General features: G+C 40.3%; 46 protein-coding genes, 4 tRNA genes, 1 riboswitch and 1 other annotated feature (1 of these 52 cut by a window edge). Of the genes, 37 read left to right on the forward strand and 13 right to left on the reverse strand.

Annotated features, from left to right (window positions below; translation table 11 throughout):
• Together ND6B_RS17935 and recQ are read right to left on the reverse strand one after the other, a co-directional pair.
• On the reverse strand, positions 1-43 hold the start of the coding sequence (locus tag ND6B_RS17935) for a DUF3630 family protein (RefSeq protein WP_008110618.1). 242 nt of this gene lie to the left of the window's left edge; the window shows 43 of its 285 coding nt (coding positions 1-43); its start codon is at positions 41-43; the stop codon falls past the left edge of the window.
• 7 nt (positions 44-50) lie between these two features.
• Positions 51-1,874 (reverse strand): DNA helicase RecQ, encoded by a 1,824-nt coding sequence (gene recQ, locus ND6B_RS17930; RefSeq protein ID WP_028835655.1) that lies wholly within the window; start codon positions 1,872-1,874, stop codon positions 51-53.
• A gap of 151 nt (positions 1,875-2,025) precedes the next feature.
• On the opposite strand from recQ, the gene ND6B_RS17925 reads away from it, so the two are divergent.
• Complete coding sequence (locus ND6B_RS17925; protein WP_033102552.1) at positions 2,026-2,481, forward strand: thioesterase family protein; 456 nt, start codon at positions 2,026-2,028, stop codon at positions 2,479-2,481.
• A 51-nt stretch (positions 2,482-2,532) separates the two neighbouring features.
• Positions 2,533-3,453: an EamA family transporter RarD gene (gene rarD / locus ND6B_RS17920; protein ID WP_033102553.1), complete on the forward strand. Its 921-nt coding sequence runs from the start codon at positions 2,533-2,535 to the stop codon at positions 3,451-3,453.
• 5 nt (positions 3,454-3,458) lie between these two features.
• On the opposite strand, the gene ND6B_RS17915 is transcribed toward rarD, so the two are convergent.
• Together ND6B_RS17915 and ND6B_RS17910 are read right to left on the reverse strand one after the other, a co-directional pair.
• Positions 3,459-4,691: a response regulator gene (locus ND6B_RS17915; protein WP_028835658.1), complete on the reverse strand. Its 1,233-nt coding sequence runs from the start codon at positions 4,689-4,691 to the stop codon at positions 3,459-3,461.
• 86 nt (positions 4,692-4,777) lie between these two features.
• Positions 4,778-5,152 carry a DUF413 domain-containing protein gene (locus ND6B_RS17910; protein ID WP_008110628.1) on the reverse strand — a complete coding sequence of 125 codons (375 nt, stop codon included), beginning with the start codon at positions 5,150-5,152 and terminating at the stop codon, positions 4,778-4,780.
• Between the two features lie 89 nt (positions 5,153-5,241).
• On the opposite strand from ND6B_RS17910, the gene ND6B_RS17905 reads away from it, so the two are divergent.
• The 8 genes from ND6B_RS17905 to ung all read left to right on the forward strand — a co-directional run bounded on the left by ND6B_RS17905 (position 5,242) and on the right by ung (position 12,873).
• Positions 5,242-6,111, forward strand: a complete 870-nt coding sequence (locus tag ND6B_RS17905; RefSeq protein ID WP_016900557.1) for a LysR family transcriptional regulator — start codon at positions 5,242-5,244, stop codon at positions 6,109-6,111.
• A gap of 163 nt (positions 6,112-6,274) precedes the next feature.
• Complete coding sequence (locus tag ND6B_RS17900; RefSeq protein WP_033102554.1) at positions 6,275-7,204, forward strand: porin; 930 nt, start codon at positions 6,275-6,277, stop codon at positions 7,202-7,204.
• Positions 7,205-7,254: 50 nt separating this feature from the next.
• A riboswitch (cobalamin riboswitch) is annotated at positions 7,255-7,392 on the forward strand.
• A 76-nt stretch (positions 7,393-7,468) separates the two neighbouring features.
• Positions 7,469-8,281: an ABC transporter ATP-binding protein gene (locus tag ND6B_RS17895; RefSeq protein ID WP_033102555.1), complete on the forward strand. Its 813-nt coding sequence runs from the start codon at positions 7,469-7,471 to the stop codon at positions 8,279-8,281.
• A 1-nt stretch (position 8,282) separates the two neighbouring features.
• Positions 8,283-9,293: a FecCD family ABC transporter permease gene (locus ND6B_RS17890; protein WP_033102578.1), complete on the forward strand. Its 1,011-nt coding sequence runs from the start codon at positions 8,283-8,285 to the stop codon at positions 9,291-9,293.
• Positions 9,293-10,774 (forward strand): cobyric acid synthase, encoded by a 1,482-nt coding sequence (locus ND6B_RS17885; RefSeq protein ID WP_033102556.1) that lies wholly within the window; start codon positions 9,293-9,295, stop codon positions 10,772-10,774. The genes ND6B_RS17890 and ND6B_RS17885 overlap by 1 nt, the downstream gene beginning before the upstream one ends.
• The gene (cobO, locus tag ND6B_RS17880; RefSeq protein WP_028835663.1) at positions 10,767-11,366 is read left to right on the forward strand and encodes a cob(I)yrinic acid a,c-diamide adenosyltransferase; all 600 of its coding nucleotides are present in this window, start codon (positions 10,767-10,769) and stop codon (positions 11,364-11,366) included. The genes ND6B_RS17885 and cobO overlap by 8 nt, the downstream gene beginning before the upstream one ends.
• Positions 11,366-12,214 carry a cobalamin-binding protein gene (locus ND6B_RS17875; protein ID WP_033102557.1) on the forward strand — a complete coding sequence of 283 codons (849 nt, stop codon included), beginning with the start codon at positions 11,366-11,368 and terminating at the stop codon, positions 12,212-12,214. Before cobO ends, ND6B_RS17875 begins: the two co-directional genes overlap by 1 nt.
• Positions 12,211-12,873, forward strand: coding sequence for a uracil-DNA glycosylase (ung, locus tag ND6B_RS17870; RefSeq protein ID WP_033102558.1), 663 nt, complete (start codon positions 12,211-12,213; stop codon positions 12,871-12,873). Before ND6B_RS17875 ends, ung begins: the two co-directional genes overlap by 4 nt.
• A 66-nt stretch (positions 12,874-12,939) precedes the next feature.
• On the opposite strand, the gene ND6B_RS17865 is transcribed toward ung, so the two are convergent.
• Both ND6B_RS17865 and tal read right to left on the reverse strand, forming a co-directional pair.
• Positions 12,940-13,128 (reverse strand): DUF3545 family protein, encoded by a 189-nt coding sequence (locus ND6B_RS17865; protein WP_008467780.1) that lies wholly within the window; start codon positions 13,126-13,128, stop codon positions 12,940-12,942.
• A gap of 227 nt (positions 13,129-13,355) precedes the next feature.
• Positions 13,356-14,306 carry a transaldolase gene (tal, locus tag ND6B_RS17860; protein ID WP_033102559.1) on the reverse strand — a complete coding sequence of 317 codons (951 nt, stop codon included), beginning with the start codon at positions 14,304-14,306 and terminating at the stop codon, positions 13,356-13,358.
• Positions 14,307-14,524: 218 nt separating this feature from the next.
• Between tal and yaaA the strand changes: the two genes are divergently transcribed.
• Both yaaA and ND6B_RS17850 read left to right on the forward strand, forming a co-directional pair.
• Positions 14,525-15,304, forward strand: coding sequence for a peroxide stress protein YaaA (gene yaaA / locus ND6B_RS17855; RefSeq protein ID WP_028835667.1), 780 nt, complete (start codon positions 14,525-14,527; stop codon positions 15,302-15,304).
• A 105-nt stretch (positions 15,305-15,409) separates the two neighbouring features.
• On the forward strand, positions 15,410-16,366 hold the full coding sequence (locus ND6B_RS17850) for a mechanosensitive ion channel family protein (RefSeq protein WP_033102560.1): 957 nt from the start codon (positions 15,410-15,412) through the stop codon (positions 16,364-16,366).
• A 745-nt stretch (positions 16,367-17,111) separates the two neighbouring features.
• Here ND6B_RS17850 and ND6B_RS17845 read toward each other — a convergent pair.
• Positions 17,112-17,432 carry a BON domain-containing protein gene (locus tag ND6B_RS17845; protein WP_008110653.1) on the reverse strand — a complete coding sequence of 107 codons (321 nt, stop codon included), beginning with the start codon at positions 17,430-17,432 and terminating at the stop codon, positions 17,112-17,114.
• Between the two features lie 239 nt (positions 17,433-17,671).
• Complete coding sequence (gene srmB / locus ND6B_RS17840) at positions 17,672-18,898, reverse strand: ATP-dependent RNA helicase SrmB (RefSeq protein ID WP_013465810.1); 1,227 nt, start codon at positions 18,896-18,898, stop codon at positions 17,672-17,674.
• A gap of 76 nt (positions 18,899-18,974) precedes the next feature.
• Between srmB and ND6B_RS17835 the strand changes: the two genes are divergently transcribed.
• Positions 18,975-19,673: a tRNA1(Val) (adenine(37)-N6)-methyltransferase gene (locus ND6B_RS17835; protein ID WP_033102561.1), complete on the forward strand. Its 699-nt coding sequence runs from the start codon at positions 18,975-18,977 to the stop codon at positions 19,671-19,673.
• Positions 19,674-19,767: 94 nt separating this feature from the next.
• Entirely contained in the window at positions 19,768-20,226 is a 459-nt protein-coding gene (locus ND6B_RS17830) for a DUF2147 domain-containing protein (RefSeq protein WP_016900533.1), read from the forward strand.
• 47 nt (positions 20,227-20,273) lie between these two features.
• Here ND6B_RS17830 and fldB read toward each other — a convergent pair whose 3' ends face one another.
• Positions 20,274-20,795: a flavodoxin FldB gene (fldB, locus tag ND6B_RS17825; protein ID WP_008467792.1), complete on the reverse strand. Its 522-nt coding sequence runs from the start codon at positions 20,793-20,795 to the stop codon at positions 20,274-20,276.
• Between the two features lie 105 nt (positions 20,796-20,900).
• Here fldB and xerD point away from each other — a divergent pair, with 105 nt between their 5' ends.
• The 21 genes from xerD (at position 20,901) to ND6B_RS17720 (ending at position 46,585) form a co-directional block, all read left to right on the forward strand.
• Positions 20,901-21,827 carry a site-specific tyrosine recombinase XerD gene (gene xerD / locus ND6B_RS17820; RefSeq protein WP_008467794.1) on the forward strand — a complete coding sequence of 309 codons (927 nt, stop codon included), beginning with the start codon at positions 20,901-20,903 and terminating at the stop codon, positions 21,825-21,827.
• A 72-nt stretch (positions 21,828-21,899) separates the two neighbouring features.
• Complete coding sequence (gene dsbC, locus ND6B_RS17815; protein WP_033102562.1) at positions 21,900-22,628, forward strand: bifunctional protein-disulfide isomerase/oxidoreductase DsbC; 729 nt, start codon at positions 21,900-21,902, stop codon at positions 22,626-22,628.
• Positions 22,629-22,711: 83 nt separating this feature from the next.
• Positions 22,712-24,433 carry a single-stranded-DNA-specific exonuclease RecJ gene (gene recJ, locus ND6B_RS17810; protein ID WP_008467799.1) on the forward strand — a complete coding sequence of 574 codons (1,722 nt, stop codon included), beginning with the start codon at positions 22,712-22,714 and terminating at the stop codon, positions 24,431-24,433.
• A gap of 145 nt (positions 24,434-24,578) precedes the next feature.
• A protein-coding gene (prfB, locus tag ND6B_RS17805) for a peptide chain release factor 2 (protein ID WP_096038752.1) occupies positions 24,579-25,677 on the forward strand; the annotation gives its coding sequence in 2 pieces (ribosomal slippage) (positions 24,579-24,653 and positions 24,655-25,677; 1,098 coding nt in all).
• A gap of 26 nt (positions 25,678-25,703) precedes the next feature.
• Positions 25,704-27,239 (forward strand): lysine--tRNA ligase, encoded by a 1,536-nt coding sequence (gene lysS / locus ND6B_RS17800; protein ID WP_033102563.1) that lies wholly within the window; start codon positions 25,704-25,706, stop codon positions 27,237-27,239.
• A 354-nt stretch (positions 27,240-27,593) separates the two neighbouring features.
• Positions 27,594-27,776 carry a hypothetical protein gene (locus ND6B_RS17795; protein WP_013465804.1) on the forward strand — a complete coding sequence of 61 codons (183 nt, stop codon included), beginning with the start codon at positions 27,594-27,596 and terminating at the stop codon, positions 27,774-27,776.
• 128 nt (positions 27,777-27,904) lie between these two features.
• Positions 27,905-27,997 (forward strand) — tRNA-Ser (locus tag ND6B_RS17790).
• A 34-nt stretch (positions 27,998-28,031) separates the two neighbouring features.
• Positions 28,032-28,108 (forward strand) — tRNA-Arg (locus tag ND6B_RS17785).
• Positions 28,109-28,166: 58 nt separating this feature from the next.
• Positions 28,167-28,243 (forward strand) — tRNA-Arg (locus tag ND6B_RS17780).
• Between the two features lie 43 nt (positions 28,244-28,286).
• Positions 28,287-28,363, forward strand: a tRNA-Arg gene (locus ND6B_RS17775).
• 1,461 nt (positions 28,364-29,824) lie between these two features.
• On the forward strand, positions 29,825-32,509 hold the full coding sequence (locus tag ND6B_RS17770; protein ID WP_033102564.1) for a TonB-dependent receptor: 2,685 nt from the start codon (positions 29,825-29,827) through the stop codon (positions 32,507-32,509).
• Positions 32,510-32,582: 73 nt separating this feature from the next.
• Entirely contained in the window at positions 32,583-33,359 is a 777-nt protein-coding gene (locus ND6B_RS17765) for a family 16 glycosylhydrolase (protein WP_033102565.1), read from the forward strand.
• A 50-nt stretch (positions 33,360-33,409) separates the two neighbouring features.
• On the forward strand, positions 33,410-35,938 hold the full coding sequence (locus ND6B_RS17760; RefSeq protein ID WP_033102566.1) for a glycoside hydrolase family 3 protein: 2,529 nt from the start codon (positions 33,410-33,412) through the stop codon (positions 35,936-35,938).
• Between the two features lie 133 nt (positions 35,939-36,071).
• Positions 36,072-37,055: a sensor histidine kinase gene (locus ND6B_RS17755; RefSeq protein ID WP_033102579.1), complete on the forward strand. Its 984-nt coding sequence runs from the start codon at positions 36,072-36,074 to the stop codon at positions 37,053-37,055.
• Positions 37,055-37,849: a LytR/AlgR family response regulator transcription factor gene (locus ND6B_RS17750; protein ID WP_016900525.1), complete on the forward strand. Its 795-nt coding sequence runs from the start codon at positions 37,055-37,057 to the stop codon at positions 37,847-37,849. The genes ND6B_RS17755 and ND6B_RS17750 overlap by 1 nt, the downstream gene beginning before the upstream one ends.
• Before the next feature lie 778 nt (positions 37,850-38,627).
• Positions 38,628-39,800: an exo-beta-N-acetylmuramidase NamZ family protein gene (locus ND6B_RS17745; protein ID WP_033102567.1), complete on the forward strand. Its 1,173-nt coding sequence runs from the start codon at positions 38,628-38,630 to the stop codon at positions 39,798-39,800.
• Positions 39,801-39,830: 30 nt separating this feature from the next.
• Complete coding sequence (pbp4b, locus tag ND6B_RS17740; protein WP_033102580.1) at positions 39,831-41,468, forward strand: penicillin binding protein PBP4B; 1,638 nt, start codon at positions 39,831-39,833, stop codon at positions 41,466-41,468.
• An 80-nt stretch (positions 41,469-41,548) separates the two neighbouring features.
• The gene (locus ND6B_RS17735; RefSeq protein ID WP_033102568.1) at positions 41,549-42,925 is read left to right on the forward strand and encodes a Na+/H+ antiporter NhaC family protein; all 1,377 of its coding nucleotides are present in this window, start codon (positions 41,549-41,551) and stop codon (positions 42,923-42,925) included.
• Between the two features lie 715 nt (positions 42,926-43,640).
• The gene (locus tag ND6B_RS17730) at positions 43,641-44,861 is read left to right on the forward strand and encodes an AAA family ATPase (protein WP_033102569.1); all 1,221 of its coding nucleotides are present in this window, start codon (positions 43,641-43,643) and stop codon (positions 44,859-44,861) included.
• The gene (locus ND6B_RS17725; protein WP_033102570.1) at positions 44,854-45,918 is read left to right on the forward strand and encodes an SIR2 family protein; all 1,065 of its coding nucleotides are present in this window, start codon (positions 44,854-44,856) and stop codon (positions 45,916-45,918) included. Before ND6B_RS17730 ends, ND6B_RS17725 begins: the two co-directional genes overlap by 8 nt.
• 76 nt (positions 45,919-45,994) lie before the next feature.
• Positions 45,995-46,585, forward strand: coding sequence for a hypothetical protein (locus ND6B_RS17720; protein ID WP_033102571.1), 591 nt, complete (start codon positions 45,995-45,997; stop codon positions 46,583-46,585).
• A gap of 42 nt (positions 46,586-46,627) precedes the next feature.
• On the opposite strand, the gene ND6B_RS17715 is transcribed toward ND6B_RS17720, so the two are convergent.
• From ND6B_RS17715 to ND6B_RS17705, 3 genes are all read right to left on the reverse strand, one after another.
• On the reverse strand, positions 46,628-47,239 hold the full coding sequence (locus ND6B_RS17715; RefSeq protein WP_033102572.1) for a hypothetical protein: 612 nt from the start codon (positions 47,237-47,239) through the stop codon (positions 46,628-46,630).
• 9 nt (positions 47,240-47,248) lie between these two features.
• Entirely contained in the window at positions 47,249-47,767 is a 519-nt protein-coding gene (locus ND6B_RS17710) for a sigma-70 family RNA polymerase sigma factor (RefSeq protein ID WP_152333085.1), read from the reverse strand.
• A gap of 65 nt (positions 47,768-47,832) precedes the next feature.
• Entirely contained in the window at positions 47,833-48,465 is a 633-nt protein-coding gene (locus ND6B_RS17705) for an energy transducer TonB (protein WP_033102574.1), read from the reverse strand.
• A gap of 313 nt (positions 48,466-48,778) precedes the next feature.
• Between ND6B_RS17705 and ND6B_RS17700 the strand changes: the two genes are divergently transcribed.
• Positions 48,779-49,633, forward strand: a complete 855-nt coding sequence (locus tag ND6B_RS17700) for a hypothetical protein (RefSeq protein WP_033102575.1) — start codon at positions 48,779-48,781, stop codon at positions 49,631-49,633.
• 80 nt (positions 49,634-49,713) lie between these two features.
• A complete protein-coding gene (locus ND6B_RS17695) occupies positions 49,714-50,421 on the forward strand; it encodes a hypothetical protein (protein ID WP_235420427.1) in 708 nt (235 codons plus the stop codon).
• On the opposite strand, the gene ND6B_RS17690 is transcribed toward ND6B_RS17695, so the two are convergent.
• A protein-coding gene (locus tag ND6B_RS17690) for an IS3 family transposase (RefSeq protein WP_089368775.1) occupies positions 50,385-51,604 on the reverse strand; the annotation gives its coding sequence in 2 pieces (ribosomal slippage) (positions 50,385-51,325 and positions 51,325-51,604; 1,221 coding nt in all). The two genes, ND6B_RS17695 and ND6B_RS17690, sit on opposite strands and share 37 nt — an antisense overlap.
• Positions 51,210-51,326: a sequence feature (AL1L pseudoknot), on the reverse strand. Its footprint overlaps the gene before it by 117 nt.
• Positions 51,605-51,654: the final 50 nt, after the last annotated feature.

Raw genomic sequence — 51,654 nt, forward strand, 5'->3', positions numbered from 1 at the left:
TAATAATACATTGATGTGTGTGATCGTATTCAAGTTCGGTCATAAGGGGCTTATTGCGTTGCTAGGTAATGTCGAATTGCGGTTAAAAACTCACCGCCATACTTGTTTAATTTAGTAAAACCAACCCCCGACACTTTTAAAAATTCACTGTCGTTAGTGGGCATAAGCTGCGCCATTTCGGCTAGCGTTTTATCGTTAAATACTACATAAGGCGGCACATCATCGGCATCGGCTAACTCTTTACGCAATGCACGCAGGCGAGCGAATAGTTTTTTATCGTAATTAAACTGCGCTAACTTATCCTGATAAACGTGTTTAGCTTGTAAGCGAGGCTCGGCCAATTGCAGCGCATATTCACCTTTTAAAATAGCGCGTGCAGCTTCAGTTAAACGCAATGAAGCGCCTTGGGTTATATCTTGGCTTAATAGCCCTTGATGAATAAGTTGGCGTAAAATACTAAGCCAAAATTCACTGCTTTTATCTTTACCTATGCCATAGGTACTAAGTTCATGGTGATTGTTATCACGAATGCGGCTAGTATTCGCGCCGCGTAATAACTCTACAATGTAACCCAATCCAAATCGTTGTTGCGCGCGATACACACACGAAAGCGCTTGCTGTGCGACTAATGTGCCATCAAAACTTTTAGGTGGATTTAAGCAAATGTCACAGTTCCCACAGGGCTCGCGTTGGTACTCACTAAAGTAGTTCAATAATATTTGACGACGACACGTTTGTGCTTCGGCAAAGCTGGCCATGGCATTAAAGCGCTGCTCTTCTACGCGGCGGCGTTGTTCATCGTCAATATCTTCAAAAAAGCGTCTAACTCGGCCTATATCGGCAGGGTCAAAATACATGATGGCCTCTGCAGCCAGTCCATCTCGTCCAGCACGGCCTGTTTCTTGGTAATAAGCTTCAATACTTTTTGGAATGTCGTAATGCAGAACAAAGCGTACATTAGGCTTGTTAATTCCCATACCAAAGGCAACGGTGGCAACCACAATTTGAATATCGTCACGGGCAAATCCGGTTTGCACAAACTGACGTTGCTCGTTACTCATTCCCGCATGGTAAGCGGCAGCATTAAGGCCTGCATCAGCAAGCTTTTCAGCTATATCATCAACACGTTTACGACTGGTGCAATAAATAATACCACTTTGATTTTTTTGCTCTTTTAAATAACGCAGTAATTGCACCATAGGTTTAAATTTTTCTTCTATGGTGTAACGAATATTAGGGCGATCAAAACTGCCGGTATGAATGTAGGGCTGTTGTAGCTTGAGTTGCTCAACAATATCAAAGCGAGTCGCTTTATCGGCAGTGGCAGTGAGTGCCATCATAGGCACATGTGCAAAGCGTTGTTTAAGCTCATTTAAACGAAAATAATGCGGTCTAAAATCGTGACCCCAATGAGAAACACAGTGTGCTTCATCAATAGCAAACAAGCTCACATTCAAATGAGAGAGCCGCTCTAAAAAGTCGCGTTGTAGCACTTTTTCAGGAGCTACATAAAGTAGCTTTATCAGCCCTTGATGCAATTGCTGATACACTAATTGTTGTTCTTCGCGAGCTAGGCTGTTATTGACATAAGCGGCCTTAACTCCCAGTGCTTGTAACTGGGTGACTTGATCTTGCATTAAAGAGATCAGCGGAGAAATAACAATGGTGACTCCCTCTAATACCAACGCGGGTATTTGGTAACACACCGATTTACCACCACCGGTGGGCAGTAATACTAATGAATCTTGGCCATTAATAGCGGCATCAATTACTGCACTTTGACCGTCGCGAAATTCACTGTAACCAAACACTTGTTTGAGTACAGTTTCGGGTTTACGCACAAGCGTATTAGGAGAAGGAGTTAGTGTATTCATCGGCGCTATTTTAGTGGTTTTTTATCAGGATGTCTTTAGCTTTCATTACTTGGTACACACATCTGTAGTGATAAACTAAAATCTGCAGGGGGTTACAATAGCCTCAAGCTGTGCTTTACTCATCGTACCACTGAAAACATAGAGAATAATAATGAATAAAGAAATGTTGATCGATCAAGTAGGGGCGCTGTTTGTTAATAACATGCCCTTTAACCAGTTTTTAAAAATAGCAGTAGAGTTACTTAGTACTGAACAAGCTAAAATATCATTTCCTTGGCAAGACGTATTAATTGGTAATCCGGCGCAAAAGATTCTTCACGGTGGAGTGATTTCTGCGGTGCTCGACAATGTAGGCGGAATGCTTGCTGCAGCAAGTGTAATAGGAAAACTAGACGATGCCGACTTACCCAGTGTGCATAAAAAGTTAGCAACGCTGGGCACCATAGATTTACGTACTGATTATTTACGCCCAGGTAAAGGGGAGGTATTTATTGCCAGCGCCACACTCATTCGCTCAGGAAATAAAGTGTGCGTGTGCCGGATGGAGTTACATAACGAGCAGTCGGTACAAATAGCGTTTGGAACGGGCACGTATTTAGTTGGCTAAAAAGTGAGAGGGGGTTAAACTTACGGCCTTTTAAATCATCAAGTGGTTACTATGTCGATTGATACCGAGCAGCGAAAGGGCGCCATTTTTGCCTGCCTCGCCTTTTTTATGTGGGGCCTAGCACCCATTTATTTTAAGATGATCCAACATGTATCAGCATTTGAAATTTTAATGCATCGTGTTATTTGGTCAGTGGTGTTTCTTATTTTGGTGGTAAGTGTGCTCAACTACTGGGATAAAATTAAACGCATTTTAATCCAACCTAAATTAATTCTGATGCTAGTTGTTACCTCGACCTTATTGGGGTTTAACTGGGGGTTGTTTATATGGGCTATTAATAACAACCACATGCTAGATGCCAGCTTAGGCTACTATATCAATCCTTTGTTAAATGTATTACTTGGTATGGTGTTTTTAAACGAGCGGTTACGTAAGTTGCAAGGAGCTGCTGTTGCCTTGGCTTTTACAGGTGTTTTATTACAGTTAATTAGTTTTGGTTCATTTCCGGTTGTGGCATTTTCGTTAGCGACTTCTTTTGCGTTATATGGCCTATTACGTAAAAAACTACAGGTTGATGCTCTGCCTGGGATTTTAATTGAGGCATTAATATTATTACCGGTGGCACTGACCTATTGGTGGTTAATGGTGCCGACTGAAACGTCTAATTTACCAGCGAATGATTGGCTAACTAATGCGCTATTAGTAAGTGCAGGTATAGTGACTACGCTACCATTGCTGTGTTTTACTGGCGCGGCTAAGCGATTGCAATACACTACGCTTGGGTTTTTTCAGTACATAGGGCCTAGCTTAATGTTTATTTTAGCAGTGGTGTTTTATGGTGAAGTGTTTGATGCTGAGCGTGTAATTACCTTTGCGTGTATTTGGAGTGCACTGGCTATTTTTAGTTGGGATTCATACCATCAGTCGCGTAAACGCAGAAAAGCAGCCATTGTCGTCTCAGGTGTGGTTTAGTTAAACTAAACCACTTTATTACGCCCCGACTCTTTGGCTTTGTAGAGCTTTAAGTCGGCTTGTTTTAATAGTTCGTCAATTTGATAGGTTTCACTGTGGCTGAAGCCTATCGACAGCGTAAACTTGATTTGTGCTTGGCTAAACTCATGGCTATTAAGCTCAATAAATAATCGAAAACTTTCTAGTCGTTTTAGTGCTTCTTGCTCGGTCAGTTCAGTAAAAAATACCGCAAATTCTTCTCCGCCTAAACGGGCAACCAATTGGTTTTCAAAATATTTATTAAAGCATACCGCCAGCCCTTTAAGCACTTCATCTCCGGCATCATGGCCATAGGTATCATTAATAGCTTTAAAATGGTCAATATCAAGCATAGCTAACATGGCTGGTGCTTTTGCTTTTTTAAACTGCTTTAATGACTTGTTAGCCTCTTCAAAAAAGTAACGACGATTAGGGAGTTTAGTTAAGTAATCTGTATTGGCTTGTCGTTTTATAGTTTCGATATGCTCTAGCATATCGACGTTTTGGCTTAACCGGCAGTAAAATTCTTCACTGTTAAATGGTTTGTATAAATAGTCATTTGCTCCATTTTTTAAAAATAAGGCAGATAAATTAGACGAAGTAGCGCCTGAAATACCAATTATGGCTTTTTCGTTATTACTATAAATGCGTCTAATTTCATTACACAGCTCAATACCGCCCATATTAGGCATTTCTTTGTCGGTAATAATCACAGAAATATCGGGGGTGCTTTCAAGCTCTTTAAGCGCCTCTAGACCATCGGCTGCTTGTAATATTTGATATTTGTGACGTGTTAATAAACTACATATGTATTGGCGTGTTGACGCAGAGTCATCAACAACCAATACTTTTACATGCTTATTACGGGGTAGGCGGTAAAGCTGCTTTTCTAAATACTCGTAGGCTTGTTTATTGCCTTTGATGATGTAATCAATAATGGGGTATTTTTCAACGGTGTCACGGGTATGCTTATCGATATTGCCTGTCATCACTATGGTAGGAATATCTGCTGCAATGGTGCATGGAACCGCTTCACCTTGTGGCGCGTCAGGTAATATAAAGTCGACCACTGCGCAAAAATAATGGTGCTTACTTATAAGCTCTTTAGTCTCAGCCAAGGATTGAGCAATATCAACCTCGTAGCCGACTTTTTGCGCGATATGCTTTTGCACTCGCGCAATAGTAGGAGTGTCTTCAACAATAAGTATTCTGTGCGTCACTTAACAGCCTTGTTTAAATTTTGCAAAAGTGTTTGCTTATACAAGTTGTAACTGCTAAAACGCCAAAAAGCAACTATTGTAGTGACTTATAGATTGTCTGCCTCAGAATAATAATCTTGGCTTATTGGTGTTGGCCCTGAAATTTTTGAGCGTCCAAATAATGTATGGAATTTTGTTTTGCAGGTTGTTAACTTTAAATATTTAACCCATGCTCGCTCAATTGGGTTACTTGGCTCTATTATGCCACTGACAGCATTTACAAATTGTTGCTGATGTTCGTTTTGTGGCTCAACTGTTTTGTTATACAGGCTTTTTAAAACAACACCGTGCTGTTCTAAAATACTTGCCTCTAACAGGGTAAAGTGTCCGCTGCGGCTAAATCCGCGTGGAAAGTTTTGGTCATCATAAAATTGACGTTGACTTACGAATGCTTGACGAAGTAGTGAAATATCATTGCTCATAGCTGTACCCTCATACCAATTATTAGCTGGAGTATGGGACATAATCGCTATTTTTTTAAACAAAAAATTTTTATCGTGAGGATAAAAAATTGGACATAGATTTATTAAAAACATTTGTTGAAGTGGTGCGTACTCGCCATTTTGGTAAAGCGGCAGAAAACCTATATATAACGCAGTCTGCGGTGAGTTTTAGAATTCGCCAATTAGAGCAGGGCTTAGGCGTAAATTTATTTATTCGTCAGCGTAATAATATTCAACTCACTGCACCGGGTGAGCGTTTGTTACCGCATGCGCAAATGATTATTACCGGCATGCAAAGAGCCAAAGTGGATGTTGCACTTGCAGATAATATGCACAAGCAAATTAGTCTAGCAGGTACGCCTAATATTTGGGATGCATTTTTACAGTTTGGTATTACAAATATTGTATCGGCGATGCCTGGTGTATCGCTGGTGGCAGAAGTGAAAGCGCAACAAGAAAGCACTCGCTTATTGTTGGAGCGCACCCTTGATTTAGCTATTTTATTTGATCCTCCTAAAGTTGATGAACTTGTGGTTGAACGTATTTGTGAACTGCCCATTATTCCGGTGAGTGGTTACGATACGGCAACCAGTGATAACTTTTTTGATAATCAATATGTGTATGTTGATTGGGGAACCACGTTTTCTCTTTGGCATGCGCGTCAGTTTACCGGTAAAACACCGCCTTATTTTAGAACCAGTACAGGGCGTATAGCGCTTGATTTAATACTGCAATGTGGCGGTAGTGCGTTTATTCCACAGGTATTAGTTAAAGATCATTTAGAAAAAGGCGAACTTTTTCATGTAAAAGGGGTAGAAAATACCTCAAGAGATGTATTTGTTGCCTATCATAGAGATAACGAACAGAAAGAGTTGATAGAAACCTTGGTTAATTTGTTAACGCAAATGACACCGAGTTTATTGAAACAAAGTAAGTAGTCGGTAGGCAGTTTATTTTACATGTTATTTTGATTTCAGATTTAATGCAGTTTTATTAACTTAAAAAGACAAAAATGTGTCCTTTGTAATATTTTTGTCATTTAGTGGTGACACACTGCTGCTGTTTTAAAAATTAGTCTATTGTGATTATCGAGGAAATAACATGAAATTTGCAAAATCGAGCTTATGCTTAGCCCTACTTAGTGGTTTATCTTTTAATGCACTTGCAGAGGTAGACATTTACGGTAAAGCAAATGTAACCGTTCAATCATCTGATGATGGTGAAGGGTCGTTTACTGAAATTAAAAGTAATGCATCTCGTTTCGGACTTAAAGGGTCTGAAAAAATTTCAGACGGTTTAGAAGCGGTTTATAAGTTTGAATTTCAGGTTGATGTGTCTGATGCCGATTCTAAAGGTGATGACGACAATATTTCAGCGCGTAATCAATATGTGGGCTTTAAAGGCGGATTTGGTCAGGTTGTGATAGGCCGCAACGACACCGCGCTTAAGCAAGCGCAGGGGAAACTAGATCTTTTCAACGATCTTGAAGGTGATATAAAAAATACCTTTAAAGGTGAAAATCGTTTAGGTAACTCAGTATCTTATGCTTCAAACTCATATGAAGGTTTTAAAGTATTAGCGTCATTTATTGCAGAAGACGACGTAGATGCCAAAAATGGCTACTCAGTGGCGTTAACTTACGGTGATGCAGGCCTTAAAAAGAGCGCAGTATATGCTGCCATTGCTGCTGATAGCGAAGTAAATGGTTACGATGTAGTGCGTGCAACAGTTCAAGGTAAAATTGAAGATTTTAGACTTGGCGCAATGTACCAAACACAAGAAAAAGTAGATGGCAGCGCTGAGGCTGACGGTTACTTAGTGAATGCAGCTTACCTTATGGGTAGCAACACTTTCAAAGTGCAATACCAAACAATGGATTTTGATGACAGCGATGATAAAAGCGCGGTATCGGTAGGTGTTGACCATAAGCTAAACAAAAACCTTAAAGTATTTGGCTTTTACTCAAGCTTTGATATGGACAACAATGTTGACCAAGATTACCTAGGTTTAGGTATGGAATATAAGTTTTAACTAAACCTTAGTTAAAACACTCCCTTTTAACCGCACTCAGTTGAGTGCGGTTTTTTTTTGCTTTAAATTATTTACTTATCTGCGCATAATAGCCAAGCATTTGGAATGAGGTGGAACTCCTCAACTATTCCCGTAACTGTGATCAGTTTTACTGTAAGTCAGATACAAATGCCTTAAAACTTCATATAACGAGCGGGTTAACTCATTTTCTTTTTGGTACGTATTAGTACTGAGTGTGGGTGTTTCCCTGCCTAGGATAATTTTTTGCACACTCACACCTCTTTAAACTTACCGCTTTTAACCGTTAACAACGTTTCTTGGCGAGTGGACAATACATTAATTCTTAAGCACATTAATGTGAGCATTGAGCGTGGTAAATTTATTGGTTTAATTGGCCCTAATGGGGCAGGAAAGTCGAGTTTACTGCGGTGCTTATATCGATTTAATAAGCCATCAGCAGGCGACATTAAATTTAACGATACCGATATTTGGCAGCTAAAAAGCGAAGACTATGCCAAGCAAGTTGCGGTAGTGCTACAAGAAACACCGTCGCAATTTAATCTCTCGTTATTCGATGTTGTAGCTCTAGGGCTTACCCCGCATAAAACGCTATTTAGCTCGACCACCCAAGCAGATAAACAAAAAATAGCGCAGGCTATTAGTCGTGTTGGGCTTGAATCTCATAGCAATCAGTCATTTGACTCACTATCTGGCGGTGAAAAGCAACGAGCGCTTATTGCCAGAGCGATTGTGCAGCAACCACAGCTACTCATTATGGATGAACCCACAAGCCACCTTGATGTTAAATATCAAATTCAATTAATGGAGCTGGCTAAATCTTTGGGCATTACTGTGTTTGCTTCATTTCATGATTTAAATTTAGCGGCAGCCATGTGCGATGAGTTAGTGGTTATTAAAAACGGAGAAATCGCTAGCGCGGGAAAGCCTAATAAGGTGATCACCGAGCAAATGCTTGATGAGGTTTTTGGTGTTTGCGCGCAAGTTAATACTCACCCTCAAACGGCGTCCAATGGTGAGTCTATTCCCCATATTACCTATTATTATGGATACCAATAACATGGCGATTATGTCTAACCATGGTGTGGCGTTAATTATTGCGCTGTTATGCGCTGTATTTAGTTTATTAGTGGCATTGAGCTTTGGTGCTGCCCCTACCTCGCTCGCAGATGTATACCATAGCTTAACTTTTTCAAGCGAGGCCTCATTTACCAGCCGCATTATTATTGAATTAAGAATGCCACGTACGTTATTGGCTTTTTTGGCCGGCAGCGGTTTAGCGATTGCTGGATTGATATTACAAACAGTTACTCGTAATCCATTGGCTGACCCTTATTTGTTTGGTATTTCGTCGGGAGCATCATTAGGAGTCGTAGTATTAATGGCTTTTGTTGGAATAGGCGCAGGCATTGCGCTATCAGCAGCAGCCTTAATTGGCAGTTTAGTGGCAATGGGGTTATTAATTTTAATTGCTGGCAGTCAACGCAACGCCCAAGTTGAGTCGATGTTATTGGCTGGGGTGGCCTTATCATTTTTATTTAGCGCCTTTACCAGTTTGTTACTTTATTGGAGCGATCCACAGGCCGTCGCGGCTATTTTATTTTGGACTTTGGGAAGTTTTGCTAGGGCGCAATGGCCGTCACTGTTATTACCTGCCTTGGTCATCATTACATGTACAGTCATTATGTTAGGTTTTAGACGCCAACTTAATGCCATGTTGTTAGGTGATGAAAGCGCAACAACGCTCGGTGTTCGGGTGCATCGCTTTCGAATTTTAATGCTTATTTTAAGCTCATTGATCACAGCCGTGTTGGTTGCTATGTGTGGCGGAATTGGCTTTGTTGGCTTAATGGTGCCGCACATAGTGCGCTTTTTTATCTCTCAAGGCAGTAGTGTTGGATTGGTAATGACCGGATTAGTCGGGGGCATATTTATGGTGTGGGTCGATGTACTGGCACGTTCATTACTCGCTAACCAAGAGCTGCCAATAGGGGTGATCACGGCGGCCATTGGTAGTCTATTCTTTTTAAGTATCTTGTATTTTCGTAAGCGCCAGCTGGTGGGTAAATAATGAAAACATTAATGGTACAAGGTACCACCTCCGATGCGGGTAAAAGCACCTTAGTGGCAGCACTTTGCAGAGTGTTTGCTAACCAAGGGGTTAATGTTGCACCGTTTAAACCACAAAATATGGCGCTCAATAGTGCCGTAACGCACGATGGTGGCGAAATTGGCAGAGCCCAAGCATTACAAGCCATAGCCGCAAAAGTTGAACCTGAAATCGACTTTAACCCTATATTACTCAAACCCAATAGTGATACCGGCGCACAAGTTATTATTCATGGTAGAGCTATCAGCAATATGGAAGCCGATGCTTACCATGACTACAAAAAAGTGGCTATGGATGCAGTATTAACCTCGCATAAGCGTTTAGCTAAACGCTTTGATTTATTACTGGTAGAAGGGGCTGGCAGCCCAGCCGAAATTAATTTACGCGCAAACGATATTGCAAATATGGGTTACGCTGAGCAAGTGGATTGCCCTGTTATTATTATTGCCGATATTGATAAAGGAGGAGTATTTGCGCACTTAGTTGGGACTTTGGCGTTATTAAGCGAATCTGAGCAAGCACGAGTAAAAGGCTTTGTGATTAACCGTTTTCGTGGTGATATTAGTTTATTACAAGGTGGGCTAGATTGGCTCGAGGAGTATACCGGTAAACCTGTATTAGGGGTATTACCTTACTTGCACGATTTAGCACTTGATGCAGAAGATGCTGTTGCCATAGATAATAATGTGACCGATGCCAGTATAAATATTGCTGTACTGTTAGTGCCACATATTAGTAACCATACCGATTTTGATGCTCTGCGATTACACCCGAATATAAATATAACCTATGTGCGCCATACACAAGCAATTCCTGCTGTTGATTTAATTATTGTACCTGGCAGTAAAAATGTACTCAGCGATCTCGCGTTTTTAAAAAATGAAGGCTGGGATCAGCAAATTAAGCGCCATCTACGTTATGGTGGCAAAGTATTGGGTATTTGCGGTGGTATGCAAATGCTGGGTAACACTATCAGTGATCCAAATGAGGTGGAGTCATCGTTGGGGCAAGTGACGGGTTTAGCGCTTAGCGATTTTGATACGCTATTGGGTGAGCAAAAAGTGTTAAGCCGAGTGAGCGCAGTGCTTAATTTAAATGAGCAACAGGTTGCATGTGATGGCTACGAAATACATGCAGGTATTAGTCAAGGAAAGGCGCTCTACAAGCCACTCATTCGCTTTAATAAACACCCCAATGACTTTAAAACCGATGGTTTTGTGAGTGACGATAATGCCATTGCTGGTACCTATTTACATGGCTTGTTTGATAGCCCTGCAGCCACAGAGCAGCTGTTAAAGTGGGTGAAACCAGAAAGTGCAATTAGTGCGATTAGTATAAATGAGCATCGTGAACGCCAATTAGAACGCCTAGCTGATATGTGTAAAGCGCATTTAAATATTGAACAAATTATTAAAATTTATCAAGGACATAACAATGACTGAATCAACTAACGACAAGCACCAACAGCGCCAACAAAAAGTAAAAGAACAGGTTGATGCGCGAGTAGCCGCAGCGCAACGAGAAAAAGGCATTTTTCAGGTTATTACTGGTAACGGTAAAGGCAAATCGACTTCTGGCTTTGGTGTGGTTGCACGCTGTGTTGGGCACGGCAAAAAAGCTGCGGTATGTCAGTTTATTAAAGGCACATGGGAGTGTGGTGAGCGTAATTTACTGCAAGGTGCTGGGGTTGAATTTGCTGTTATGAACACCGGGTTTACGTGGGATACGCAAAATAAAGAGGCCGATACCGCGGCAGCGCAAGCAACATGGCAAGAGTCAAAGCGGATGCTAAGCGACAGCAGTATCGATGTGGTATTACTCGATGAACTCACCTATATGGTGACCTATGGTTATATCGACCTTGAAGAAGTGGTTGTTGCTGTAAATAATAGACCGCCTATGCAATCGGTAATTATTACTGGTCGTGCTGCGCATCGCACTTTAATAGAGCTTGCCGATACGGTAAGTGAAGTACGTAATGTAAAACATGCGTTTGAGTCGGGCGTAAAAGCATTGAAAGGCTTTGATTACTAATGTTAAAGCGTATTGTTTTTGGGCTGTTATTGTTTGCTGTTAATGTACCTCAAGCCCTAGCTGACAAGCCGCTTCGTATAGTGGCTTTAGCACCACACATAGTTGAAAATTTATATGCTATTGGTGCTGGTGATTTAATAGTGGGCACGCTGGATTACGCAGATTACCCGCAAGAGGCGACTAAAATTGAGCGTATTGGTGGCTACAATGGCATTTCTATTGAAAAGTTACTCATGCTAAAACCTGACATGGTAATTGCGTGGAAAAGTGGTAATCAGGCTGAAGATTTAGCACAAATAAAGCGTTTAGGAATTGAATTATATTTAAGTGATCCACGTTCTATTGAAGGGGTTGCCTCGGAAATACTAAAACTAGGCCAAATAACGGGTCATATTGAGCAAAGTAAACAAGTAGCCGAGACATTTACAGCCAAACTCAACGCAATTAAAGTTACACAGAAAGATAAAACCACGCTTACTGGGTTTTATCAGTTGTGGCCTGAGCCTATGATGACTGTATCAAAAAATACATGGATCAATCAGTTAATCGAAACTTGCCAAGTAACCAATGTATTTGCAAACAGCGACACAGATTACCCACAAATTAGCATCGAAAACGTGATAGTTACTAAGCCACAAGTTATTATTATTCCTGATGAAAAATCAAAAAGGGTAATACCCACAGTTAATTGGCAGCAGTGGCCTGAAATTCCTGCGGTAAAGTATGAGCAGTTTATTAGCGTCAATGCTGATTTATTACATCGGTTTACCCCCAGAATGTTGGATGGATTAGCGCAGATGTGTGACAAAGTAGATATATCTAGAGAATTTATTAAGAGTCAATTATGAGCAACTGGTCATCTTTTTTAAACCATGAACTTAGCCAAACATATATGCAGCAAACCCTTGAATATATTGCGAATAAACGAGCCGAAGGCACTGCTGTATATCCGCCAAAATCACAGGTGTTTAGCGCATTTGATGCAACTCCACTTAGCGACATTAAAGTGGTTATATTAGGTCAAGACCCTTACCATGGAGAAGGGCAGGCGCATGGTTTGTGTTTTTCAGTATTGCCTGAGGTTAAAAAGCTTCCGCCTTCGCTTAAAAACATTTATAAAGAGTTAGTGACTGATATTAATGGCTTTACTACGCCAGAACACGGCTATTTACAAGGCTGGGCAGAGCAAGGTGTGTTTTTGCTCAATACTGTATTAACCGTAGAGCAAGGACAAGCGCATTCTCATAAACACTTAGGCTGGGAGCAATTTACCGATAACGTGATTGCTCATATAAATGAGCACTGCCAAGGTGTGGTGTTTATTTTATGGGGCGCACATGCACAAAAAAAAGGTAAAAGTATTGATCGCCAGCGCCATCATGTATTGGCAGGGCCGCATCCTTCGCCGCTTTCGGCGCATCGAGGTTTTTTTGGTTGCCAGCACTTTTCAAAAACCAATGAACTGTTAATAGCGCAAGGCGCGCAGCCCATTAATTGGCAAGTATAGGGTAATAGATATTAAAAAAGGCTTTCACTTATGAAAGCCTTTTTAGTTGCTATTAGGGTTTGTTGATCAAAACTCCAACTCATCAATAGCAACACTATCTGCAAAATAGTCGAGCTCCTGTAGTTCTTTGCGCAAACGTTGCTTATCTTTTATTGCTTCTATTTCACGCCACTTTCTTTTTTTATTTTTTTGAGAGGTTTTTTTCGATGTATCAGAACCTTCTAATATTTCTATTATTTCGTTTAGGCTATCCATTGATTATCTCCTATTGACCACTTTTTGAACCTCGGCAGTATCTATACCACAGCTATTAACAAAATAGAATATAAATGTGACAAAACTGTTACTAACGGGTGGTATTTTGATGAAGATCAATGAGAACAGCACTTAAATGGGGACAAGGCGAGTATTTAAAATAAAATTGCAGGTATAAAAAAACGCCGCAATAAGCGACGTTTTTAAACTAATAAAACAGCTGTTAGTTACATTGCTTTAAAGCGTGCTTCTAACTGCTCTTGCGCATCAGCAAATGAGCGAATACCTTCAGCGAGTTTTTCAGTCGCCATAGCATCTTGGTTATGTAACCAACGGAACTGTGCTTCGCTAAGTGGCTCAGGTTTTGGCTCTTTAGCAATGTCGCTCTCTAGTAAGTATTCTTGTGCGTCTTCTAAATTACCCAAATCTTCTAATAAGTTAGGGCTAATTGTTAGCTTATCGCATCCTGTAAGGGCAATAATTTCACCGGTATTACGAAAGCTTGCGCCCATAACTACGGTTTTGTAGTCGTGACGTTTGTAAAACTCAAAAATGCTACGTACAGATTGCACACCCGGATCTTGAAGCGGATCGGTTGGTTTTTCCATACCGTTTGCCACGTGCCAATCTAAAATACGGCCAACAAATGGAGAGATTAAAAATACGTTTGCATCAGCACAGGCGCGCGCTTGGGCATCGCTGAATAATAAAGTAAGGTTACACTTAGTGCCTTCTTTTTCTAATTGCTCAGCCGCTTTAATACCTTCCCATGTTGACGCTATTTTAATTAAAATTTTGTCTTTGCTTACGCCTTCTTTTTCGTAAAGGCTCAATAGCGTGTGTGCTTTATTAATTGTTGCTTGGGTATCAAATGATAAACGTGCATCAACTTCGGTAGAAATATAACCCGGTACAATTTCACTAATTTCTTTACCAAGTAATACTGCAAAATAATCACAAGCCAGCTCTAGCTGTTTTGCAGGCTGCTGCTCTGTTTCTTTTGCATACTGCCATGCTTTATCTAGATAAGGTTTGTAAGCTTCAATCTCGCTCGCTTTTAAAAGTAGCGATGGATTGGTAGTCGCATCTTCAGGTTGATGTTTTTTTATGGCTTCTATATCGCCCGTGTCGGCCACGATAGAAGAATGTTGTTTAAGCCTTTGTAGAGCGCTAGTCATTTGCTTTTCCTCATTCCAAGCAAGTTAAAAGAAAATCTAAACTACCTTAATATAGCTATACTGCAACAGTGTGACAATGCTTGATAGGTCTTATGTCCTTATCAATAAAAAAACGGTAACGGTTGAGTTTTAGGTAGGATAATTTTAAACAAAACGTGCTTTTCGTTTCATTTAATGTTGAAATTGACATTAAATAATTTACAAGTCAATAGCTAACTATGATCACTGTTATTTCACCAGCAAAGAATCTTGATTACGACACGCCACCCGCAACAGATAAGTTCACTCAACCTGAATTACTTGAGCACAGCGAAGCGCTCATGAAAGTATGCCGTGAACTAACTCCTGCGCAAATTGGCAGTTTAATGAAAATTAGCGATAAACTCGCAGGCCTCAACGCAGCGCGTTTTAGTGAGTGGGCACAACCATTCACTACCGATAATGCTAAACAGGCCGTGCTTGCCTTTAACGGCGATGTATACGGGGGGTTAGATGCTAATACCCTCACTACTAAGCAGCTTGATTACGCTCAAGACCATTTACGTATACTTTCGGGATTATACGGAGTATTAAAGCCGCTTGATTTAATGCAGGCTTATCGCTTAGAAATGGGTACAAAACTTGAAAATAGCCGAGGTAAAAACTTATATGAGTTTTGGGGCAGTGTTATTGCTAATAAACTTAACGACGTATTAGCGGCACAAGATGCACAATACTTAGTAAATCTAGCCTCTAACGAATACTTTAAAGCAGTAGATAAAAAAACGCTTAACGCACACATTATTACACCACACTTTAAAGACTGTAAAAACGGCCAATATAAAGTGATTAGCTTTTACGCTAAAAAAGCGCGCGGCATGATGGCACGCTACATCATTGAAAATCAAGTGACTCAATTAAGCCAACTCAAAGAGTTTACTGTGGCCGGCTATTACTTTAGCCCAGAGGCAACCACCAAAGAACTTGAACCGGTATTTTTACGCGAAGAGCAAAACTAACACATCGTTTAAAGTATTTAATAAGCCATGCATTGCATGGCTTTTTTATACTGGCGTTATTTTTGCAAACCTTAGATTACTAACCCTAACTAAGGTATAAAATAAATGCTCTCAATTCCCTCAATTACAGAAGCCGAAAAGTTGATAGAAGAAAAGCTCGGCGGTTGGTTTGATGTAGTTATAAGTCATATCCCAAACTTTATCGTTGCAGTAATTATTGCCATTCTATTTTCATTTATTGCCCGTTTGGCAGGCAAAGGAATGAAAAATGTTTTACGTCGCTCGCTCGACTCTACGCAAATTGCCGATTTAATGGCCTCAATATTTAAAGTTATTGTACTGAGTGTGGGGGTATTTATTGCCCTTGATTTTATGGGCTTAAAAAGTACCGTTACATCACTGCTTGCGGGTGCAGGTATTGTTGGTCTTGCCATTGGTTTTGCTTTTCAAGATATGACCGAAAACCTGATAGCGGGTATAGCCATGGGAATTCGTAAACCGTTTAAAGCGGGTGATGTCATAGAAACCGATAATGTGTTTGGTTCGGTACATTCAATAAACTTGCGCAACACACTAATAGAGAGCTTTTACGGGCAATTGATACTGGTACCTAATAAAATACTGTTTAGAAATGTACTGCGTAATTACAGCACCTTAGGGGTAAGACGAATAGAAGTGCCGGTGGGTATTTCTTACGCTGACGACATAGAAAAAGCCAGTGAGGTCATCGTCGACAAAATTAACCAATTTGACTTTGTGATCCGCAAAAATGAAACCGCTGTTTATGCCGAAGGCTTTGGTGATAGCAGTATAAACTTGTTAGTGTGGTTTTGGATCAAATACCCTGGTGAGCCTGATTTTATGACGGTGCGTCACAAAGGAGTTGTGGCAGTTAAGCAAGCACTCGATGCCGCTGATATTAGTATTCCGTTTCCTATTCGTACGTTGGATTTTGGTATTAAAGGCGGTGAAAAACTCGATGCCATGATAAGCGATAAAATAAGTCAGCAGTCAGCAAATAAAGAGGGTGACAATAATACTGATGCAAGCCAAGGTGAGTAAATAATTTAAAACCCCGAAGGTAAAAGCATTGGGAAATAGTTACTGACTATCAGCGCGTTTTTACAAATTAAAACGCGCTTTTTATAATAAATAATATAAGGGTCTGTTGACCTTTGCGGATTAAAATTAGTTCAAACTAAGAGCTATTTAATCGCGACGCGAGGTTTGTTGCCTAGTGGGCTCGATAACTGCTCCTGCGTTATTCTACTGGCTTACATCCATGTAATAATAAGTAAAAACCGAGCAAAGCTTCCGCGTCCTGCTCACGCTCCTTACCACCATCCATGTAGGCAACAAAGAGTAAATGTCCCTGGGCAGAACCCTTGGCTAAATACCAAACAGACTACTGCAAATTAAACCTTGAAAGAACAACAGACCCAATTGATGATCTGAAGTAATTAAAGCCTTGCGCTAACTGCCTTAAAAACGCCTCAATTATAAAACTATATCGATAAGGTTTCTCATCTCAAAATAGATTATTTAATCAACCGAACTAGAGCCCAAGCTTGATGTAAGCGCTTTATAATAAGTGTCTATAAACAAAGGTTTCAAAAGTATAAGCAGCTGCAATGAGCGTCGCGATTGGTGCGTAAACTAAAAGGCTTTTAATTAAGTATTTAAACTGGCTTGGGAATATGCTCTGCAGTGAATTATATTGTGCAAACCATAAAAAAGCGCCGCTTGTGTTGGAGAAACAAGCAGCGCTGAGGGATAAGTTAAGTGTATTGGTTAAGAAAAAGTTGTATTAAATGACACTAATTTTGTTATGAATGATTTTAACCCCATCCATATTTTCTAAAAACTTTTGTGCAAGAGCGCGTTCAAAACCGTTATTGGCTTCACCTTTAAGTTCAACGTCACCGTCATTAACGTGTACGTTTAGTTTTTCTAACTTTAAATTTGGGTTAGTGCGCAATTCATGAGTAATAGATTGTTGTAAATTAGGTTGTGTGGCCACACTGCTAACTACAGCTAAATGCGTTGCTGCACTGACTTTAAAAGCAGAGACTAATAAAAATAAACAACAAAACGAAATAAAACCGATAGTAAATTTAATGCGACTCATAACTATATCCTTAGTGTGTTACTAAAAAACAACGCCATTACTCGGCGTTTTAATACTCGTATATTCGATAGGATTACAAGTTTCATTCCAAGATTAACTATTTGAAATAACTTACTATTTTATTAATTAGTTATTCAGCTAAGTATTTTTTACATATTACTATGAATAGCTTACTCACTGTTTTTAAGCCACAAAAAAGCCGACAAACGTCGGCTCAATTAAATGTGTTAAAGCTAAAGCTATTTTTTCTTTTTAGCTTTGGCTTTTTTCTTTGCTTTCATTTTTACTGGATCTTTACGCTTTTTAACCGGTGGCTTGGCTTCTTTATGCTTTGGTTCTAATCCTTTAAATACACGGCGTTTTAACTTTTGCTCTATGTAACGTTCTACTTTGTAAAGTATGCCAATGTCGTGCGCTTCAATGAGTGAAATTGCAATACCTTTTTTACCCGCGCGACCTGTACGGCCAATACGGTGTACGTATACATCTGCAGTGCGAGGCATATCAAAATTAATTACGTGGCTTATATCAGCTACATCAATACCGCGGGCCGCTACATCGGTAGCGACTAAAATACGGGTTTTGCCACTGTGGAAGTTTTCCATGGCTTTCATGCGTTTATCTTGTGGCATTTCACCACGTAACCACGCAGCTTTTACGCCGTTATTAGTAAGCTCACCAATAAGGGTTTCAAGACGCTCACGGGTTTTTACAAACACAATCGCTTTACTAACATCAGGGCCATTTAAAGTATTAACTAATAGCTCTAGTTTATGGCGGTAGTCGTCGGCTAAATGAACCCATTGGTGTATTTTAGCTTTTTCTTTACGTGATGATTCGGCTTCAAGTAGCGCGGGGTCGTTTAAAATACGCTCTGCAAATAATTCTACGCTGTCACCTTCAAGAGTAGCTGAGAATAAAAAGCACTGACGGCGGTTCTTAGCTTCATCACAAATGCGCAGCATTTCTTTACGAAAACCCATGTCGAGCATGCGGTCGGCTTCATCAAGAATGAGCATTTCTACGTTTTCTGCATGGAAGTTTTCGGTTTCTAAATATTCCATTAAACGCCCAGGTGTGGCGATTAAAATGTCATTATTATTTTCAAAAATTTCTTTGTGTGTACCGTAGTTTATACCGCCGGTAACCACCCCAATTTTTAACTGGGTTTGTTTTGCAAGTAACTCACATTGTTCATGAATTTGATAAGCAAGCTCGCGCGTTGGGGTCATAATTAATACCCGTGCAAAGCCCGGATCACGACGTGGGAAATCCATTAAATATTGAATTGCCGGAATTAAAAATGCCGCCGTTTTACCTGTACCTGTTGGTGCCGACGCTAAAATATCGCGTCCTTGCAACGCCTCAGGAATGGCTTGTTGTTGAATGCTAGTGGGGGTTTCATATCCCATTTTATTAATAGCATTGAGTAGCTTATCATCAAGATCAAATTCAGAAAATTGCATAGAGTGTCAAAAATAGGGGACAATTGCCGTTAATTATACGCACTTAAACCTGCTTGGTGAATGAAAAGGTGAAAAAATGTCTGGTTTTGCATTTAAACAATTTAAGGTTGAGCACGACCAGTGCGCCATGAAGGTCTCTACCGATGGTATTTTACTGGGCGCATGGGCTGATTTAAGCCACGCAAATACGTTACTTGATATAGGAACAGGCACAGGGTTACTGGCTCTAATGTGTAAGCAACGAGCGCCACATTTAAAGGTGAGTGCGGTTGAAGTTGATGAAACCGCCTACCAGCAGGCTTTACAAAATTGCCAGCAAAGTCCTTGGCCGGATATTAGTATTTACCATCAACCTATTCAGCAGTTTGAGGCTGCAGGTTTATTTGATTGTGTTATAGCTAATCCGCCTTATTTTAATCACAGTTTAAAAGGTGATAATGCAGCGCGAAATACCGCTCGCCATACCGATGGTTTAAGCTTTGCAGAACTGCTTGGTGCGTTTAGGCAACTAAGTCATCAACATTCGCGTTTTAATCTTATTTTACCCACCACTGAGGCGCAGTTATTTATAACATTAGCACAGCAGCAAGGGCTGTATTTAAATCGCCTTTGCCAAGTACAAGCTATGCCAAATAAGCCCTTTAGCCGCAGTTTGATGACTTTTAGTTTTGATGATGGCGAAGTAAGTAAAAGCACCCTATGCATAAGGGAGTTAAGTAATGCTTACAGTCAAGACTACATTGCACTGTGCAAGACGTTTTATTTAAATATGTAATACCACGCTGTATGCCTAAAGCATTTTTACGTAGAGTGTTTTATAAAGGATTGTTAGTATGGCACCATTATTGACTCATGTTTAAAGTAATCTGATGAATTTATTAACTAAAAAAACAAAAAAAATACTATTACTAGCCCTTTTAGCGGGCAGCTTATTTAACACCTCTGAGGTTTTTGCTAACCCCACACCGGTTGGGCTTTGGAAAACTATTAACGAAGAGACCAATGAGGCTAAGTCGTACGTGCGCATTACTGAGCAAGATGGCGTGCTGACTGGTAAAATTGAAAAAATACTCAATAAAGCCAAGCAAGATGCACTTTGCACCGAGTGTGATGGTGATAAAAAGAATCAGCCTATGTTGGGGATGACCATTATTGAAGATGTGACCTATGCGGGTGACGGTAGTTGGGAAGACGGTGAAATTCTCGACCCCAATAATGGTAAAACCTACAGCGTGCGTTTAACACCGCAGCAAAATGGCGAAAAACTAGAAGTGCGCGGTTATGTGGGCTTTTTTTACCGTAACCAATACTGGTTAAAAGTAGAATAGTTAAGAATTAAAAAGCGCTGCATGGCAGCGCTCTTTGCAATAGTGAGTTATAGGGTTTCAGCGTACTCTGTCATCACTTGTTCTACCCACGTGGCAATACGCTCGTCGCTTAGCTCGTACTGACTGTCTTCATCTAATGCTAAACCTACAAACTGTTTACCGTCTTCGGTAAGTGCTTTTGATGCTTCAAATTCGTAATTACTGTCGTTCGGCCAAAAGCCTAATTGAGTAATGGCTTGGGCATTTATTTCGTCGTGAAGCATGCCTAATGCGTCTTGAAACCACTGACCATACCCTTGCTGATCGCCCATGCCAAATAAGGCTATAGTTTTACCATTTAGGTCAACGTCTTTTATGTCGTCCCACTTTGATTCCCAATCTTCTTGAATTTCGCCAAAGTCCCACGTAGAAATACCAAAAATGATAAAGTCATATTGCTCAGCGTTTTTAAGCGGCTCGTCTTTAATATTATGTAAGCTGACAATGTCGGCGCCAATAATATCGCGTATTTTTTCTGCCGCCATTTCGGTATAGCAGGTAGTAGAACCAAAAAATAAACCAATCTGCATCGTATTTATCACTGTGTAATTGCCTGTTATGATAGGCTCAAGTTTACCGTAAGGTATTTTTAATTGATACCTTCTCCCGTGGTATTACCAACATGAGATCACAACGTGACAACGCTATCTGACGATTTACCTGAACAAAATACTGAGCTAAGCAGCAATAGCGACTTTTTAGAAACCTTTTTAGATAGCCTCTATTTAGAGCAAGGCGTGAGTGAAAACACACTGAGCGCTTATCGCAGTGACTTAGATAAGTTTTGCCAATTTTTAAAAGGCGAAAGCTTAATGACGGTAACCAGTCTAGATGTTGAAAGTTACCTAGCACACCGCGTTGATTTAGGGCTAAAACCACGCAGCACTGCGCGAAGTATTAGTGCATTAAAACGTTTTTATCAGTACTTTGTGCGTGAAAAAATAATTAGCGACTCACCTATGGTCAATATTGCTCAGCCAAAGGCAGGGCAGTCGTTACCAAAAACGCTATCTGAGGCCGAAGTAGAAGCGCTATTAAGTGCACCCAACATTGAAGAGCCAATGGGGCTGCGCGATAAAGCCATGCTGGAGTTACTGTATGCAACAGGCCTGCGGGTAACTGAGCTGGTGGGGCTGAGAATGGAGCAAATAAATTTGCGCCAAGCTGTGGTGTTTGTAAAAGGTAAAGGTAACAAAGAGCGATTAGTGCCTTTAGGTGAAGAAGCTATGTATTGGCTCGAGCAGTTTTTAAAGCTCGGGCGCGCACAAATGATAAAACATGCTACCGATTTTGTGTTTCCCTCAAAGCGAGGGGTGGGTATGACACGACAAACTTTTTGGCATCGGATTAAACACTATGCTATTTTGGCATCCGTTGAGTCGCCGTTATCACCCCATACCTTGCGACATGCATTTGCAACGCATTTATTAAATCATGGGGCTGACTTGCGTGTGGTGCAGATGATGCTTGGCCACAGCGACCTATCAACTACCCAAATTTATACGCATGTAGCGAATGAGCGATTAAAATCGGTGCATGCTGAGCATCACCCTCGTGCTTAAGCGAATTTTTTTGTCACTAAGCCGGTCATATAGACACGATAAGATAAGTATTTTTAGGATAGAGAACCCGTTATGAAAAAATTAATGTTAGCAGGTGCCATGTTGTGCACTAGTTTGGGCGCTTTTGCTAATAGCGTTGCAGTCACTCCGGATGCTACAGATCCTATCGTGACAAAATTTGCCGCGCTAGGGGTGACCGTTAAACAAATTAATCCAAGCCCAGTTGCAGGCTTAAAAGAATTGATCACCAATAAAGGTGTGCTGTATGCAAGTCCTGACGGTCAATTTTTAATGCAAGGTACGCTAATCGATTTAAACAACCGTAGTAACTTAACCGAGCAAGCACTTAATGGTGTGCGCCAATCAGGGTTAAAAGAATACGAAGACTCAATGATTGTTTACAAAGCACCTGAAGAGAAGCACAGCATTACTGTATTTACCGATATTAGCTGTGGTTACTGTCGTAAATTACACCGTGAACTAGATGACTTACTTGATGCGGGTATTACCGTTAAGTATTTAGCGTTTCCGCGTGGCGGTCTGCAAGGATCTGGTTACGCTGATTTAATGAATGTATGGTGTGCGAAAGATCAGCAAGAAGCATTAACTGAAGCTAAATCAGGTGCAGATACCCAAATTGTTAAAGGCTGTAGCGCACCTGTTGCTGAGCATTATCAGTTAGGCCAGAGTTTTGGTATTAGCGGTACACCGGCTATTATTTTAGAAGATGGCACGATGATCCCAGGTTATCAGCCTGCTGCGGCATTAAGCGCAGCGCTTGAGGCTAACAAAGCGGGCTAAGCAATACCGCGAGTATGTGTTTAAAAAGGCCTTAATGGCCTTTTTTTGTCTTATATCATGAACATCATAAGTTAAAAACTAGCATGAAAAAAATGATCATTGCGCGAGAACCCGTTGACGACTCTCATCTGCCGAGCCATCTTCACCCTGTTATTAAGCAAATTTATGCCACGCGAAATGTTTCCCATGCCGATGAGCTAAACAATAGCGCAGCTACACTCCACGACTTCAAACTTTTTAAAGATATAGACAAAGCCAGCCAACTGTTAATTGAAGCCCTACACGCACAAAGCAAAATACTTATTGTGGGCGACTTTGACGCCGATGGCGCAACCAGCACCGCCACCTTAATGCAAGGGCTGGCCATGTTTGGCTTTACCCACTTAGATTACTTAGTACCAGACCGCTTTAGTTTAGGGTACGGTTTAAGCCCAGCATTGGCTGAGCAAATAGTGACGATGCAGCCCGATTTAGTGATCACCGTAGATAACGGGATTTCGTGTATCGCAGGCATTGATATTGTTAAAGCCGCAGGCATTAAAGTGCTGGTAACAGATCACCACTTGCAGGGTGAACAACTGCCTAACGCCGATGCTATTGTTAACCCTAACCGCCACGATTGTGATTTTCCCTCTAAGTCGATAGCCGGTGTTGGGGTGGCATTTTATTTACTCATTGCCCTGAGAAGCGCATTGCGTGAACAAGGTTATTTTGAGCAGCATCCCATGCCAAATATTGCTGATTTGCTGGATATTGTAGCGCTAGGTACGGTGGCCGATGTGGTGGCACTTGATGCGAACAACCGCACGTTAGTGCACCAAGGCTTGGCACGTATTCGCAGTGGTAAAACTCGTCCGGGTATTACCGCACTGATTGAAGTGGCTAATCGCAATGCCGCGCGCTTGAGCGCCAGTGACTTTGGTTTTTCGCTTGCACCACGCTTAAATGCAGCAGGGCGCTTAGACGACATGAGTCTAGGCATAGCGTGTTTACTTAGCAACGACATAAATCAAGCAAGGCGCATAGCTGGCGAGCTTGATAGTTTAAACTTTGCCAGACGTGAAATAGAGCAAGGCATGCAAGTAGAAGCGCAAGCGGTGCTCGATAGGCTCGCCTTTAAAGAAGACAGTGTGCCCGATGCTATTTGTTTGTACCAAGACGATTGGCACCAAGGGGTAATTGGTATTTTAGCCGGGCGCTTAAAAGAAAAGTACCACCGCCCAACGGTGATATTTGCCGGTGGTGAAAACGGTGAAATAAAAGGCTCATGTCGCTCAATTGAAGGCTTGCATATGCGCGACCTACTTGAGGGATTAAACACCGCGCAGCCTGGTTTAATTAATAAATTTGGCGGCCACGCAATGGCGGCAGGGTTAAGTATTAACGAACAGCAATTTACTGAGTTTAAACGTGCGTTTGATAGTGCGGTCAGCGCGCAACTCAGTGAAGAAAGTAAACGCTGCATTGTATTTACTGATGGTGAACTACCTAACGACTGCTTTAGCATGGATTTTGCGCAATTATTAAAGCAATCAGGCCCGTGGGGGCAGCAATTTCCTGAGCCGATATTTGAACACACCTTTGAAGTGATACAGCAGCGCATTGTGGGTGAAAAACACCTAAAGTTAGTCCTTAAACACCAATCTGCACGTTTAGTTGACGCCATAGCTTTTGGCATTGATGTAAAAGCGTGGCCAGATACCGAGGCGCAGTTTGTTAAAGTAGCGTACCAGCTCGATATAAATGAATTTAGAGGTAAATTTAGCTTACAACTGATTGTAAGAGAGCTTGAAAAAGTGGGCTAAAAAATATCTTCAAACCATGCATAAAAGGCTAATAAAACGCGCGGTTTTTTGTTAAAATCGGGCGTTTTTATTATTTGATGATTTTTAATTGCGCTCAGTCTCTTTTTTAAGTGCGCAATAACCTAGCCATTTTGGAGTAATGTACATGTTTGAAGTGAATCCTGTGATTAATCAAATCAAGGAAATTCGCGAACGTACTGAACTGCTTCGGGGGTACCTTTGACTACGCTCTTAAACAAGAACGTTTAGAAGAAGTTAACGCCGAACTTGAAGATTCAGCCGTATGGAATGAACCTGAGCGCGCACAAGCCCTTGGTCGTGAAAAGTCAGCACTAGAAGCCGTTGTTGAAACCATTGACACCTTAGTGGCGGGTACTGACGACGTTGAAGGGTTAGTAGAGCTTGCTGTTGAAGCCGAAGATCAAGACACCTTTGATGAAGCGCAAAGCGAACTGGCTGATTTAAATCAGCAGCTTGAAGGGCTTGAGTTTCGTCGTATGTTTTCAGGTTCTCACGATTCAAACGATGCCTACCTTGATTTACAGTCAGGTTCTGGCGGTACTGAAGCGCAAGACTGGTGTAATATTTTACTTCGCATGTATTTACGCTGGGGTGAAGCAAAAGGCTTTAAAGTAGAGCTTGTTGAAGCGACCGATGGTGATGTTGCCGGTATTAAAGGCGCAACGGTGCGTTTTTCTGGCGAATACGCTTATGGTTGGTTACGCACTGAAACAGGCGTACACCGCCTCGTCCGTAAAAGCCCATTTGATTCAAGTGGTCGTCGTCATACCTCGTTTGCTTCTGCGTTTGTTTACCCAGAAGTTGATGACAATATTGAAATTGACATTAATCCGTCTGACTTACGTATAGACGTTTACCGTGCATCAGGCGCGGGTGGTCAGCACGTAAATACCACTGAATCGGCGGTACGTATTACTCACGTGCCAACCAATACAGTTGTGCAGTGTCAGAACGAGCGTTCACAACATAAAAATAAAGCCCAAGCAATGAAGCAGTTAAAAGCGAAATTATTTGAGCTTGAGCTACAACAGCAAAATGCAGAAAAGCAAAGCCAAGAAGACAACAAGTCTGATATTGGCTGGGGAAGTCAAATTCGTTCTTACGTACTTGATGACTCGCGTATTAAAGATTTACGTACCGGCGTTGAAAACCGTAATACTCAAGCGGTACTCGATGGCGACTTAGACAAATTTATTGAAGCCAGCTTAAAATCTGGTTTATAACCACCAAGCTAAAAAAGAGCTAAAAAATGACTGATCAAATCCAAGACGAAAATAAGTTAATCGCTGAGCGTCGCGGCAAATTAGACGCTATTCGCGCAAATTGCCCAGCCAACGGTCATCCAAACCAATTCCGTCGTGAGCATTACACGGCAGATTTGCAGGCTGAGTTTGGTGATAAGAGTAAAGAAGAATTAATCGAATTACAGCACGTAGTATCGATTGCAGGTCGTATTCTTGCTAAGCGTGGTCCGTTTATGTCTATTCAAGATATGAAAGGCCGTGTACAAGTTTATGCATCAAAAGACGTACAAAAAGATTTAAAAGCAAAATATGGCCAGCTTGATATTGGCGATATTATTGGTGTTAAAGGGCCGCTTAATAAATCGGGTAAAGGCGATTTATACGTAGAGATGGCTGAGTACGAACTACTGACTAAGTCACTTCGTCCACTTCCTGAAAAATTCCATGGCCTATCGGATCAAGAAACGAAATACCGTCAGCGTTATGTTGATTTAATTACTAACGAAGCAACGCGTGAAACATTCCGTATTCGCTCACAAGTGGTTGAAGGTATTCGTCGCTTTTTAGCCGACCGCGACTTTATGGAAGTAGAAACGCCAATGCTACAGGTTATTCCTGGTGGTGCATCTGCGCGTCCATTCGTAACTCATCATAATGCGCTTGATATCGACATGTACTTACGTATTGCGCCTGAGCTTTACTTAAAGCGTTTAGTAGTAGGTGGTTTTGACCGTGTATTCGAAATTAACCGTAACTTCCGTAACGAAGGGTTATCAACGCGTCACAACCCAGAATTCACCATGATTGAGTTCTACCAAGCATACGCTGACTACATTGATTTAATGAACATCACCGAAGACATGTTACGTACAGTTGCAACTAACGTACTGGGCAGCCCAATTGTGGTTAACACCACTAAAGATGAAAACGGTGAAGTGATTGATTCAGTAGAGTATGACTTTGGTCAACCGTTCACACGTTTAAGCATGAGCGACGCAATCTTAAAATATAACCCTGAGTTTGATGCTGCGGTATTTAACGACCCAGAAAACCACTTTGAAGAATTAAAAGCGTACGCTAAACAAGTGCATGTTAAAATTCCTGAAAACTGCGTATGGGGCCCGGGTAAGTTTTTATGTGAAATATTTGAAGAAACGGCTGAGCATATGCTTATCCAACCTACATTTATCACAGGGTATCCGTGGGAAGTGTCTCCACTTGCACGTCGTAACGACGAAAACCCATTTGTAACTGACCGCTTTGAATTCTTTGTTGGTGGCCGTGAGCTTGCAAATGGTTTCTCTGAGCTTAATGATGCACAAGATCAAGCTGAGCGTTTTTCTCGCCAAGTTGAAGAAAAAGACGCAGGTGATGATGAAGCAATGCACTACGACGAAGACTACATTCGCGCGCTAGAGTATGGTTTACCACCAACAGCGGGTGAAGGGATTGGTATTGACCGTTTAGTCATGTTGTTTACTGACTCATCAACTATCAAAGATGTTATTTTATTCCCGCATATGCGCCCACAAGCAGACTAAGCTTGAAGGAATAAACTAAAAAATTATCAACGCCGCTAACTAGCGGCGTTTTTTTTGCCCTATTGTTTGTGAGACATTGCCTAAACTTCACATTAGGGCTTTTAATTAATAAGTACTACACTGATAATTAAGTGTAAGTATACAAGTAAATTAATCTTTAATTCAGCTTCATTATCATAAAGTTGCTTGACTGCTTAGCAACATTACAGCAGTGCTATAACTTTTTGGTATGATTGTTTTTTAAACATTATGTTGTATTTATGTGAATTTTTTAGCTAAAATGTGGCCGAAATTTATACACGGTCATTCTTAGTCGTAAAAAATAAAAATTTCTAAAGGACTTAGATAAATAATATGAAAGCTAAACGAGTAGAATCTTTACCTGATGAGAACACTACAGAGCAACAGCGAGAAGCGTATTATCGCGCGTGTATTGCCGAGTTTCAGAAGTTAGGCTATCAAGAGCAATACCTTGCTGAACTTACGGACGAACTAGTGCCAGTGATGGGTGTAAATTCAAGCACCCCAAACACCTAACCTGATTATTTTTCAAACTAATTACACTTTAAAACCAGGCATGTGTGCAATCTATAGCCATATAGTCACTTTTGTCAGAAAAGTGTTTGACATATTTTCTGAAATCTTTATTATACGCCCCACAAGACGGAGAGGTGTCCGAGTGGCCGAAGGAGCTCCCCTGCTAAGGGAGTATAGAGTTTGTAGCTCTATCGAGGGTTCGAATCCCTCCCTCTCCACCATTTTTTAAATGGCGCATCTTGTAAAATAAAGTATGGGCGCATAGCTCAGCTGGATAGAGTACCTGGCTACGAACCAGGCGGTCGGAGGTTCGAATCCTCCTGCGCCCACCATACTTTACTCTCTTTTAGAGAACGCTCTGCTTAGAGTTAAAACAAGCAAAATGAAAGTGGGCGCATAGCTCAGCTGGATAGAGTACCTGGCTACGAACCAGGCGGTCGGAGGTTCGAATCCTCCTGCGCCCACCACTTTCAACTCTCACTTAGAGTTTAAATAAGTAAATATGAAAGTGGGCGCATAGCTCAGCTGGATAGAGTACCTGGCTACGAACCAGGCGGTCGGAGGTTCGAATCCTCCTGCGCCCACCACTTTCATACATAAGCCGACATTAAGTCGGTTTTTTTGTGCCTGAAATAAATCAAAGCGTGGATGTGGATAGAGTAACCTACTGCGAACCAAGCAGTCGGAGGTTCACTCTTACAAGATACGTCCTGCGCCCAGCACTTTCATACATAAGCCGACACTGAGTCGGTTTTTTTGTGCCTGAAATAAAGTGAATATGGGAAAGTAGCAAGCTACGAACCAAGCGGTCGGAGGTTCACGCTTAGGAGATACGTCCTGCGCCCAGCACTTTCATACATAAGCCGACATTAAGTCGGTTTTTTTGTGCCTAAAATAAAGTGAATATGGGAAAGTAGCTAGCTACGAACCAGACGGTCAGAGGTTCACTCTTAAAAGATACGTCCTGCGCCCACCACTTTCATACATAAGCCGACACTAAGTCGGTTTTTTTGTGTCTGAAATAAATCAAAGCGTGGATGTGGATAGAGTAACCTACTGCGAACCAAGCAGTCGGAGGTTCACTCTTAGAAGATACGTCCTGCGCCCACCACTTTCATACATAAGCCGACATTAAGTCGGTTTTTTTGTGCCTGAAATAAAGTGAATATGGGAAAGTAGCAAGCTACGAACCAAACGGTCGGAGGTTCACTCTTACAAGATATGTCCTGCGCCCACCACTTTCATACATAAGCCGACACTGAGTCGGTTTTTTTGTGCCTGAAATTTGAGAAAGCTTTCAGATATCAGTTAAACCTAATGATACATACTGCCAAATCTTCCATTCAGTCACTTCTCTAAAAGCGCAGCGCCTCGTAACCTTTTTATGAATAACGCCCTTAAAAACTTAAATTCACAAAGAGAAATGAAAGAGGGGTAAATGAGAAGTTCAAAATCACCATTTAAAAGCCTGTAAGCTACGGTCTATAAATAATATCACCGCAACTTTTTATGTAGACGAAGAGCTTGCGACTTATAAAGTTTTAATTACTTCTCTAAAAGCGCAGCGCCTTGTAACCTCTTTGTGAATAACGCCCTTAAAAACCTAAATGCACAAAGAGAAATGAAAGAGGAGTAAATGAGAAGTTCAAAATCACCATGAGTATTTAAACGCCTGTAAGCTACGGTCTAGAAATAATACCACCGCCAACTTTTCAATGTAGATGTGCCGCTTCTTCTAGCTACGAATCAGGCAGTCATAGGTTCACCCTTACAAGAGATATCCTGCGTCTACCGCTTTTATAAATAAGCCGACACTAAGTCGGTTTTTTTTGTGTCTGAAATAGAGTCAAAAGGCTAAACTACGAGGAAAATATTTGAGGTTTATCTGGCTTTAGCTTCAAAAATTAGAAGGTGATTTCGGTTTGTATTATATCTAACTCGTCTTGGCGTATTTGACTAGTAATAAAAATAATCGATATGGATACTATGAGACTGTTAAATAAAAGTAACAAAGTTTAACGTTTACACACACATCCAAAAGGTCAAACATGCACACAATAAATAAAACAGCACTATCAATAGCCGTTGCGCTGGCTTGTTCAATGCCATTGAATGCTCAAGAAGCTTCCGCGGATAAAGAGCAAGCGTCAGAAAAAGAAACAGTTTCATTAGAAATCATTTCGGTAACAGCAACTAAGCGCAAAACAAGATTAATGGAAACACCTGTTGCCATTACAGCATTAACTGAAGCTGAGCTGAAAAGAAACGGTGTTAATAGCGTTAAGGATATTGCTAACTTAGTCCCTGGCTTAGATATTTCAACTGCAACAGATCAAGCTGCGCCGGTTATTTCAATGCGAGGTGTACGCTCTACTAATATTACTGAGCTTGGCGATCCGGCTGTGGGTGTTCACCTTGATGGTATTTACTCACCACGTATGCAAGGTGCCCTTGCATTGATGTACGACATAGACAGGGTTGAAGCTCTAAGGGGTCCACAAGGCACTCTATTTGGTCGTAACTCAACGGTGGGTAGTATTAATGTTATTTCAGCAAAACCAGAGTTTACCGGTTTATATGGCAACGTCAGTATTGAAGCGGGAAACTTTAATAGTAAAAATATTGATGCAGTCTTAAATATTCCTATTAATGATGAATTTGCCGTTAGGTTTTCAGGAAAAGGCTTGAAACGGGATTCTTATTTAGAAGGGTATTACGATCCTAACCAATATGACTCAAGACGCTTAAGCGACGATATTCTTAATGCGCCAGTAATCTCTGAAGACTCTTATCAAGGCGTGGGTCAAACAATTACCCAACGAGAAAACTGGTGGATAGATGGCGCTGGCACAGATCCAGAAGCGCAAAAAGTTCGCGCGCTAACACCGGCTGATAAAAGCAATTTTTACAATAATGCTGATGAATATTCATTTAGAATTAGCACCTTGTGGGAGCCTTTGGACGGCAATTTTTCAAACCACACTGTTTTTCAAAAGTATGTAAATGACAGCAATAACAACCTAGATTTAGTTAACTGCGATAAAATTCGTGGCAGAAGTGCTGAACTAGGGGGAGACTGCACTAACTTTTTACCCAGCGATAATACTTATCAGGCGGTTGTAAATGTGCCCGGTAAGCTTAATTTAGATATCACGTACTTAAGAAACACCCTTAATTACAACATAAACGATGAATATTCACTTGTCTGGTTATTGGGCTATGAAGATATGGAACGCTCTTCAGCACAAGATAGTGAAGTAGGTTTAGACCCTTGGGATGGCGCAACTTACTTTTTAGACGGCACTGGCGCAGAGTCTTTTTCAACTGAGCTGCAAATACAATCTGATGAATATGGCGACTTTATCTGGATTGCAGGTATTAATTACTTTCATGAAAGAACAAAAACCTTAGGTTATTACGATAATCCTATGGATGACAAAGCGTTTTGGGATCAACCCGATCGTTCTACCGACGCCCTCGCATTATTTGGTCAAGGTACATACAACTTAACTGAAAAGTTACACCTAACACTTGGCTATCGATTTAGTGATGAAACAAAAGAAGATAAAGGCGGAAAAACCTATCGCTGTTCTAATGCTGATGGCTGCGCCGTAGGTTGGTTAAATAGAACTGATTTAAATAACCTCCCTGTTGACTACTACGAAGATCCTTCTATTTATGCGTCATACTTTGAAAACGACAATAAGGGAAGTTGGAAACACCATGATTTTCGTGTTGGTTTAGATTATGACATTTCACCTGAAACCATGGTTTATACCTATCTTGCCAGTGGCTTTAAAGCCGGTGGTATTGGTGATGTTTACGAAGTGGTAAATGACAGAACCGGTGACGTTACTCGTTTTGAAACCAAGTTCGACCCAGAAGAAGTACTAACATGGGAATTGGGTGCTAAATCGAGCTTTTTTGATAACTCATTAAACCTAAAAGCCGCATTTTTTTACACAGATTACACCGACATGCAATACGCATCAGTGGGCTCTATTGGTAACGTAGAGCGTTTATCTGTGGTAGAAGATGAAGATGGCTCTCCCGTTTTAGACGGTAATGGCGAGCCTGTACTCGATTTTCAAAACAAGCCAGTTATAGCTTACTACACACAAAATGTCCCTGGCTCAACAATAAAAGGGATTGAGCTTGAGTTTGATTGGAAGCCGTATCCAAATGGTCGAATTAGTGGTTACGTAACGTGGACTGATGCAAAAGTTACTGAAGATTGGAATACTAAATGGGATTACGACGCGGAGTATCTGTTTGATATTTCTTATGAAGAATCAAAAGATCCTGAAAATACCCTGTTAGCTACCAATCTTAAGGGGAATAATTTAGCAATGACCCCTGAGTTTACCGCCAATATCAGTTACACACATACACTCAACTTAGGAGAGTATGGTTTTGTTCACGCATGGTTAAATGCCAGTTGGAAAGATGAGTCGTACTCAACGGTATGGAATGTTGATAAACATTTAGATGACATGGATTTTCAAGTGCCAGATGAAGCAACAAAATATATCGATGATAGCCGCGATGCGTTTGCCGTATTTAACGCCTCTATTAAGTATGAGCCGCAAGGACAAAACTGGTTTGCAGAAGTGTTTGTTAATAATGCTTCAGATGAAACTATTCAATACTGGAATAATACTGGTAAGGGGATCCCAAAAGGCAGCTTTGGTATGCCGAGATATTACGGTATGAGAGCGGGTTTTTCATTCTAAATAACCGAGTAAAAGTTACCCTCCTACAGGCTAAAGTACTGTAGGAGGTGCTTGATTAAATAAGGATTTAATAATGAAAACGAAGTTAATTTCAATCTTAGTTGCTGGCCTTATAGTTATTTCACCCGCCACATACGCTAACTATTTTAAAGACGATTTTTCGTGGGGATTTGACACGACTCTTTGGAGTGCACGTAGTGGCGATAATGGCTCACCTTTTGGCTGCGAATTTGTCCCAAGAATGATTAACCCAAGTCAACACGGCATCACCCTTTCTCTGTCACAAGGTGCATGTGCTGAGCTGCAAAGTAATCGCTTTTATAGTTTTGGTAAGGTACAAGGCAGTGTTAAGTCGGGCAATATCGCCGGTACCGTGTCTTCTATTTTTACTTATACCTCATGGTGGGATTCGCCAGGACGCGCATGGCAAGAAATAGATATCGAACTATTACCTTCTTTAGGCAATGTTGTTCATACCAATGTGATTTACCAGCCCCAAGGAGGCACATATCAAAGTTGGGAAAGGGATATCGATTTAAGCCAGTTTGGGCTTGATTACAGAGAAAACTTATTAACCATTGGCTTTGATTGGTCAAGCTCATCAATTCGTTGGTATCTGTACGACTCACAAGGAAACGAGAAAACAATTAGAGTGATGTACAAAGACAATGGGGATGGCGTAATAGCCGATAATGAAATTCCCGGCTATGCATGGCCAATTGATAAAACAAAAATAATGATTAACCAGTGGAATGGTGACAACTCGACTCAAGGGAATTACTTTCCGGGTCAATACTACGACAGCCCTTCATGGGCATATTATGATTTTATTGAATATATTCCACACTAAATTAATCAGTCCGTATTTTATAAAACAGTATTTAATCTCGAAGGTTTTAAATGTCGAAAATAAAACACCCTAAATTATTACTTTGCTTATTGCCTGTTTTTGGCATGTTCAACTGTCAAAATGTATTGAGTGCAGACAATCAGCAAGTTAACTGGCCTATTGTGAATACGCAACTTAAGCGTGATCCAGCCGTTGAAAAAAAGATTGATAAACTGCTCGCAACAATGACTTTAGAGCAAAAAGTGGCGCAAATGATCCAGCCAGAAATTGGCTATTTAAGTGTAGAGCAAATGAAAAAGTATGGATTTGGCTCTTATCTAAATGGCGGAAATACTGCCCCTTACGGAAATAAACGAGCGGATCAAGCTACTTGGTTAAAATACGCAGATGAAATGTACCTAGCCTCTATGGATTCGACCATAGATGGTATTGCGATCCCGACGGTATGGGGAACCGATGCCATGCATGGGCATAGTAATGTGTATGGCGCTACGTTATTTCCGCACAATATTGGCTTAGGAGCTGCGCATGATGCTGATTTAATTAAACGCATAGGCCAAGCAACAGCAAAGGAAGTATCTGCCACAGGTATTGAATGGAGTTTTGCGCCTACTGTTGCTGTAGTCAGAGATGATCGCTGGGGCAGAACTTATGAAAGTTACTCAGAAGACCCTGAATTAGTTAGGTTGTATGCAGGTAGTATGGTGACCGGTATTCAAGGTGACATAGGCGCTGACTTTTTAAAAGGCAGTAACCGTATTGCCACCGCTAAGCACTTTGTGGGTGATGGTGGCACTGAGCGAGGCGTTGATCGCGGAAATACGCTTATCGATGAAAAAGGATTAAGAGATATTCACAGCGCAGGTTATTTTTCTGCTATTAATGAAGGCGTGCAATCAGTGATGGCATCCTTTAATAGTTGGAATGGCAAACGTGTACATGGCGATAAGCATTTATTAACGGATGTACTTAAAAACCAACTTGGCTTTGATGGGTTTGTAGTTAGTGATTGGAATGCGCATAAGTTTGTAGAAGGCTGCGATTTAGAGCAATGCGCCCAAGCCATAAACGCAGGTGTTGATGTAATCATGGTGCCAGAGCATTTTGAAGCCTTTTATCATAATACTGTTAAGCAAGTGAAAGAGGGGGTAATAGCCGAATCAAGAATAAACGATGCGGTTAGACGCTTTTTAAGGGCTAAAATCCGCTGGGGGGTGTTTACAAAGGGTAAACCATCAGCACGACCTGAATCACAACATCCGCAGTGGTTAGGCGCTAATGAGCATCGCACTTTGGCAAGAGAAGCGGTTCGCAAGTCACTCGTTCTATTAAAAAACAACGAAAACGTTTTGCCAATTAAAGCGCATAGCCGCATCTTAGTTGCCGGTAAAGGCGCCAATGCAATCAATATGCAAGCAGGTGGCTGGAGCGTTTCTTGGCAGGGCACAGACAATACTAATAGCGACTTTCCAAATGCGACCTCTATTTATGCAGGTTTAAAGTCGCAAGTATTAAAAGCAGGCGGTGAAATAAGCTTAAGTGAGTCTGGTGACTATAAAACCAAGCCAGATGTAGCCATTGTTGTTATTGGTGAAGAACCTTATGCTGAGTGGTTTGGTGATATAGAAATGCTAGAGTTTCAGCATGAAAGCAAACACGCTCTTGCACTGCTGAAAAAACTTAAGGCAGACAATATTCCGGTAGTCACCGTATTTTTAAGTGGTCGCCCGCTTTGGGTCAATAAAGAACTCAATGCATCAGATGCCTTTGTTGCTGCATGGTTACCAGGCTCTGAGGGTGAGGGAGTTGCAGACGTATTACTAACAGATAAAAACGGTAACAGTCAGTTTGATTTTAGCGGTAAGTTGAGTTTTTCGTGGCCTAAATACGACGACCAATTTAGCCTTAACTTAGGCGATGTAAATTACGACCCGCTCTTTGCCTATGGCTACGGGCTAACTTATCAAGACACAGTAAACATACCTGTTGTGAGTGAAACTACAAGCCCTAAAAAAATCGTTAAAAGCGATGCACACCCATTGTTTGTAAAAAGTTTAGCTAAAAATCTCACTTGGGCGTTAGCTGATACAACAGCAAAGGTTTTAACTAGTGGTTCATCGGCCACCAGTGGCGATAAAAAAAGTTTGTTAATGCAATCGGTTAATTTATCGTATCAAGAGGATGCAAGGCAGTTTAAGTGGCAATCTCAATCCTCAGATGCAACGCTTAGCCTAAGTTACTTAAAACCTACGCTACTCGAACGCAAATTTAAATCAGGTTACCTTGAACTAAAGATGCGATTAGATAAAGCTCCAGAGCAAGGTGCTCAGTTACAAGTAATGTGTAATTTAGATAACTGTTTAAGAAGTATTGATTTTTCATCGTTTGAAAAAACAATGGCAGATAAGCGCTGGCATACTTTATCAATCCCACTCAATTGCGCCGATAGCGAACTGATTGAACAATCTATGTCAGATGTAATTCGTATTTCAGCTCAGCGTTTAAGTTTAGCAGTTGCAGATATCGCGTTGACTGCAAAACCTAATAATGACGCATTATCAATCACGTGCTCAAAATAAATAAGGCAAAGGCAGTTGATAATAAGTAAGCTATTCAACTGCCTTTAAAGTTGGACGTATTAATTTGAATTCCAAAAATCCCAGAAGTCATCTTTTCTGGTTGTTTCAGAGCTGCGGTTGGATTGTGTATGCAATGCTGACCGAGCTAATGATAAAAATACCAAGCGACGAGCCATGGTCGATACATATTCCGCATTTAGTTATTGATGTAGCGTGTGGCTTTTTAATCACCTTACTTTTAAGAAGGGCTTATAACTGCTCAAATAGGCAAGGGATTAAAGTTAAAATAGCACTGCATCTGGTGCTACTGTTAACTGCCACATTAATTTGGACACAAATTAAATGGGCGTCTTTGCAGTGGTTATATGGCAATTGGTGGCTTTCCATGTCGTGGTTTGACTTTGGTACATGGACGTCTGCATCGTTAACTATGCTCTCAACATGGACTGCTTTTTATTACGGGATCAAAATATATCTCGACAATTTAGAGCAAACTCAAAAAGCCGCAGAAGCGACACACCTTGCTAAAGAATCACAGCTTAAAATGCTTCGATATCAGCTTAATCCGCACTTTATGTTTAACAGCATTAATGCTATTTGCACCTTAATCTTAAAAAAAGAAAGTGTGCAGGCAGTGAATATGCTCGAAAAACTGTGTGATCTTCTGCGCCATAGTTTGTATACCGATCCGCTTGAAAAAGTAGCGATTAAAGAAGAAATTGCCATTTTAAAAACTTACTTAGATATAGAGCAATGTCGATTTACTGACCGGTTAGAGGTTAATATTAACGTTGATGAACCATGCAACGATTTATTAATACCTTCTTTATTAATTCAACCATTGGTAGAAAACGCGTTAAAACATGGTATGCGAGCAGATCAAAAAATGGTGATCACAATTAAAGTTGAAAAAACAAAAACCGCATTGCTCATTAAAGTTGCAGATACTGGTAAAGGGTTTGACGATAATAAAAAATCGAAAAGGGGCATTGGCTTAGCTAATTGCGAGCAACGCTTAAAATTAATGTATGGAAATAGCCATCGCATTGAGAAAGGCAATGGCAAATCAGGCGGCGCATGGCTTTGTATTTCTCTTCCTATTAATGGTTTGCAATAATGATTCAATTAAAAACATTACTTGTTGACGATGAATACAGCGCTATTGAAGGGTTGCGTATTCGTTTAGAGGCCTTTGCTGAAATTGAAGTGATTGGCAGTGCACAAAGTGTTGATGAAGCTATTAACGTACTTAACAAACATGACGTTGATTTAGTGTTTCTAGATATAGAAATGCCAACAAAATCAGGCTTTGAACTAATTAAATATTTTCAACCAGAAAGCTGTCCAGCGGTTATTTTTGTTACTGCGTTTCACCAGCATGCCGTTAAAGCATTTGAGGTAAGAGCCCTTGACTACTTACTCAAGCCCGTTAAGTTAGCTCGCCTTGCAGAAGCCATAGAAAGAGTAGTAAAAACAGAGCAACTCCACAGAAAAAATACATTGATTGAAGTACACCAATCGCTGATAGAAAACGAACATCAAGAATTAGAAAGCTCAAAAAACTCAGAATATAAATTTGAAGCCGAAAACTTAGTCATCCAAGATGCTAAAAACCCAATTCAAATAATTCCGTTTAAAGATATTTTATGGATTGATGCCGCAGGCGATTATATGTGTGTTCATACACTGGCTGAAACCCATGTAATGCGTGCGCGTTTAAAAGATCTTGAAAAAAATACCTTACCAGAAGACTTCTTACGCATACATAAATCAACGATTGTTAATTTAAGCCATATCAAACAGCTCAACCCATTACGTAACTCTGAATACATGGCGGTGTTAGATAACGAAAAAACACTCAAGGTAAGTAGAACGTACAGTAAAAACTTAAAGAGCTTAATAAAACAATAACGGTGGTTTTTTGGTAACACCACCGCCAACATTATCAATGTGGACGGAGAGCTTGCTTACGTTAGAAGCGCAGCTTCTGATTTATAATGTTTTAATCACTTCTCTAAAAGCGCAGCGCCTCTTAATCTCTTTGTGAATAACGCCCTTAAAAACTTAAATGCACAAAGAGAAGTGAATGAGGGGTAAATGAGACGCTCAAAATCACCATGAGCATTTAAACACCAGCAAGCTATATTTTAGAGATAATATTATCGTCTATTTTCAATGTGGACGTAGAGCTTGCTTACGTTAAAAGCGTCGCTTTTGATTTATAATGTTTCAGTCACTTCTCTAAAAGCGCAGCGCCTCTTAATCTCTTTGTGAATAACGCCCTTAAAAACTTAAATGCACAAAGAGAAGTGAAAGAGGAGTAAATGAGACGTTCAAAATCACCATGAGCATTTAAACGCCAGCAAGCTACATTCTACAAATAATATCATCGTCTATTTTCAATGTGGACGTAGAGCTTACTTACGTTAGAAACACAGCTTCTCATTGCTAAAACCTAAAACCTGCGCGAGGTAAACTCCCGCCTACAATATAAAAATTGCGCTTGCAAAAGGCTCGGTGTTTTATTTTTATTACCTGACCGCTGACCGCTGACCGCTGACCGCTGACCGCTGACCGCTGACCGCTGACCGCTGACCGCTGACCGCTGACCGCTAATTCTTAAAACCTAAGCTGCTCTTTAAACTTAGCTGTGTTATTTTAAATGCCTTGTTTAAAAGGATCTTGCTGTATGTTTAAAACCGTGTTTTTTACCTTCTTTTTTATACTAAGTGCACTTTTTACCGTTGCTACACATGCAAATGAGGCTAAACATGCAATCGCCGTTGGTGCAGAGCAATTTGCTTTGTATGCACCCCAATTAAAAAACAAACGTGTAGGGCTGGTGGTTAACCAAACCTCTCTTGTGGGGCAAACGCATTTAGTTGATAGCTTGCTGGCTAAAAACATCAATATCACTAAAATTTTTGCACCTGAGCATGGCTTTCGAGGCGATCACGATGCCGGTGCTCATGTACAAAACGCCGTTGATAGCAAAACCGGTATTGCGCTTATTTCTATTTACGGTAAACACAAAGAGCCAACCCCCGAGTCATTGCAAAATGTAGATGTAATTATTTTTGATATTCAAGACGTGGGCGTACGTTTTTATACCTACATAAGCTCTATGCATTACATGATGGAAGCCGCGGCCGAGCAGGGTGTTGAATTTATAGTACTCGATAGGCCAAATCCTAATATTAGCCACATTGACGGGCCAATTTTAGAACCGCAGTTTAAATCGTTTGTGGGTATGCACCCAATCCCTGTATTACACGGTATGACGGTAGGCGAGCTTGCTAACATGATCAAAGGCGAGGGCTGGATCAATCAGGCTCGTGATTTAAAGCTAAACGTGATCCCTGTTGCCGGCTACAGCCGCACAACGCCATATAGTTTGCCGGTAAAACCAAGCCCTAATTTACCCAACGATCAATCAATTGCGCTTTATCCATCACTTTGCTTTTTTGAAGCCACTCCTATTAGCATAGGTAGGGGAACTGACTTTGCATTTCAGGTTATTGGTTATTCACCAGTAGCACTTGGGGACTTTAGCTTTACCCCGCGTTCAATAAAAGGCGCAGCGCTTAATCCTAAATTTAAAGACCAGCTAGTGAAAGGGATTGATTTACGCCATAGTAATATCACAGGCTTAAACTTAAATTATTTAATTAATGCATACCAGCAACTGACTCAGGCTAAACAGCCGTTTTTTGAACGTGCCGACTTTATGGATAAGCTCGCAGGAACTGATAAATTAAGGCTTGCCATAGAAGCAGGGCACTCAGCTGAGGAAATTAAACAAAGTTGGCAAGCCGGGCTAAAACAGTTTAAACAGCAAAGAGCGCCTTATTTGCTGTATTAATAAAAGGGATGCGTGTATTGGGCTTTAAAAATGATAAATAATAAAACGTACTATAAAGTAGTTATATTGCTGCTGAGCATTATTATTGCGGGCTGTAGTCGCTCTACAGCAATTAAATCAGAGCGCCCTTTAACGGTTAATCATATCAACGCGTTAGCTAATGCGCAGGTAATTGCTACTTTTCCAGATGCAAACCCCAGTAGCCGAGAATATGTAAATAATCGTGGGACATTTAAAGCGTATAAAGGGCGTGGGCAATTATTACTACAAAATGAAAGTGCCTTAAGTGCCGATATTTATATTAATAATAAAAAGTTAGCGCTTGATACCCTGCAAAAAAATACTGAGTATGCCTTTAATTTAGGGCAGTACACTCACAACGGAGTTAACACTTTTAAGGTTGATAACATTCAACCTGCTGACGGCAGTTTAACGCTGCGATTTGCCTTTGCTACTCTAAATAGCTCAGCGGCTAAAACCATTGATTTTAGTGCGGTAGATAAGCTAATAGAAAAAGATGTAAGTGCGGGCTTTCCTGGTGCGGTATTAGCGGTAATTAAAGCGGGTAAGATATTAAAATTAACCGCTTATGGTGACGCCAAGCAATATCAGCAAAATGACTTAATGTTATTACGCCCAGAGCCCATGCAAACAAATACCTTATTCGATTTAGCCTCAAATACTAAAATATTTGCTACTAACTTTGCATTAATGAAGTTGGTCAGCGAGGGGCAGTTAAACATAAATCATACGGTGCATTCATACCTAAAAGAGTATCAGGGAGGCGGCCGAGAGCACCGCCAAGTAAAAGACTTACTAACTCATAGTGCCGGTTATCCGCCAGTGTTTGATTTTCATCGAAAAGACACCGCTTACGGCGATGCGTTTTTCTCACAAACAAGCGAAACCACTAAACAGTTATTATTAACAAGCGTGCCATTAACCGCTGAACCTACAGCGCCGCATGTTTATTCTGATATTGATTACATGATTTTAGGTGTTTTAATTGAGCGAATTAGCGGCCAACCACTCGATGAATACCTAGAGCAGCATATTTACGCGCCTTTAAAACTCAATAACACCTTATTTAATCCGCTTAAAAAAGGTTTTAATCGACAGCAGTTTGCTGCCACGGAGCTCAGCGGTAATACCCGAGATGGGCGTATTCATTTTGATAATATTCGCACCAATGTACTGCAAGGACAGGTGCATGACGAACGTGCTTATTATTCGCTTGATGGTGTTGCAGGCCATGCGGGATTATTTAGTAACGCCCCCGATTTAGCTGTGCTGTGCCAAGTGCTGCTTAACAAAGGCGGATATGGCGATACGCAAATTTTTAACGCCAGTAGCTTAGCGCAATTTTTAACGCCACAAAGCAGTGATGAAACCTACGGGTTAGGCTTTCGTTTAGCAGGTAATAACCAAGCAAGGCGCTGGCACTTTGGCCCTTATGCCAGCGCTCAGGCCTATGGCCACACAGGGTGGACAGGCACAGTTACCGTGATTGATCCGGCTTACGATTTGGCCATTATTTTACTCACTAATGCGCGGCATACTCCTATTAAAGGCACTGAAAAGCGCTATCAATTTGTAGGGAAAAATTTTGAAACAGCGCAATACGGCTCTATTGTGTCGCTTGTTTATGAGGCATTATTAAATCAATAAGCGTTAGTAAGTGACTTAAGTGCTTATATCTATTAAGTTAAGTAAAGCGTCGTCATTATAAAAATAAATAAGGTTTGTTTATGCATTGGTATTCTATTTTACCGCCACTGATTGCCATTGCTATCGTGTTTTGGCGTAAAGAAGTGATTATGGCGCTTTTGGTGGCAGTGGCTTCATCAGAGTTCTTACTGGCCATTCAGGGCGAAGGAAATAGCGTATTTAATACATTTTTAAATACCATAGAGCGCATAATTTCGGTAGCAAGCTCGCCAGGTAATACCCGTATACTCATATTTAGTATTTTAATAGGCGCATTACTGGCTTATATTCGCGAGTCTGGCGGTGTTGCTGCTACCGTTAATTTGCTGATGAACAAAGGCGTTGCTAAAAGTAAGCGCCAAGTGGGATTTTTAACTATGTTTACCGGCGTAGCGGTATTTATAGAGTCAAACTTGAGTGTGCTTACCTCGGGTATTTTATCTCGCGGCCTGTTCGACAAATTTAAAATGAGCCGCGCGCGCTTAGCCTACATAATCGATAGCACCAGCGCCCCTGTGTGTATTTTAATATTACTAAACGGCTGGGGTGCATTTGTACTGGGCTTGTTAGGTAATTATGAATTAGGTGAGTCGGCCGTATCGGTGCTGTGGGGCAGTGTAGGCTATAACTTTTACGCCATAATCACCTTGGTTATTGTTTTTTATACCATTGCCTTTGATAAAGTACATGGCCCAATGAAAGTAGCTGAACAAAAACTAGAGCTACAAACAACCGAGCTAAAAGAAGAAGTAAAAGGCTCTAAAGCACGTTTTATGCTAGTGCCACTGTTAACGCTAATTGTTAGCATGGTTGGCTTTATGTTTTACACCGGTAACGGGGTACTTGCCGAGGGTAGCGGTTCAAAATCAGTATTGTACGCCACGGTTTTAGCTATTGTTGTAGCCTATTGTTTAATGATTGGCTCGCGCCAATTTACCCACCACCAACTTGTTGATACCGGCTTTAAAGGCATGGGCGAATTAATGCCGTTAGTGGCCATTGTGCTGTTGTCGCTTACATTGGGTGCAAGTTTAAAAGAGCTAGGCACGGGTGTGTTTGTTGCATCCTTGGTTGGCGATTACTTACCTATTTACTTAATAGTACCGGTACTGTTTTTAACCGGCGCGGTTATGTCGTTTACTACAGGCACCTCGTGGGGCACGTTTGCCATACTCATCCCCATTGGTGTACCGCTTATTCAAGCGCTTGGCTTACCGCCATCGCTGGTGGTAGGCGCTATTTTAGGTGGCGGCATATTTGGCGATCATTGTTCCCCTATATCCGACACCAGCGCAGTATCGGCCATTGCCTCAGGTTGTGATTTACTCACCCACGTTAAAACCCAATTACCCTATGCATTAGTTGGCGGCGGCCTAACGTTTGTTGCTTACTTAGTAACGAGCTTAATTGTTTTGTAGGTTGGGTTGAGCGTAGCGAAACCCAACAAAGTGAGTGAGTTTAAAGCCTGCAAATCTGCAGGCTTTTTTGTCGCGCTGGCGACTGCAGCCAAAGAGGGGCTGCCGCTGACCCCTCTCTGGACTCTCCCAGCGCACCCGAGCATCACGCTATTTCCTTCAAATAATCAATTGATGTGAACGTAAACGCCGTGTATTCGCCATCCTTGGCGAAGTCACGGCTTTAATTTCATCCATGAAATGAATTACTCATCAATTACTTATTTCAGGGCGTGATGACGGGGAAGGGGGTTAAACGTGAAATTTGTGTTTAGTCTTGGCAAGATACAAGACCTGAGCCTTACGAACTCGAGAACTTTAAATTTCAGTCAAGCTGGTGGTAGCAGATTAAAGGGGGAAAGGCTATTACCTTTTTTTACATTCTCCCTATACGGTCGCGTATATAGCAACCCTCTTCAAGTAAATAATTAGTGTGAACTTGACTGTTAAAGGTAGGCCCATTCACGGATAAGATTACTTATCATAGGTGTCATGTTTTGAACTTAATATTTATATTTTAGTTGGAGAAAATTACCCACGAAATTTCCATATATCACCAATTAATCTCATTAATAAGTATTTTATTGTCTATTTTTGATGTTTTAATAGTAATAATTGAGACAAATCGTAAAATTATAGATATATTGTTAGTGCGCTATAATGAAATGGAGAATTAAAAATGTTACTTTCCTTCGAGGTTTCCAATTTTAAAGGTATAGGTCAACCGCAAACGCTTGATTTTATCGCAAATGCATCAACTGAATACGAGGAAAGCTTAGTTACGATCTCTGAGTCATTAAGAATTAATAAGCAGCTATGCATTATCGGGCCCAATTCATCCGGAAAGTCACACTTATTAGAATCTATTAGTTGTTTTGCAAATTGCATTAAACAAGTTGATAAAATTAAATCGGCTTATAAACCTTTTTTATTAGATGAAAAGTCTTCTAGTGAACCTACTGCCTTCACGGCATTACTTTTTGATCAAAAAACAGATTGCTTCATTGAGTATTCATTTAGCGTTTTTAAAGGAGCTATAATAAATGAATATCTGAGCTCTAGAGATAACAAAAAAAATGCTAAGAATAAGTCAGTTTTTACTAGAAATAAAAGTGGGTTAAAGTTTTCTTCTGAATATAAATCTACTCAAAAGCTATTGGATGAATCTATTGATGTCGGTGGATTAGTATCTAACTATGCCACGAGTATTAAGGTCCCTGAACTTAAATTTATACATAACTGGGCTACAAAGCTATTGCTCCTTACCTCTGATGTAGCTAAAAGTGGGACTAAAATTGCGGAAGAGCTGTTTAATGATAAGGAGTTCGAAGAAAGCCGTGAATTTCTTCAAGAGTTAATCCTTGAAAAATCAATTGATATTTTCAAAAATCTTGCATTACCTATATCGAATATAAGTATAAATGAGGGAAAAGATGGTAAATATTACTTTAAAATTAAACCAAGCCAATCTGAAAACTCCCAGATAGAGCTTACCTTATCTGAAGCTAAAGACTATTTTTCATCAGGAACTTATAGTGCGCTGAGCTTAATCTTATTACTTCTAATGTGCAACCTTGGAAATACTACACTATTAATAGATGAATATGATGGGAATTTACATCACAAATTATCTAAAGCTATTTTAGATTTTATTAGGTTAAGAAATGAGGACGGGAATGGTAGTATTACTCAAACAGTAATGACTACACATGACATTATGTTAGTTGATTATGGGTTCAGACGGGATTCAATTTTGGTTTTAAAAAAGGATAATAATTTTTCTACGGTAATTAAAAAGATATCAGAGTTTTCCTTACGTAAAGATGCAAAGATTTCAGCTAAATATTTAAGTGATGAATTTGGGTTTTTACCAAATATAATTGGAGAAAATGATGTCTAAGTTATTGAATAAAGTTTTAGACGTCCCTCAAGAATCTGTCGAAAATAAAATCAGTATTGAACAAGCACAGAGTTTAATTTTATCAAAAAATAAAAAAGTGGCATTCTTCGCAGGTGCTGGATTTTCAAAAGCGTATAAGGAAGACTACCCATTAGGCTTCAATTTATTTTCAGTTGATGATTTTCAAACGTTAAAGGCTAATTTTAATTTTTACACTATTGCTAATGATTTAGGTATAAAAGCTCCATGCAATGAATCAGGACCTGAGTTTAACAAAGATTGTTACAGATTCTTTAGTCAAATTAAATATCATCTTGATATTTATAAGAGGTACCCTAGTTTAATGCCAAGTTTTTTAGACTATTCTGGCATACACTTTCTTGAAGAAGAGATTCGAAAGTTTATTAAAAATAGGTTTGTGGATTTGGTCGGAGAGGATGAATTACAGCTAAATTGTAATACTAGTAGTAATTTGACCTCTTTTTTTGAGTCAATAGTAGAGCTGAAAGACTTTACTTTTATTACTACAAATTATGATTATGTTATTGAAAAGCTTCTTTATCATTCTAAACCTAGTATTAAAATTAATAGAGGGATCACTAGTAAAAAATGTTTTGATGAAGTAAATACAGGTAGGGCTACAATATCTTTGTTCAAAATTAATGGTGGGTTTGATATACATCAAGATCATAAAGGAAGGTATTGCGTGGACTATTCTAGTAAAGAAGTTCCGAATATAATCCTCCCCTCGGAAGAACAGAATTATGATGATAAATACTTTCGGACTATTTTTTTAAAGTCAGCTGAAAAGTTAAGACAAGCTGAGTTATTAATTTTTGTCGGTTATTCATTACCGTATGAAGACAAAGCGATACAATTCCTATTAAAAAATTTCTCAGATTCAACCAGTAATAATAAACAAATAATATTTATGGGGCGCTCGTATAATTCAGCAAAAGAAAAGTTAGCGAAACTCAGAGACTTATTTCCAGCAGTATTTGAAAAAGGTGGTGTAAGCTTACTTGATGGTTCTTTTGAAGATTTTATAAAACCTTAAACTTTATGATAATTGTAAGATAAATTTTATATTTAGCTTATCTAATAACTTTAAAAAATAACAGGTATGCTAGTCAATGCAAAATGCGGTCGCGTTAATTGAATATCTAATCACAGGGATAATCTCTTTTATATGGATTGTTTTATTATCGAGTTTGTATGTAGATTTAAATTATCAGCATTATTTAAATTATAAAGAAGTCATTCTGTTTTGTCTTTTTCCTACTGCTTATGTTTTAGGTATTTACGTAGATGTAACCTCCTCATTTTTACTCAGTAGAATATCGAAAGTAATAAAAGTAATAAAAAAGATTATCCCTGAATGTATGACTAAATACTGTAAAAAATTATGCGATGCTCTATTAGGTAATTCTGATAGACAACCTTACAAGCACAGTGCTGAAATACTTTCGCATTCTCCTAGTGAGCTTATTAAAACTATGGATATTTATGTAAGTCGCGATAGAATTGCAAGAGGAATGGCATTAAATTCACTTTTAAGTATTTGTGCTGCTAATCTTGCACTGGTTAGTAATGAAAAAGATATAGTTGAAAGCTTCTTTTTAATATTTTTTATGATATCTATTTTGGCTTGGCTGAGGCTACGTAGATTATCAAAAGTATTTAAAATTCAAGCTCTGAAAAATTTGAGGAGAAAGAGTAATTAATAAATTAAGTATGATTTAAAAACATTTAGCCCTAAAAACCATCTAAGCTCCACATTCCCTAACCCCAGCCCCCGCATGTTTAAGCCCTATAATCTGCCCTTTGCCGTTATGCGCCATAGCGAGCATATCACCGGTATTGATATTACTTTCTACTGCGTGCCTTCCCTTTAAATCACTGAGCAGTGATTGTTTAATGTGTACCAGTACCTCTTTATTACAGCTGGTTATGTACCAGTCATTGTCTACTTTTACGAGCGTGCCGTATTCTATGTGGTGTTGTTGATGGCGGCGTAAGTCGTTTGCTAGTTGGGTGTCGAGCACGCGTTTTTGTTGCGTTATGGTACTTGCGTAGTTACCTGTTTGATCTATTTCATGTGTTGTTATAAGCGAGTAATCGTGTATGTCTATGGTGTTAAATACGGTTTTAGGGGCAGTATTTATCACGTTGTTACTGTCGAGCACTATAAAAGCCAGTAAGCCTAATGCGCAGGTAAGGCTTGTGAGTTGCAGGGCAAAGCCTAACTTTTTAGGTTTTTTTTGAGCTACGCTGTGTTTTAACGCCTGTTGTTGAGCATGCGAAAGAGTAGTACATGCTTTTCGCTCGTTATAATGTTGAGTGAGCTTTTCATTAAACTGCTCATCAGGCTTATTCATTACAGTCTCCTAATAATTTTGTTTTAGTTTTTGTTTGGCGTAGCGTAGCCTTGTTTTTATGGTTTGGGCGTTGCTTTGCGTTATAAGCTCTATGTCGGCAAGGCTAAAGCCTTCTTGTTGTAAGGTGATGGCTTCGCGCTGCACAAAGCTAAGTTGCTTGAGCGCAGTGTTAAATGCTTCATAACTTATGTGTGTGTCGCCTATATGCGAATCACTACTTGTTAATTCACTTTGATTGTTATTTTGTGCAAGCCGTTGGCTGTTTTCGTCAAGCTCGACAAAGTGTTGCTGTTTGCGGTATTCGTCTATCAGAGTGTTACGTGCGAGTCGAAATAACCAGGCTTTAGGCGTGGTTTGTGCTTGGTAAAGGTGGCGCTTTTCAATAACCTTTAGCCATGTTTGTTGGCTTACGTCGTATGCTAAATGGGTATTAGATTGGGTAACTAGGTAGTGATATAAATCGTTACTGTATAAGGTAATAAGCTGCTCTAAGTGGCGGTTGTCGCCACTTTTTGCATACCGCGCCATGCAGTCTTTGCTTGGCACTTCAAATAACCATGACTTAATACTCAATAGCATAGGCGCTTATTCCTTTACTGCGAACTGTCTAGTTTAAAATCAAGCTGTACGGTTTGACCTGTTTGTAATTGTGCCACACCTTCAATTACTTTTGGACGATATTTCCAGCGTTTAATGGCGCGAAGTGCTTCGCGATCAAATATGCGTTTTGGTTCGGCATTTACTACTGTGGCATCAATTACTTCACCTGTGGGTGAAATATTAAAGCTAAGTTGCACCCAGCCTTCTATACCATCACGTGCTGCGCTAGTTGGGTATTTAGGATTTATGCGCACAATGGGTGAAGCATCTCCCGTAGGGCGGGCAAGTGTTTGCTTCATATCGTCACCAAACCTGTCAATTACTATGGGTGGTGCTGTGCTTATTGCTGTTATTGGCTCATTACTAGGTGTGACACGTGGTGGTGCTTTAGGCGGTATTTTAGGTGTGGGTGGTGGCGGTATTCTTTTAATATGCGTGGTTTGTTTATCTTCTGGTGCTTGAAAAATCTCAACAGTAATATCATCACCCAATTTGATAGGCGCTCTTTGCTCGCCACTAATTAAGTATTGCATAAAGGCAAATGCGATAAAGGTCATCGCAGCACCGCCAATAACAGCTGTTGATGTTTTGAACATGGGGTTTTTAGGGAATTCAAGTGTGTGCATAAGCCGCTCCAAATTAACTTATTATGTTGTTTCAGAGCTATAACGGCTGGCAAATAGAAAAGGGGTTAAATAGTTTTAAAATTTAATTAAAAATACAGGGGTAGTATTTAACCTATGTAAAAGGTCTCTTGATTTTTTTATTTTGGGTTGGCTAAAAGAATGTAGTTATTTTAAGGTTTGCCTGTTATTTTCTATTTTGTTTGCTCTAGGTAGATGAAATGAGAGCTTTAAGTTGCTTACCTGCTGTTGTTAAACTTTCGTTCTCAATAATGGCGGCAATATTCAGGCATGCTCATTAAAAAGGATTTTATAAATGAAAAAAGCAATATTTGTTTTTTTATTATTAGTTAGTGCTTGTTCATATTTAGAAAGTGAAACAGAGCAAGCTAATCGTTTAGTAAAAACATATCATATAGACATTAAAACAGATGATCCGAAGGAATCTTACCCAGAAGAGTTTTCAAACAAAGATGCTACTTTAAACAATGTAAATATAACTAGAACTACTTTAAAAGATGCTTCTGATACTCTAGATGGTATTGAGTCTGCCTTAAGTGTATATCCAAAAGGATTTGTTTCTGAAGTGATTGATGTTGTCTATATTTCTAGCTCTATAAAAATTGAAGGTGCGGCAGCTGGGGGGACTTATGGGTCTAAATGGATAGCTCTATCTAATATTGCACAATGGAATGGAACAGAAGCCAACTATAAGAACGCATTTCGCGGATTCCATCATGAGCTTAGTTCACTCATTTTTAATCATTCACCTTCAATATTGGTAACGTGGCAAAGTTTATTAAGTGAAGATTGGGAACCTGCTGTATCTAATTATGAAGCGCTTACAAAAGATGAATTAGCGCCAGATTATAATGCGGGCTTTTTATCTGATTATGGCAAAACTTCAATGGGGAACGACTTTAATATTTATGCTGAATTTGCCTTTGCTGAACCTGAAAAATTGCGGGAACTTGCCGCTACCTATCCAATAATAGCTAAAAAGCTAAGTTTGTTTATTAGCGCGTATACGCAGTTTTCGGCTAAATATCAGCAAGATTTTGAAAATTATTTTGCGAGAACAGGTTTAAGTGATGTTGCTGTACAGCCTGAGAATATTGAAATGACTATCCATTTAGATTTAAGCGATCTTAAGCCACAGATAAGCCAATAAAGTTTTGCTTTTTGATCTGTTATCTCTGATTAGCATTATGCTAGAATCGGGCTTATCATATAATAAATAAGGATATTTTTGTGGATATTATCATTGGTCAAAATGTGCTGAAGAAAAAAGCGCAGCTAACTCAACTTTCCGAGCGCGCTATTGGGCGAGCTTTTAAAGAGCAAGCCGCTTTGGCAATCCAAATGACGCAGTGCAGCGCAGCGGTTTATCGCCGCTTACAACGCACCTATAAATCTACTGTAACTCCTAGGGATCAAAAGCGTGTTAAAGCCGGTGGCTTAACGACACAATCAGTTGTTTTTTCTACCAGCAATAATAGTCAAAAATCTTTTAATAGCTTACTTCCAGCTATGCGTGGCGGCGCTTCAGCGCCTGGTAGTGTTGCAAAAACATCTAACGATGTTGCTATTGCTTCAAATCAGCCCCAAGCAATCAACTTATTAGCTTTATTACACCCAGTGATAAACGAAGATATTATGAAAACAGGTAATAGTGTTGAGAAAGCGGCAACTATTTTAGGCCTTGTTACTACAACAGTTGGTTTTGCTGTTCCTGGTGGCAGCGTTGCTTCTTCAATTGTGAGCTGGGTAGGTAGTGGTGCTACTTATTCAGGGTTTACCATGTCGAGAATTCGCCCAGATGCTCCTGATCGTGCGTATCATCAACTAACAAACTATATTACTTGCTTGGCTGCATGGAATAATGAATCGCCCCGAGTTCATCGGAGACCAGTTTGTTTAAGTCAGGCCACTTTACCTGACTCGTTTAAATTATCATAGTAGTCTGTTTCATATTGAGCTGGTGAAATATACCCAATTGAAGATAATAAGCGTTGATTATTAAACCAATTGACCCACTCTAACGTTGCGTATTCAACAGCATCAACATTCTTCCACGGGCCATTTCTGCGAATAATCTCTGTTTTAAATAATCCATTTATTGTTTCAGCCAATGCATTGTCATAAGAGTCACCCACACTGCCTACAGACGCTTGAATTCCAGCTTCAGCAAGTCGCTCAGTGTATCGTATAGACAAATATTGGCTGCCTCTGTCGCTGTGGTGAATTAACCCTTCGGGGTTGCCACGATGCCAAATAGCTTGCTCTAACGCATCAAGAATAAGCTCTGTGTGCATTGTCGTTGATACACGCCAACCTACAATGTATCGTGAAAAAACATCTATCACGAAAGCGACATAAACAAACCCACTCCATGTGGCAACATAGGTGATGTCAGCTACCCAAAGTTGATTTGGCTGCTCAGCAGTAAATTGACGATTAACTAAATCAAGTGGCTTATCTTGTTGCTCGTCAGGTATCGTTGTCTTATGTGCTTTACCCCGACGAACACCTTGAATTCCCATAACTCGCATCAATCGTTCGACTGTACAGCGGGCGACTTGATGGTCGTCAAGCTGTAGCTGCTTCCATATTTTTCTTGCACCATAAACTGACATATTATCCTCCCACACTTCGCGAATGAGTATTATCAGCTCAGCATCACGCTTTTTGCGGTTAGACAGTCGCTCAGGCTCTCTTTGTATCTGTTTATGAGAATAATACGTTGATGGTGCAATCGGCAATTCCTTGCAAATTGACTCGACACCGTAATGCTCTCTGCAAGCATCAATAAAATCCACTATTACTTCTGTTTGCGGTCGAGCTCCGCTTGGGCGAAAAAAGCGGCAGCTTGCCTCAGGATATCATTCGTTCGCTTGAGCTCTTTATTCTCGCGCTCTAAGACGGCAAGGCGTTCTTCAGTTGATTGCGTATTAGAAGAGGGTTTAGACGGTTGAGCTTGAGATTTCTTGACCCATGCTCTAAGTGTTTCTGGGGTACATCCCAGTTTATCTGAAATCGATACTAGCGCAGCCCAAAGAGAAGGGTATTCATGCTGTTGTGTGGTAACAAGCCTAATTGCACGTTCACGAAATTCTGATGTATAGCGATTTGATTTTTTCATAGTTCCAGTTTCTCAAGTTATTGAGTCTCTGGCAAACACGGGGCGATTCA

Source organism: Pseudoalteromonas sp. ND6B, assembly GCF_000764215.1.
Lineage (GTDB): Bacteria > Pseudomonadota > Gammaproteobacteria > Enterobacterales > Alteromonadaceae > Pseudoalteromonas > Pseudoalteromonas tetraodonis.

Excerpts from the sequence above, each read along its gene's own strand:
- ND6B_RS17845 (WP_008110653.1), bottom strand. The coding sequence starts at position 17,432 with ATGAGTCGCATTAAATTTACTATCGGTTTTATTTCGTTTTGTTGTTTA.
- ND6B_RS17925 (WP_033102552.1), top strand. The coding sequence starts at position 2,026 with ATGAATAAAGAAATGTTGATCGATCAAGTAGGGGCGCTGTTTGTTAAT.
- lysS (WP_033102563.1), top strand. The coding sequence starts at position 25,704 with ATGACTGATCAAATCCAAGACGAAAATAAGTTAATCGCTGAGCGTCGC.
- ND6B_RS17850 (WP_033102560.1), top strand. The coding sequence starts at position 15,410 with ATGCTCTCAATTCCCTCAATTACAGAAGCCGAAAAGTTGATAGAAGAA.
- ND6B_RS17725 (WP_033102570.1), top strand. The coding sequence starts at position 44,854 with ATGTCTAAGTTATTGAATAAAGTTTTAGACGTCCCTCAAGAATCTGTC.
- dsbC (WP_033102562.1), top strand. The coding sequence starts at position 21,900 with ATGAAAAAATTAATGTTAGCAGGTGCCATGTTGTGCACTAGTTTGGGC.
- ND6B_RS17700 (WP_033102575.1), top strand. The coding sequence starts at position 48,779 with ATGAAAAAAGCAATATTTGTTTTTTTATTATTAGTTAGTGCTTGTTCA.
- cobO (WP_028835663.1), top strand. The coding sequence starts at position 10,767 with ATGACTGAATCAACTAACGACAAGCACCAACAGCGCCAACAAAAAGTA.
- ND6B_RS17730 (WP_033102569.1), top strand. The coding sequence starts at position 43,641 with ATGTTACTTTCCTTCGAGGTTTCCAATTTTAAAGGTATAGGTCAACCG.
- ND6B_RS17720 (WP_033102571.1), top strand. The coding sequence starts at position 45,995 with ATGCAAAATGCGGTCGCGTTAATTGAATATCTAATCACAGGGATAATC.
- ung (WP_033102558.1), top strand. The coding sequence starts at position 12,211 with ATGAGCAACTGGTCATCTTTTTTAAACCATGAACTTAGCCAAACATAT.
- ND6B_RS17745 (WP_033102567.1), top strand. The coding sequence starts at position 38,628 with ATGTTTAAAACCGTGTTTTTTACCTTCTTTTTTATACTAAGTGCACTT.
- ND6B_RS17890 (WP_033102578.1), top strand. The coding sequence starts at position 8,283 with ATGGCGATTATGTCTAACCATGGTGTGGCGTTAATTATTGCGCTGTTA.
- ND6B_RS17865 (WP_008467780.1), bottom strand. The coding sequence starts at position 13,128 with ATGGATAGCCTAAACGAAATAATAGAAATATTAGAAGGTTCTGATACA.
- tal (WP_033102559.1), bottom strand. The coding sequence starts at position 14,306 with ATGACTAGCGCTCTACAAAGGCTTAAACAACATTCTTCTATCGTGGCC.
- ND6B_RS17765 (WP_033102565.1), top strand. The coding sequence starts at position 32,583 with ATGAAAACGAAGTTAATTTCAATCTTAGTTGCTGGCCTTATAGTTATT.
- ND6B_RS17705 (WP_033102574.1), bottom strand. The coding sequence starts at position 48,465 with ATGCACACACTTGAATTCCCTAAAAACCCCATGTTCAAAACATCAACA.
- recJ (WP_008467799.1), top strand. The coding sequence starts at position 22,712 with ATGAAAAAAATGATCATTGCGCGAGAACCCGTTGACGACTCTCATCTG.
- yaaA (WP_028835667.1), top strand. The coding sequence starts at position 14,525 with ATGATCACTGTTATTTCACCAGCAAAGAATCTTGATTACGACACGCCA.
- ND6B_RS17875 (WP_033102557.1), top strand. The coding sequence starts at position 11,366 with ATGTTAAAGCGTATTGTTTTTGGGCTGTTATTGTTTGCTGTTAATGTA.
- ND6B_RS17760 (WP_033102566.1), top strand. The coding sequence starts at position 33,410 with ATGTCGAAAATAAAACACCCTAAATTATTACTTTGCTTATTGCCTGTT.
- ND6B_RS17750 (WP_016900525.1), top strand. The coding sequence starts at position 37,055 with ATGATTCAATTAAAAACATTACTTGTTGACGATGAATACAGCGCTATT.
- ND6B_RS17795 (WP_013465804.1), top strand. The coding sequence starts at position 27,594 with ATGAAAGCTAAACGAGTAGAATCTTTACCTGATGAGAACACTACAGAG.
- ND6B_RS17835 (WP_033102561.1), top strand. The coding sequence starts at position 18,975 with ATGTCTGGTTTTGCATTTAAACAATTTAAGGTTGAGCACGACCAGTGC.
- ND6B_RS17715 (WP_033102572.1), bottom strand. The coding sequence starts at position 47,239 with ATGAATAAGCCTGATGAGCAGTTTAATGAAAAGCTCACTCAACATTAT.
- rarD (WP_033102553.1), top strand. The coding sequence starts at position 2,533 with ATGTCGATTGATACCGAGCAGCGAAAGGGCGCCATTTTTGCCTGCCTC.
- ND6B_RS17710 (WP_152333085.1), bottom strand. The coding sequence starts at position 47,767 with ATGGCGCGGTATGCAAAAAGTGGCGACAACCGCCACTTAGAGCAGCTT.
- pbp4b (WP_033102580.1), top strand. The coding sequence starts at position 39,831 with ATGATAAATAATAAAACGTACTATAAAGTAGTTATATTGCTGCTGAGC.
- recQ (WP_028835655.1), bottom strand. The coding sequence starts at position 1,874 with ATGAATACACTAACTCCTTCTCCTAATACGCTTGTGCGTAAACCCGAA.
- ND6B_RS17910 (WP_008110628.1), bottom strand. The coding sequence starts at position 5,152 with ATGAGCAATGATATTTCACTACTTCGTCAAGCATTCGTAAGTCAACGT.
- srmB (WP_013465810.1), bottom strand. The coding sequence starts at position 18,898 with ATGCAATTTTCTGAATTTGATCTTGATGATAAGCTACTCAATGCTATT.
- ND6B_RS17755 (WP_033102579.1), top strand. The coding sequence starts at position 36,072 with ATGCTGACCGAGCTAATGATAAAAATACCAAGCGACGAGCCATGGTCG.
- ND6B_RS17885 (WP_033102556.1), top strand. The coding sequence starts at position 9,293 with ATGAAAACATTAATGGTACAAGGTACCACCTCCGATGCGGGTAAAAGC.
- ND6B_RS17770 (WP_033102564.1), top strand. The coding sequence starts at position 29,825 with ATGCACACAATAAATAAAACAGCACTATCAATAGCCGTTGCGCTGGCT.
- ND6B_RS17830 (WP_016900533.1), top strand. The coding sequence starts at position 19,768 with ATGAATTTATTAACTAAAAAAACAAAAAAAATACTATTACTAGCCCTT.
- ND6B_RS17900 (WP_033102554.1), top strand. The coding sequence starts at position 6,275 with ATGAAATTTGCAAAATCGAGCTTATGCTTAGCCCTACTTAGTGGTTTA.
- ND6B_RS17735 (WP_033102568.1), top strand. The coding sequence starts at position 41,549 with ATGCATTGGTATTCTATTTTACCGCCACTGATTGCCATTGCTATCGTG.
- fldB (WP_008467792.1), bottom strand. The coding sequence starts at position 20,795 with ATGCAGATTGGTTTATTTTTTGGTTCTACTACCTGCTATACCGAAATG.